Source organism: Sphingopyxis sp. GW821-FHT12C06 (assembly GCF_058807415.1).
Genome location: NZ_JBXAQR010000001.1, coordinates 1,066,803 through 1,124,473 on the forward strand (window position 1 = coordinate 1,066,803; position 57,671 = coordinate 1,124,473).

Consider the following 57,671-nt stretch of genomic DNA (forward strand, 5'->3'; position numbering starts at 1 on the left):
GGCGCCATAGCCCGCCCAATGCTTGACCACGGCTGCGACGCTGTCCCTGTTCAGGCCGCCGGTTCCGTTCTGAAACCCGGCGACATAGGCCTCGACCTGGCGGCCGACGCGTTCGGGATCCTCGCCAAAGGTGCCGGTGACCCGTGCCCAGCGCGGTTCGGTGGCGAGATCGGCCTGCGGTGACAAGGCGACGCGAATGCCCACTGCGGCATATTCCTGACGCGCGATGTCGGCGAAGCGCCGCGTGGTCGCAGGATCGTCGAGTGCGCCAAGGCCCAGCGTTTCGGGCCATTGCGAAAAGCTGCCCGCGGCGGAGGCCGCACCGGTCAAGGTCTGGAAATGATTGCGCGGATCGGTGCTGATCGACAGCGGAATGCCCAGCCTTGTGCTTTCGGCGACCGCCTGAAGCGCATTATTCTGTTCGGCAAAATCGCGCGGCGCGGCGGCCAGCCGGGTGATGAAATTATTGATATGCTGGTCGCGAATGAAGGCCGACGCCGCCGGCAGGGTATAGCGATCGCCGGTGCCGACCACGCCGTTGGCGGGCAGGGTGCCGTGCATCATGGCCCCGGCTTTTTCTTCCAGCGTCATCCGCCCGACCAGGTCGCGCGCGCGAACCTCGGCGGGCAGGCGCCAATCCTCATAGGGATCGAGCGTGCCGTTGCGGTTGAGATCGCGAAACCGCAGACCGGCTTCGGTTAACACGGGGGCGGTGCGGGTGCCGAGCGCGGGTTGTGCGGGCGCCAATGTCGGCGCGGGGGATTGCGCCCCGGCATGACCCATTATCAGCCATGATGCCGCGGCACCAAGCAGTGCTGTTCTGACCGCATATCGCTTCGTGCTTCCATTGTAACTACGCATCGCCTTGCCTCTTTCGCTATGCCGGATCTTCATATGGAAAAGCCGGGCTTTTCTTCCAGTTCGTCGCTGTCGGTCGGCTCCATGCGCCCCGTTCCTTGAGGCTCATCTGCATCGTGACCGATCCATCACGCGTTGACGGCGCGGCCCGTCGACCCGCGCACAACCATCTCGAACGCGATCGGGACTTCATGGATTTGCCCGCTTTTTCCCGGCTCGATGAGAAGACGCGCGCTTTCCGCTGCCATCAACGCAATCGGTTGGCGGATGGTGGTGAGGGGCGGCCAGACCTGCTCGGCAATCGCACTATCGTCATAGCCGACCACCGAAATATCGCGGGGCACTTGCAACTCCAGCTTGCCCGCAGCCGCCAGTACGCCGGCCGCCATGTCGTCGTTGCTCGCAAAGATGGCGGTTGGCCGGTCGGGGGCGGCAAGCAGGCTGTGTCCGGCCTCCATGCCCGAACGGAACGAAAAATCGCCCGGGGCAAGCCGGACCTGCTGCGGGTCGCCGCCCAGCGCGCTGATCGATTCCAGAAAACCTTCGAGACGCGGCGCGGAGCAGCCATGGCTTTGCGGGCCCGTCACGACGGCAAAGCTGCGGTGGCCGAGTGACCAGAGGTGCCGCGCGATTTCTACAGCTGCGGCGCGATCATCGATGGTCACCGAACTCGAACGCCCGTGGAAACTGACCGGTGCAAGACGGACATAATGGAGTCCCTTGGCCTCGAGTGCATCCAGAACGACAGGATTGTCGGTCAGGGGCGGGGACAGGATGACCCCGTCCAGCCGCGAGTTCGCCAGCATATCCCGCATTTGGCCGGCAAGGTCTGTTGCTGACGAATCCACTTCCTCGACGACCAGGTGAAATCCGGCTTCGCGGCATGCGGCCATCGCGCCGCGTTGCAGGGCGACGATATAGCTCGGGCTGGGGTTGTCGAAAAAGGCGCCGATCACAAAGGATCTGGTGCTGGCCAGCGAGCGCGCTGCCGAATTGGGAACAAAATCCAGCGCGGCGATCGCCGCTTCGATTCTTGCGCGCATTGCGGGCCGGACATGGGGTTCGCCATTGATCACGCGGGATACGGTTTTGATCGATGCTCCCGCACGATCGGCCACATCCATTATTGTTGTTCGCCCCATCAAAATCCCCTCGTCGCGCGGGCTGGATGCTGTGCATCCTTTCTCTCGGCATCGGTTGCGATGTCCTGGAGCCCTTTGCGGCCTTCTAATGACAGCGCTGTCTAATGCAAGGCCGACGAAGATGGAGGAGGGGAGTGGGGCCGCTTGCACTTGTCGAGATCACCATGTTGCTGCGTGAAAAGGCGCGGAAATCCGGCACCGGAACCGCATCTGCTCAACGGATTATTTGGCGTTTGAGGCTTTGCGGCGATCGCGGATGGATTCGCCTTGCCTCGCCTAGCTGCTGGCTCGAATGACGAGATGGGTTGGCAGATATGCCGGGTCACCCGTCTGGTCGCCCTGTTCGGATATGATCTGAATCGCCTTCATGGCGATGTCCGCGATCGGTTGATGAATGGTCGTCAGCTGGGGCCATGCGAGTTGGGCGACATAGCTGTCATCAAAGCCGACGATGGAAATATCGTCAGGGATGGATAGCCCGAGGTCGCGCGCGCCGGCCATCGCCCCGATCGCCGCTTCGTCGTTGAATGCGAACAACGCGTCGGGGCGCTCGGCGGGGTTCGCCAGCAGCGCCAAGGCGGCGTCGCGCCCGACCTCCGCCAGCGGTCCCGACCAATCGGGCTGGAGGCGCTGGATGGCGTCAATGCTGCCCCCCAGGCTTTCCACCGTGTCGACAAATGCCGATTCGCGAATCGCGGCGGAGGCGTGATCGTCTGGCCCCGCGATCAGTGCGAAGCGCCGGCGCCCGCGATCCCACAAATGGCGAACAAGCTGCTCTACTCCCGAGCGGTCGTCCGCGAACAGTGCGGTCGAACGCCCGGGCTGTTTTGCGGGGGAAATGCGAACATAGCGGACGCCATCCCGGTCGAGTGCGTCGAGCAAGGCCTCGTCGTCGCACACCGGCGGTGCCAGAAGCAGGGCGTCGCAGCGCGCGCCGCGCAGGCCGTTTGTATAGGAATCAATCACGGTCGGGGCGCTGATGTCCACTTCCTCGACCACCAGATGATAGCCGTGCTGGCGGCAGGCGTTGACCGCGCCGCGCAGAATCTCGCCTTGATAGAAGGACGCAATATTCGGCAGGAAGGCGCCAATCAAATAGGATCGCGATGCGGCCAGCGCGCGCGCAGCCTGATTGACCTGATAACCCGTTTCGCGAATGGCGGCCTCGACCCGCTGCCGCATTGCCGGGCTGACATTCGGATCCCGATTGACCACCCGCGACACGGTTTTGGAAGAGGCGCCAGCCAGCATCGCCACATCGGCGAGGGTAACCGGACGTTTTTGCGAAGCGGGGTTCGACTTTTCCATCCATCGAAGTTTAGGCCAGAAACGGGCGCTTCGTCCAGTCAATGACAGCGCTGCCATTTTTCGTTTGGCAGCGCTGTCATATTTGGATAGGCTCCGATTCGACAAAAAAGAAAATAGGGAGAGGGCCATTGAGGTCGTTGCTTTGTTGTGCGGCATTGCTTGCCGCGCATTCCGCCGGAGCGCACGCCAGCGAAACCGCGCCTTCCGATTTGGGCAGCGCGGCCGATCGCAAAGCCGCCGCCACCGAGGCGGCCTTGGCCGGTGACGAACGGGTGCGCCTGCTCAGCGGGATTATGGCCTTTCCGATGGAAGGCACCACGGTGCCCGAAGGCGTTCCGTTCGGGGCGGGCTATATTGCGGGGATCGAACGGCTCGGGGTGCCCGCGCTGACCGAAACCGATGCCAGCCTCGGCATCTCCTATATCGGCGGTATGCGGCGCGATGGCGCAACCGCGCTGCCGTCGGGGCTCGCCATGGGCTCGACCTGGAGCCCGGACCTGATGCGCGAAGGTGGCGCGCTGATCGCCGGCGAGGCGCATGCCAAGGGCTTTAATGTCCTGCTTGCGGGCGGGATCAATCTGGTTCGCGACCCGCGCGGGGGCCGGGCCTTTGAATATCTGGGCGAGGATCCGCTCCATTCGGGCTTGCTCGGCGGCGCGGCGGTGGCGGGGATCCAGTCGCGCCACGTCATCTCGACGATCAAGCATTTCTCGCTCAACCCGACCGAGACGGGACGGCAATTTCACAACGCGATCATCGGTGACGGTGCGCATCGGATGAGCGATCTGCTTGCCTTTGAAATCGCGATCGAACAGGGCCAGCCGGGCTCGATCATGTGCGCCTATAACCGCGTGAATGGGGCACAGGCGTGCGGCAACGACACGCTGCTCAACGGCGTATTGAAGCGCGATTGGGGCTATAAGGGCTGGGTGATGTCCGACTGGGGCGCGGTTCGGAGCACCGGTTTCGCGCTGAACGGTCTCGACCAGCAATCGGGCTGGCAACTCGACGGCGCGCAGCATTTCGGCAAGCCGCTGATCGAAGCCGCCGCCGGGAACAAGCGCTACCGTGATCAGATTGCCGACATGAACCGGCGCGTCCTGCGGTCGATCTATGCCGTGGGCGTCGACACCAATCCGCCGAAGCGCGCGCCGATCGACTTCGCCGCCGGCGGTGCCGTCGCGCAGCGGATCGCCGAAAAGGGGATGGTGCTGCTCCAGAACCGCGGCGACATCCTCCCGCTCGCTGCGTCTGCCAACCGGATTCTCGTGGTCGGCGGCTATGCCGACGCCGGGGTTCTTTCGGGCGGCGGGTCGTCGCAGGCGCAGGGTGAGGGCGGACCGGTGGTTTCGCTTCCGGTCGTGGCGGAGGGCATGTTTGCGCCGATCATGGCGCAGAATTTCCATCGCTCCTCGCCGGTTAAGGCCATTCGCGCGCGGGCGCCGAAGGCCGAGGTCATCTATCGCGACGGTCGCTATCCGGCCGATGCGGCGACTGCGGCCAAAAATGCCGATCTCGTCATCGTCTTCGTGACCCAGTGGATGACCGAGGGGCTCGACGTACCCGACCTGTCGCTGCCGAACGGGCAGGACAATGTCATCGCGGCGGTGGCAAAGGCGAACCCCAATGTCGTCGTCGTGCTGGAAACCGGCGGCCCCGTGGCGATGCCGTGGCGCGACAATGTCGGGGCGATCCTCGAGGCCTGGTATCCCGGCGCGCGCGGCGGCGAAGCGATTGCGGCGGTCCTGTTCGGCGACGTCAATCCGTCGGGCCGTCTGCCCGTGACTTTCCCTGCCTCGATCGCACAATTGCCGCGCCCGGCTCTTCCCGGCGTGGAAACGGTCGAACCCGATTTTGCGGGTCATGGCAAGCCGGGCCAGACGCTCGACATCGACTATAATATCGAAGGCGCCGACGTCGGTTATCGCTGGTTCGCGCGCAAGGGTGAAAAGCCGCTTTATCCCTTCGGATATGGCCTCAGTTACACCAGCTTCGAACGGTCGGGCCTTGCGGTGACGGGCGGCACCGCGCCGAAGGCGTCCTTCACGCTGCGTAACAGCGGCGCCCGCGACGGCGCCGATGTCGGGCAAGTCTATCTGGTCGAAACGCCGCAAGGGAAAACGCGGCGTCTTGTGGCCTTTTCCCGCGTCGACCTGAAACCCGGCGAGGCGCGCAGCGTCGAAGTGCCGATCGACCCGCGCCTGCTCGCCGAATGGACGCCGGAAGGCTGGAAAGTTTCCGGCGGCTCCTATCGCTTTGCGCTCGGCGCGTCGTCGGACGAGCTTTTGGAAGAGGTGGGCGTCCAGCTCACCCAAAGGATCTGGAATTACGTGAAATAGTCAATCAAATCAGGGGGACGGAGATGAGAAGGATTTTGACTTCGGCGACGGCATTGGCGGCGGTGCTGGTGCTTGCGACACAGGCTCAAGCGCAGGATGCGGCGACCGACGGGACCACCGATGGCGGCGGTTTCGGCGAGATCATCGTGACGGCGCAAAAGCGGGCCGAAAATCTTCAGAAGGTTCCGATTTCGGCAACCGTCGTCAACGCCGATCAGTTGGCGGCGCGCCAGATTTTCGATCCGTCGCAGTTGCAACTCGTCGCACCGAGCCTTCAGATCAAAAGCTTCAACGCTGCGCTTGGCGCATCGAACTTTTCGATCCGCGGCGTCGGCACGCTGAGCTTCGCCAACTCGATCGAATCGAGCGTGACCTCGGTCATCGACGGCGTCGTGATGGGCAGCCCGTCATTTGGATTCATGAACTATCTCGACGTGGCGCAGATCGAAGTCCTCAACGGGCCGCAAGGCATGTTGTTCGGGAAGAATGCATCGGCCGGCCTCGTCAACATCACGACGACGCGCCCCGTGCTCGGCAAATTCGAAGGCCAGCTGATGGGCGAAATCGCCCAGATGGAGGTGCCCGAAGAAGGGTTGCTCTATCGCCTGCAGGGGATCGTCAACGTTCCGGTCGGCGAGACTGTGGCGCTGCGCGTCAGTGCCTCGCAAACCCACACCGACCCGATTATCAAAAATCTGATCATCGTCCCGGGCAGTCAATATGGTCAGGATCAGACCAGCCTTCGCGCCAAATTGCTCTGGGAGCCGACATCGGCCCTCAGCATCATGATCGCGGGGGACTATGCCCATTCGTCGGGTGTCGGATCGGGCGGCAGCGCCGATCGTATCGTCCGGCCGACCAGCCCGTTCGCGCTGGAAAATACGCAGCTCGGCATCGTCGCCAACCCGGACAATCTCTATTCCAGCTATGGCGGCCCGACGGTGGCGAGTTTTGACGTCGGCGGCGTACAGGCGAACATCGACTATGAATTTTCGGACGGTCACACGCTGGCCAGCATTACGGCGTGGCGCAAGTTCAAGGCGGACAATCTCTTCGACACCGACAAGCACCGGATCAATCTGGCCGATACGAACCACCAGCTGAGCGACGCCAGCCAGTTCACCCAGGAGTTGCGTCTCGCTTCACCGCTCGGCCAATTCTTCGAATATCAGCTTGGACTCTATTATTACAGTTCGGACAGCGACACGGTCGTGTCCGTCGCTGGGGCCGGTTCCCCCCTCTTTCCGCCGCCTCCGCCGCCGCCTGGTTTTGTCGCCCTGGTTGGCGTCAATCAAGCCGGTGCGATGCAGACGAAAAGCTACGCCGGCTTTGGACAAGCGACGCTGAACCTCAGCGATCGTGCTCGCCTGACCTTTGGTGGCCGCTACACTTATGACAAATTGAAACTGCAAGCGGTCGCCGACAAGGTTGGTTATGTGGTCGCGCTTCCCGGCAGCATCCTCGGTTCGCGCAATCAGGAGACCAGCGAGAAGAATTTCTCGTGGCGTATCGGTGGCCAATATGACCTGACCGATGACATCATGGCCTATGCGTCGGTTGCACGCGGATACAAGGGACCGGGCTTCAACGTTTCAATCGACCCCAGGGCGCAGCTGGTCGAGTCCGAAATTCCGACATCCTATGAAGCGGGCGTCAAGTCGATGCTGTTCGACCGGCATTTGATCCTGAACATTTCAGCCTACACCTCGAAATTCAGGAATTTTCAGGCGCAGGCATTCGACGCCGTTACGAACGGCTATATCCTGCTCAATGCGGGTTCGCTGAAATCGCGCGGGTTTGAAGTCGAGGCGTCGGTGCTGCCCGCTGAGGGCTTGAGCTTCAATCTGGGCGTCAGCTATGCCGATGCCTTCTTCTCCGATTTCCAGTTCGACAAATGCTATCCGTTCCAGCCGGTTTGCCGCCCGAACGGCACGACCGATTCCACGGGCAACCGCCTACCCAATGCGCCCAAATGGACGGGCAGCCTGACCGGCCGCTATGAAACGCCGGTCAGCGAAAGTCTGGCGATTTTCCTGCAAGGTGCGGTCTATGCCCGGACCAAGTCGAACTTCAGTTCCAACGAAGATCCCAATACCGTTCTTCCGGGTTATACGCTTTTCGATGGCAGTATTGGTCTGAAGGACTTGCAGGACGGGCTGAAGATGACATTGTTCTGCCGGAACTGCTTCGACAAACGCCAACCGACGTTCATCAATTCAAACTCGCAGGCGCGCGGCGATTATTATCATATGTTCGGGTTGAACTCGTTCCGGACGATCGGGTTGTCGCTCGAAGGCCGGTTCTAGAGTTTGGGGGCGGGGTCGGGGGGCAGGGCATGTCGTACCGCGACGGTCCGGCCTCCCGGTTTCGCAAGGAGGGTGTTTGATGCGGCGTGTGATCAAGGCGATGGCAGGGGCGAGCATGCTGGCGGCGGCGGGCATGGCGCCGGCGGCGGCCCGGGACAAGACCGAAGCCGCGCCGCCCAAACTGGTCATCCTGATTTCGGTCGACCAGTTCTCGGCCGATTTGTTCAACAGCTTTCGTGGCCAATATCAGGCCGGGCTGAAGCAACTGGCGCAAGGGATTGTCTACTCCAATGCCTTTCACGCGCATGGCGTCACCGAAACCTGCGCCGGCCATGCGGTCATCGCCAGCGGGCGTCATCCCAACGCGACCGGGATCATCGCCAACCAATGGTTCGACCAGGCCGGCTCGGTCAATCGCTACTGCACCGACGACGGCGTCCATATCGCGGCGCTTGCCACGCGCAAGCTGGGGGTCGGGCCAGGACTGCTCGAAGTCTCGACGCTCGGTGACTGGCTGAAGGCGGCGGCGCCGTCGAGCCGCGTCTTTTCGGTCGCGGGCAAGGATCGCTCGGCGATCATGATGGGTGGCCATAAACCCGACGGGGCCTTCTGGTTCGATGGCAAAAAGGGTTTCGACAGCTGGGGCACCACGGTCGAGGATGCGACGCGCCGGCTATCGCCGCTTGCCGCTCTCAATACAAGGCTCGCGCGCCAGCTCGCCGCACCGCCGGCCGAATGGACCTATCTCCGCAAGGATTGTCGTCTGCGCGAAGCGAATATTCCGCTCGCTGGCGGCAAGACGCTGCACGCACATCTTCCCCCCGACGCTCCGACTGCGGTCCCGGGCATGCCCGCCGCCGCCTCAGGGCGGGCGCTGGCGCCTTATGCTTATGACAGCATCACGGTCGACGCGGCGCTCAGCCTGATCGACAGTGAAAAGCTCGGGCGCTCGGCATCGACCGACCTTCTGGCTGTCGGCCTGTCGGGAACCGATCTCGTCGGCCACGCCTATGGCACACAGGGGCCCGAGATGTGCGACCAGATGGCGCGCATCGATGAACAGATCGGGCGGCTGATCAAGCGTGTCGAGGCGCTGCGCATCCCGTTCGTGGTTGCGCTGACTGCCGATCATGGCGGCGGCGATATGCCCGAACGTCTGGCGCTGCGTGGTTACACCGATACGGGGCGGCTGGATGGCGGGGCGTTTCTCGCAGAGTTGAACGCCTCGGTTCGCAAGGCAGTCGGCATCGACTGGGATGCCCTGCGTCCCGCCTTTTTCGATCCGACCCAGCTCGGCATCATGGGCCGCGATGGCAAGACACTGGCCGATGCCGCGATGAAGCGCCGGATCGCCGATGCCGCGGTTGCCCGCGCGATCGAACTGCCGGGGATTGCCGGGGCGTGGACCGGCGAAGCTCTGGCGGCCCGCAAGGTCGATCCGCGGACATCGCCCGACCTGCTATCGATCGGCGATCGCATGGCGCTGTCCTTCTATCCCCAGCGCAGCGGCGACATATTGTTGATGACCGATCCGCTCAAAACCCCCGCGCCGCCGATGCCCGGCCTGTTCATGATGGGGCATTCGGGGCCCAGCGATTTCAATCGCCGCGTCCCCGTTTTGCTCTGGCGACCCGGGGCTCAGCCGCAGGAACGCGCACTGCCGATCGAGGTTGTCGATCTGGCGCCGACGCTGGCCGCGCTGATCGGAATCAAGCCGACCGATACGGTCGACGGACAATGTCTCGAAATACCGGAACTATCAATCAACTGCGGGCGGTGACAATCGACGGCCCGATGGTGCGAGAGGAATGGGAAGCATGAAAAAAGCGAACTCCATGGCGATTTTGGCATTGGCGCTCATTGCGGCGCTGCCCGGCGCCGCGAGTGCCCAGACAGTGGCGACGAAGAACGGCTCGCTGAAGGGCGTTACCGAAGGCAAGGTCGTGGCCTACAAGGGCATTCCCTTCGCGCAACCGCCCGTCGGCGACCTTCGCTGGCGTGCGCCCCAGCCGGTTCCGCGCTGGAAGGGCGTGAAGGCCGCCGATCAATATGGCCCCGACTGCATGCAAATCCCGTTCAAGGCCGATGCCGCGCCGCTCGGTGTCAAACCGGCGGAGGATTGCCTCTACGTCAATGTCTGGGCACCCGCGGAGGCTTCGAAAAAGAAGCGCCCGGTCATGGTGTGGATATATGGCGGCGGCTTCGTCAACGGCGGCAGCTCGCCGCCGGTCTATGCGGGGACGAAATTCGCCGAGGATGGCGTGGTGTTCGTCAGCTTCAACTATCGCCTCGGTCGCTTCGGCTTCTTCGGCCACCCCGGGCTGACCCGCGAAGCGGCGGGCGCGCCGCAGGGCAATTATGGGGTACTCGATCAGATCGCCGCGCTGAAATGGGTGCAGGCCAATATCGCGGCCTTCGGCGGCGATCCCGACAATGTCACGATCTTCGGCGAATCCGCCGGCGGGATGTCGGTCCACGCGCTCACGACGACACCGCTCGCCAAGGGCCTGTTCGACAAGGCGGTGGTAATGTCGGGCGGCGGCCGCGACCTCATGGGCCCGCTGCGCACGATGGCCCAGGTCGAAGCGCTCGGTGCGGGCTTTGCCAAATCGAAGGGCGTCGAGGGTGACGATGCCAGGGCGATGGCGGCGCTGCGCGCCTTGCCCGCTGACAGCGTGATGAACGGTCTCAATCTGATGGGGCTGTTTACCACCACCGATTTCACCGCGATGTTCGCCGACGGCCAGATCGTCCGCACGTCGATCGACAAGGCCTATGCGGCGGGTGACGGCGCCAAGGTGCCGATGGTGATCGGCGCAAATGACGCCGACGGCTTCTTCTTTGGCGGAGACCTCGACACGGCTTATCGGCCGGTCGCGGCAGACCGCGCGAATGCCGAGAAAGTCTATGACCCCGCTGGTGACAGGAATGCGAAGCGGATCGGCGTCGCGGTTTCGGCCGACATGATGTTCCTCGAACCTGCGCGACATGTCAGCCGGATCATCGCGGCCAAGGGACAGCCGGTCTATACCTATCGCTACGGCTATGTGCCCGACTATCTGCGCGCCGTCATGCCCGGCGCCTTGCACGCCTCCGAACTGCCGTTTGTTTTCGACACGGTCGATGCGCGGCACGGCGAAAAGACGACCGACAACGACCGTGCGGCGGCGCGGCTGGTCCATGAATATTGGGTCAACTTCGCCAAGAGCGGCGTGCCGTCCTCGGCAAAAGGCGGGGCCTGGCCGCGCTTCGATCCGGCGGCCGACAACATCATGATCTTTGATGCGAATGGTGCGCGGGAAGCAAAGCCCGACCCGATTGCCGCCCGGCTCGATTTCGTCGACGATCTGGTGACGGCGGCCAGGACTCCCGCGCCTGCGGCCCAATAGAACAGGGTGAGGTCAATGACAGGATGGCGGCCGTGGGCCGCGCTGATCGCCGTCGCGGCGCTCGCTCCCGTGGCGACGGCGCAGGATAGCGTCGCGAAGGTCGAAGGCGGCGAACTGCAAGGCGTGGTCGAGGACGGTGTCGCCCGCTTTCTGGGGGTTCCCTATGCGGCGGCGCCGGTGGGTGAGCTGCGATGGGCGGCGCCCCGGCGCCCGCTCGCGTGGACAGGGCGCCGCGATGCGACCACCCAGGCGCCCGGCTGCGTCCAGCTTGTCACCCCCGACGGCTTCGGGCCGTGGACCAGGGAATATGTGACGCCGTCGCCGGTTTCGGAGGATTGCCTTTACGCCAATGTCTGGGCGCCAACCGGGCAGGGCGCGAAACCCCGCCCGATACTGGTCTGGATCCACGGCGGGGCCTTCATGTCGGGATCGAATTCGGTGCCGATCTATGACGGGACCGAGCTGGCCAAACAGGGCGTGATCGTCATTTCGGTCAATTATCGTCTGGGCCTGTTCGGTTTTGCGGGTTTTCGCGAGGCGGCGGGCCAAAAGGGCGGCGGCGCGAATTTTGGATTGCAGGATATCATCGCATCGCTGCGCTGGGTTCAGCGCAATGCGGCGGCGTTCGGGGGCGATCCGCGACAGGTGACGATCGCGGGCCAATCGGCGGGCGCGATGGCGGTGCATATGCTGCTGCTATCGTCCGAATCTGATGGCCTTTTTGCGCGAGCCATTGCGCAGAGCGGGGTGATCGAGACTCCCCTGCCGACGCAGGAAGACGGCTTTCGCCGCGGCGCCGATTTGCAGGCGCGCGCGTCCGTCCGCAGCCTTTCGGACCTCCGGCGACTTCCCGCCGATCAGGTCTTGGCGCTTCTCGCGAAGGGACCATTGGCCGGCACCACGCGCGTCGGTGAGATGTCGTTGCTGGGCCCGGTTGTCGACGGTCATATCCTGGCCGGCCAGCTTCCGGTGCTCGAAGCGTCGGGCAAGCGCAAGGCCGTCCCCGTCATGGTTGGGCTGAACGCCGACGAAGGCGTGCTGAACGGCGATTATTTCAAGGCGACGCCCCAAGCGCTAGCCGCACAGGTCGAGCGAGCCCTTGGAAAGCCGCGCGCCGAAAGCCTGCTGGCTGACGAGGTGCTCGACAGCGACGATGCGGCGACCACCGCGACGCGGAGGCTGACCCGCCTCTATGGCCTCGCGTCGGTGATCGACTGGGCAAAGGCCCATCGCGCTCCGCTCTTCGCTTATTATTTCACGCATAGCGAACCGGGGCCGGCATCAGAGATGTTCGGGGCCTTCCACTCGGCCGAGATTCCCTATGTCTTCAATGCGCTCGGGGCTTCACCATGGCGCAGCTTCGCGGCCCAGGATCGGGCGATCGCGCATAATATGTCTACCTATTGGGCGAATTTCGCGAAGTCCGGCAACCCGAACGGGGCCGGTGTGCCGAACTGGCCGCGTTTCGACCGGGCGCAGCCGGGCGTCATGGAGTTGGGCGGTCAATTTGGCCCCTATCGTCCGCAGGGCGGGAAACTCGAACTTTTGCTCGATGCGATGCCCGAAGGGCCGGGGCGTTCGATATTCGGCATGGGCAGTTTCGCCGCGCCGGAGGACGCCAGCCGAAAATAGTCAGCCAAAGCCCCGCCGCCCGATCGGTGGCGGTGCTTTGACTTGCCTGTCGGTCCTTCCAGTAACAAGCCGGGAGGGATTGCTTTCGCGTCAGCCGAGCGAGAATGGGCTGACGTGTCGCTTTGCCACGGGCGCCGTGGATCGTGCAGATAAGCGGTCGAATGGGGGGCATGGGCGCCTCCTGACGGGATCAATCGAGGCAGACGTTCGTTTCTGTTCACGCAAACCGATCGTCAGCACGGAGGATTTCATGTCCGGATTCAAGAGTATCGCAATATCATTCGCCGCCATCTCGATGGTCGCGGCGCCTGTGGCCGCTTCGGCGGCGTCTGGCGGTGTCCGCGCCACTTCGGCGACGAGCGACGAAAATGATTTGGGCGGCAACGCCAGCTGGCTCATCGGGCTGGCCGGCCTGGTTGCCGGGGTGACGGCCGCCATCATCATCGATAACGATGATAATGACGATGCGCCTGTCAGCCCGTAGCGGGTAGCAGAAGCAGGATCGGTGCATCCGTCTGGCGCTGCTTGCGGCGACATGAACGGAGCACCGATTTTGCGACAATTTGCGACAATTTTCCGCAAATCCGGCAAGTCGCTGGGACAAGTGACGCCTAGAACGCTGTCATCGGGACCACCTCTTTGGGTCCTTTGACAGGAGTTCATGACGTGAAAACGAAGATTTCGCTTTTGATACTGGGCGCCGCCTTGATCGCCGTGCCCGTTCTCGCCGCCCCCGGCGGCGACCGCCACATGGGCGACGCCGACGGCAATGGCGTCCTGACCCGCGCCGAGGCGCAGGCATCGGCGGCTCAGATGTTCGCCCGGATGGATACCAACAAGGATGGCAAGATCGACGCCACCGATCGCGCCGCGCAGCGCGCCGAAATGCAGGCAAAGCGCTTCGCCGCGTTCGATGCCAACAAGGACGGCAGCATCAGCAAGGCCGAATGGGACCAGCACAGCGCAGATCGTGCCGCCAAGCGCGCCGAACGTGGCGAAAAACGTGCCGATGCAGGGCAAGCCCGCGACGGCAAGCGCGGTGACGGGATGCGCGGCCATCATGGCAGGCGCGGCGGTCACGGCGGCGGCTGGATGAAGGCTGACACCAACGGCGACAAAGCGATCAGTCAGGCTGAATTCGCCGCCTCGTCGCTCGCCCGCTTCGACCGCATGGACGCGAACAAGGATGGCCAGGTGACCGCCGAGGAACGTCAGGCCGCCCGTCAGGCGATGCGCGGCAAGCGCGGCGCCCCGCCGGCTCCGCCGACAAGCAGCTAAGCCTTTGGTTCGGACCGTTGGCAATGGGCAGGCTTTCCCCCTCCCGGCATTGCCTTTGCTACCGGTCCCTGCCAGCACGGTATCGCCCATCGGCCCCTGGCCGGTGGGCGAACCTGCTTGAATGACGGACAACCGATGACCGATAGCGACATGCCCCGGATCCTGCTGATCGACGACGAACCGTCGATCCGCGAACCGTTGGCCGAATATCTGACCGCGCAGGGTTTCGCCGTCACCGATGCAGCGAACGCCGCCGAGGCGCGGTCGGTGCTGCGCGCGCAAAGCGTCGATCTGGTCGTCAGCGACATCATGATGCCCGGCGAAGACGGATTGTCGCTGACCCGTCATTTGCGCGAGACCAGCAGCATTCCCGTCATCCTGCTGACCGCGCGCGCCGAGGATACCGAACGGATCGTCGGGCTGGAAATCGGCGCCGACGATTATGTCGTCAAACCCTTCAATCCCCGCGAGCTGGTCGCGCGCATCCGCACCGTGCTGCGCCGCACGCAGCAAGGCGGCCGTGCGATCGACGCGACGGGAACAAGCTATGCCTTTGGCCGCTGGGTGCTGCGCGAAGTGGAGCGCGTGCTGGTCGACGAGACGGGGCATGAAGTCGCGCTGTCGTCGGGGGAGTTTCACCTGCTTCAGGCGCTGGTGCGTCATCCGCGTCAGGTGATGAGCCGCGATCGCCTGCTCGATCTGGTGCGCGGGCGCGAGGCCGATATTTTCGATCGCGCGATCGACAATCTGGTCAGCCGGCTGCGCAAGAAGATCGAGGATGACCCCGCGCATCCCCATATCGTGAAGACCGTGTGGGGCGGCGGCTATACGCTCGCCTGTGAGGTCAAGCGCATGGGGCCTGCCGCGTGAAACTCCGCCTGTGGCCCAAAAGCCTGATCGGTCAGCTGGTCTTTGCTGTCGCGGTGATGCTGTTCATCGCGCAGGCGATCAATTTTACCATGCTGGCGCGCGGCCAGAAGCAGCAGATGTTGGCGCATGGTGGCGGCATGGCGGTCGGGCGGATCGTCGATGCGATCGACCGCGACCGGCGCGGCGCCGTCGAACCCGATCATCGCGACGGGCGCGAACGCGGTCAGCGCTTCCGGGTTCTCGATCATCCGCCGCGCGTTCCGCCGCATGCCGTGGTGCTCCCGGATCTTGCCGACTATGTTTCGGGACTGCTCGCCGAAGCCGATCTGCGTCCGCGCACGGTCGAAGCCTGGGGACTGCCCCAGCGGCCGCACGCCAAAGGGGGCAAATATCCGGGGCGGACCGTGATGGTGTCGGCCGACGTCGATGGTCGCTATTATGTCGTTCGTACCCGTATGCCCGCCGGCGGTGGTGGATTGCAGGGCTTTCTGGTGTGGCAGACGTTGTCGCTTTACCTGCTCCTGCTCGTCCCGATCATGCTGATCGCCTGGCGCGTCGCGCGGCCGCTGCGCGAGCTGACGCGCGCGGTGCGGAGCAATCCGGCAATCCGCGATACGCAGCCGCTGAAGGAAGAGGGGCCGTCGGACGTCCGCGACCTGATCAGCGCGTTCAACGCCTATCGCGGCCGGATCGTGACGATGCTGTCGGACAAGGACCGGATGCTCGGCGCGGTCGGCCACGACCTGCGCACTCCGCTCGCCAGCCTGCGCGTGCGGGTCGAACAGGTCGATGACGATGTGCTGCGCGACAAGATGATCGCGAGCATCGAGGAAATGACCGCGATGCTCACCGACATTTTGGCGCTCGCGCGGTCGGGCGCTGGGACCGAGGCGCAGGAACGTGTCGGGCTTCGCGCGCTGGTCGGCGAACTCGCCGCGGATTACCGCGAGCGCGGCAAGGATGTCGCGGTCGCGGAGATCGCCGATGTTGATATTATGGCGCGGCCAATGCTGCTCAAGCGCGCGCTGCGCAATCTGGCTGACAATGCGGTCGCCTATGGTTTGCGCGCGCGCCTGTCAGTGGCGATCGCAGGCGGGCAGGCGCGGATTGTCGTGTCCGACGACGGCCCGGGCCTGACCGAAGAGCAGATCCGGACGCTGATCGAACCCTTCGCGCGCGGCGAGGAGTCGCGCAACCGCGCGACCGGTGGTGCGGGGCTCGGGCTGTCGATCGCGCGCGACATTGCGGAGGGCGAGGGCGGCGCGCTGACGCTCGCCAACCGCGAAGGTGGCGGGCTCGACGCGGTGATTTCGCTGCCGCTCGCGGCTCAGACGTAAATCGCGATCCCCTGACTGCCGCTGACCACGGGTTCGCCCGCGCGGTTCCAGATCATCATGTCCTGGACCGAAAAGCCGCCGCGCGCATAGCCCGCCTTCGCTGACAGCAGCCACCAGCCGTCGTCGGTCCGCGGTGCGTCGGTCAGCATATTGACCGTCCAGTTCATCGAACTGATCGGCCCGAACTCGCTGAACAGCGCCATCGCGGCGGGGGGCAGCGCGTCGCCCATCGCGAGCAGCGCGACCGCAGGGTGGCACGCCGGTTCCTCGACGAAGCGTACCCACGTCAGATATTCGCCGACGTCGCTTTTCCACGCGAAGCGCGGGCCCGTCGTCGGGCGCATGTCGAAATGGCGCGTGAAGGGCGGGCGGGCGTGATGATCGGGTACCGGGGCCAGCGTCTCGGGATCGGGCGCCTCGGGCATCGTCAGGCGATTATGATCGACATGGCTGGTCCGGTCGCCCGAAAAGGCAAAGACTGCCGCGGTGCCGAAGCCCGCGTCGCTCGACACTCCGGCATCGACGAACAGCGAAGATTTCGACTGCCGCAATACCCGGGTTTCGACGGTGCAATCGCCGCCGACCGGACCGATGAAGCTGATCTGCGCATAGCGCAGCGGTGTCTCGGTCGGGTGAAGCGCCATCGCGCCGGCAAGCGCAACCGCCGAGCTGATCCCGCCATAAGCCGTGCGGCCCTGCATCCAGCCTTCGTCGATATGCGCCCTGGCCACGCCCTCTTCGGTGCGCAGCGTCGAAAGCAGCGCGTCGAGCGCGCTGGGGGAGGTCGTCATTCTGGTCTCAATCCTCGATCTGGAACGTCAGTCCGGCATGTTCGGTCAGCCGCGCAATCAGCGCGTCCCCGAGCAGCGCGCCGGGGGTCCACACCCCGCCGTTGCCCTGGTTCGCAAGCAGCGCGATTCCCGTCTCGGCGAGCATCTTCGACGTCGAGCCATAGCCGGGGTCACGGTCGCCCTTCACGCTTGCGCGGACCGTGGTGCCGTCGGGATATTCGCCGACGAACAGCACGTCGTAAAATCCCTTTTCGCGCTCTTCCTTGCTCGGGCCTTCGCCGGGCTGGAGCTTGGATTCGCCGAACGGATTCGCTTTTGCGATCGCCTCGGCCATCGCCTTGCCGGCGTCGCCGATCGTCGTCACCAGCATCTCGTCATAGACCAGATCCTCGCCCCACGCGTGGCCGAGCAGATAGTTGGTGCGATGAACATTTTTGGTGTTGATCGGTGCCATGACGAAGGGCGCGGTCCAGGTCCCGGTCGCGGGGTCATATTCGGGGACCAGCCCGGTCGGCTGCGACGGCCCTTCGAAACCGGGGGTCAGCGCGAAGCTGGATTTGAGCAGCAGCGCGAGCGAAGGCTTTTTCGCAATGGCCTTCAGCGTTTCGGTCAGGCTCGCGATCGTTCCGCCCGACGCACCGCCCGACATTTTGCGGACACGGCCTTTGACGCGCGGCGCGGGCTTGCCGTGGCGTTTGATCGCCTCGGCCTGCAGGAAATGGACGCCAAGGTCAAAGGGGATGGAATCGAAGCCGCAGCTGAAGGTGATGCGCGCGCCCGACGCCTTGGCGGTGTCCTGATGCTCGTCGATCATCTCGCGCATCCAGCCGGGTTCACCGCACAAATCGGCATAGGCCGTGCCGGCGCGTACGCAGGCGGCGACCAGCGGGGCGCCGTAAAGCTGATACGGCCCGACGGTGGTCAGGATGACTTTGGCGCGCGCCGCCATCGCATCGAGGCTCGCGGGATCGCTCGCATCGGCGACGATCAACGCGGTGTCCTTCGGCGCGCCGATCAGGTCGCGGATTTCGGCGAGCTTGTCGGCGCTACGCCCCGCCATCGCCCATTTCGGCGCATCGGTGCGGTCGCCATAATGCTGGACCAGATATTCGGCGACCAGGCGGCCGGTGAAGCCGGTGGCGCCATAGATGATGATGTCATACTCGCGGGTAGCCATGCCATCCCTCCCTTTTACGTAAACGTTAACCTGAGGCTAGCGCAGGCTGAAAGCGATGCCAAGCGCGAAGCGTCAGCGGCGCCAGAAGGGGCGCTTCTTCACCATCACCGTGCCGCTCTCGGCTTCGGCGCTGCCCTCGGCGCGTACGGCGCGAAGCTCGGCTTTGGCGGCGCGTTGCTCCGCATCATGCGCGGCCAGTTCGTCGCGCCGCCGCTGGCGCAGCGCATCATAGCTCCAGCGGGTGTTGCCATAGCCGAACAGGCAGAGCAGGCCGCCCGCGATCGCGAGGTTCTTCATGGCCGCCATCGCCTGCATCGGATCGGCGAAATCGCGATGAAAGAAGAGGATCGTCAGCAGCACAAAACCTGCGAGCAACACCGATACCAGCCGCGTCGCAATACCGAGCGCTATGCAGGCGCCCGCGATCAGTTCGAACAGCCCGGTCGGAATGGCGAGCCCGCCGGGCAGGCTGGCGGCGGAAATCATCGTGCTGGTGTCGGAAACATGGATCAGCTTGTTGATCCCCGACACGATGAAAATGACGGCGATGAACAGGCGCCCGATGAAGACGGCAAGCATGGACATGGGTGATCCTCCACTCAATGCCCCCGCGCTTGTCCTTTTATGACGCGCAGGGGGCCGGGAGGTTCCGGGTTACAGCTTGGGCAGCGTGACGCCCTGTTGCCCCATATATTTGCCCGCGCGGTCGGCATAGCTGACCTCGCACGGCTCATTGCCCTTCAGGAACAGGAACTGGCACGCGCCCTCATTGGCGTAAATTTTGGCGGGCAGGGGGGTGGTGTTGGAAAATTCCAGCGTCACATGCCCCTCCCAACCGGGTTCGAGCGGGGTGACGTTCACGATGATTCCGCAGCGTGCATAGGTCGATTTGCCAAGGCAGATCACCAGCACGTCGCGCGGGATGCGGAAATATTCGACCGTGCGGGCCAGCGCAAAACTGTTCGGCGGGATGATGCAGACATCGGTTTCGCGATCGACGAAATTCTTCGGATCGAAATCCTTGGGGTCGACGATCGTGCTGTCGACGTTGGTAAAAATCTTGAACTCGGGCGCGACGCGGGCGTCATAGCCATAAGAGGAGAGGCCGTAACTGATGCACCCGTCGCGGCGCTGCGCCTCGACAAACGGTTCAATCATGCCCTGCGTTTGGGCGGCTTCGCGAATCCAGCGATCGGAAAGAATGGCCATGCCGCTGTTTGTCGGGGCAAGCGCGATTGCGCAAGCGGTCAGTCGTGGATCAGCCCCAGATCCTTGGGGCCGAACGCCGCGGGAAGCAGCTCGCTGAGCTTGTAGCTCTTCACCGCCTGTCCATCGCCCGAGGCGCAATGGACCAGAATGTCGGTTTTCGACCGCTCGGCGGCTTCGTTCAGTATCTGGCGGCAGCGGCCGCACGGGTTGACCGGATCGCTGCCGAGCAGATCATCACCGTCGGGACGCCCGCCGATGATCGCGACTTCGGCAAGCTCGCCGATCCAGCCTTCGTTCGCAATTTTCGCGACTGCGGCGGTTTCGGCGCAGAGTGTCAGGCCATAGCTCGCATTCTCGACATTGGCGCCGGTGACGACATCGCCATTTTTGAGCAACAGCGCCGCGCCGACGTGGAAACCCGAATAGGGGGCATAGGCGCGCGCCGCGGCATCGCGCGCGGCGGCGATCAGTTCGTCGCGGTTGGCATCGGTCATTGCGTGTCTCCTTGCGGGCGCAGCACGTTCCAGCCGACGGTGCCGTCGGCGCCCGACAGGCGGATATAGTTATTCGCCTGCCACATCGCCCACGGGTGGGCGCCATAATCGGCCTCGAAGAAATCGCGGCGGAGCCAGGTCGTACGCGCGATGCCGCTCGTCACCCGATATTCGGCCTCGAACGCCGGGCCGGGAGCGATCAGGCTGCGCTTGCCCATATGCGCCTCGATCTGCGCGAGGAAGGTCGCGAGTTCGGAGAGCATCAGCGCGCGCGTCGGACGGTCGGGGCAACGATCATCGAAATCAAGCCACACAACCGCAGGCAACGCATCGGGACGGCGCGCGATATGGCGGATGAAATTGGCGGCCTGATCGGTCGCGAGCTGACAGAGGTTATAGCGATGGATCGCGCCCGTCCGCACACCGACTTCGCGCGCGCCGGCGATGTTGCGCGCATACATCGGGTCGATCCCGCGCGTTCCCTGCGTCGCCATCACATAGGCGAAATCGGCGCCGGCGGCCTTGATCGAGCCCCAGCGAACGGCGCCATTGCCGGCATCAATCGTCACGCCCTGAATCGGATAAATCTCGCGCGGCGGCGTCCAGCGTGCCGCCCACCAGAGCGCGAGGCCGGTGGCGAGGAGCAGCAGAACCAGCGCGGCGCCGAGACGCCGCAGCGCTTGCGCCACGGCTTCTTTCCAGCCGCCGCTCCGTTTCGCCGCGCCTTTGTTTCTGATCGCCCCCGTTGCCATCCTCAGCCCTTGATATGAAGGACGCAGATGAGCGTGAACAATCGCCTGGCGGTGTCGAAATCGACCGCGATCTTGCCGTCGAGCCGGTCCATCAGCATCTCGGCCGCCTCGTTATGCAGCCCGCGCCGCGCCATATCGACGGTCTCGATCTGCTGCGCGGTCGACGTCTTGATCGCCTGATAATAGCTGTCGCAAATCGCGAAATAGTCGCGGATCGGGCGGCGAAAGCGCCCGAGACCGAGGATGATCGCCTCCAGCGGCGAGCCATCTTCGCGCGAGATTTCAAAGATCAACCGGCCTTCCTCGACACGCAGCATCAAGCGATAGGGTCCGGCATAGCCGTCCTCATGCCCGCGTTGCGGCACGAATTTATTATCTTCGATCAGGTCGAAGATCGCGACGCGGCGTTCCTGTTCGACATCGGGATTGCGCCAGACGATCGAACCCTCGTCGAGTTCGACCGAAATGATCCGTTGTTTCGAGGGGTCTGCGTCGGCCATGCTGCCAGTGCTTCTACTTGGCCCGTCACGAAGGGCAAGGGGGCTTCCGCCTTGCCGAGCCTGCGCCCCAATGTCCGTTCGCCCTGAGCTTGTCGAAGGGCCGTTCTTTCTTTTGCCACGTCGCGAAAAAGGACAGTGCTTCGACAAGCTCGGCACGAACGGATTGGAGGTAGCCTTGGGGCGGTCAAAAACTTATCCACAGGATGCTCCACAGCGTTGACGCACCCGGCAACCGCATATGGCATCATGGCACACCGGCTGGTTGCACCTGCCGCCGCTTCGGCGCATGATGGCGGCATGCTTGATGTTGTTCGACTTTCCACGTCCCCCGCCGGGGACGACCGCCAATTGCCGCGCAATATCGAGGCGGAGGCCGCCTTTCTGGGCGCGATCCTGATCGACAACCGAGTCGTCGAGGATCTGCCCGTCGCGCTCCATCCCGACCATTTTTTCGAGCCGCTGCACGGCCGCATCTTCCAGCACACGATGGGGCTGATCGAGCGCAACAGCATCGCCACCCCGGTCACGCTCAAGCCCTATTTCGACGCCGATGAGGCGATGAAGGCGGTCGGCGGGGTCGGCTATCTGGCACAGCTCACCGGCAGCGGCGCGGGCCTGATCGGCGCGCGTGATTTCGCACGGCAGATTTTCGACCTTGCGCTGCTCCGCGAACTGGCGGGTGTGGGGCGGACGCTCGTCGACAATGCGCTCGACACCAGTGAGCGGGTCGATCCGCAGGCGCAGATCGAGGAAGCCGAAACCGCGCTGTACCGCGTCGCGGGGGGCGAGGCCGAAATGGGATCGGTCAAAAGCTTCAGCCAGGCCAGTTTGACCGCGCTGCAAGCCGCCGAGCGCGCGCTCAACTCGGGCGGTCATTTGTCGGGTATTACGACCGGTATCGCGAGCATGAACGCCAAGATCGGCGGCATGCACAATTCGGATCTCATGATCCTCGCGGGACGTCCCGGTATGGGCAAGACCTCGCTCGCGACCAATATCGCGTATAACGCCGCCGAACGCTGGCGCCGCGACGAGGACGACGGCATCCCGCCCGAGAAGAATATGGGTGCGAAGGTCGCCTTCTTCAGCCTTGAAATGTCCGCCGATCAGCTCGCGACGCGCGTCCTCGCCGAACAATCGGGAGTGTCGGGCGAGGCGCTGCGCATGGGCAAGATCAGCAAGGAGCAGTTCCAGCAACTGTCGCGCGCCGCGCAGCAGCTCCAGACGCTGCCCTTGTTCATCGACGATACGCCCGGCTTGACGATCGCGGGTCTGCGCACCCGCGCGCGGCGGCTGCAACGCCGCCATGGCATCGGCTTCATCGTGATCGATTACCTCCAGCTGTTGCAGGGCTCGTCGAAGAGCGGCGACAATCGCGTGCAGGAAATTTCGGAAATTTCGCGTGGTTTGAAGACACTGGCGAAGGAACTTCATGTTCCGGTGATGGCGCTGTCGCAGCTCAGCCGTGCGGTCGAAAGCCGCGAGGACAAAAGGCCGATGCTGTCCGATCTTCGTGAATCGGGATCGATTGAGCAGGACGCCGATATGGTGATCTTCGTGTTTCGCGAGGATTATTATGTCGGCTCGCGCGAGCCCAAGCGCCCCGTCGAGGGTGACGATGTCAAGATCCACGCCCAGCACGAAGAATGGGCGGCCGAGATGGAGCGCGTCTTCGGCCTCGCCGAAGTGATCATCGCCAAGTCCCGCCACGGCTCGATCGGCAAGGTCCGCCTGCACTTCGAGGCGAAGACGACGAAGTTCAGCGATCTCGCCGACGGCAGTCAGGCGTTCGAGGATTATGAGTGAGGGTTAACGCCCGACCCTAAGCCGTTCGTGTACTTCTCTAGAACGCCGGGTCGTTCGCGGGATCGTCGTCGATCGGGGTCACGACCTCTTCGTGGATACCGCATTCGGTCTTGTCCCATCCGCGCCAGCGGCCCGAGCGCGGGTCTTCGCCCGGCTTGACCTTCGACGTGCACGGCGAGCAACCGATCGACGGATAGCCTTCGGCCTCCAGCGGATGGCGCGGCAGGTCATGCTCGGCGAAATAGGCGTCGAGCTGCTCGCGCGTCCAGTTGGCGAGCGGGTTGAATTTCAGCCGGCCGCTGCTGCCGTCGAGTTCGAAGCGTGCCAGGCCTTGCCGCGTAGACGACTGAAATCCCTTGCGCCCGGTGATCGAAGTGTCGAAATCGGCGAGCGCCTTTTCGAGCGGCTTGACCTTGCGGATCTCGCAGCAGCCATCGGGGTCGTACGACCAGCGCAGCTCGGTCGCGTCCTTCGCCGCCAGATCGTCGGGATCGGGGGTGAGGTTGACGATGTTGAGCCCCAGCTTCGCTGCCAGTTCGTCGCGATATGCGAGCGTTTCGGGAAAATGCTTGCCCGTGTCGAGGAACAGCACCGGCATGTCGGGCGCGGTTTGCGCGACGAGATGCAACAGCACCGCGCTTTCGGCGCCAAAGCTTGACACGATCCCGGTTTCGCCGAGCAATCCCGCACCGATGACGCTCGCGACCACCTCTGCCGCGTCCTGACCGCGGAAGAGATTGTTCAGACGGATGACGTCGGCCTGCGTGAAGCGCGGCGCCACGTCGATCGTGTCGCGGGTGCGGTCCTCGGGTGCGGATTTGCTAGCCATGACGCAATTTCCATATCGGCACGGCGCCATCGGCGGCGCCCTGATAATGTTCGGGCCAGCGCGTCAGCGCGGCTTCGACATCGGCGGGATTGAGCGACTTTTCGGGCGCGAAGCTGTCGAAGCCACAGCGCTTCAAATAGGCGATCTGATCGACGAGCACGTCACCCTGCGCGCGCATTTCGCCCGTGTAGCCCGCCTCGCGCAAAATGCGCGCCGACGAGTAACCGCGGCCGTCGCGGAATTTGGGGAAGGCGATTTCGATCAGTGTGAGCCGGTCGAGAAAGGGGATCAACGCGCGCGCATCCTCATCGGATTCGAGCCGCACCGCGGTCGCGTTCGACTGTTCGAGGAAGGCGTCGAGGGTGACCGCGGGTTCTTCGCCGTCGCTGTGGATATGCTCAACCATAGATCGCCTCCTTGAACGGGGCCATGCCGACGCGGCGGAAGGTGTCGACGAAGCGTTCGCCTTCGGCGCGTGTTTCCAGATATTTGTCGGTGACGCGTTCGATCGCATCGACCACGCCATCCTCGTCGAACCCGGGGCCGGTGATCGTGCCGAGGCTCACATCCTCGGCGCCCGATCCACCGAGCGACAGCTGGTAGTTTTCGGTACCTTTGCGATCGACGCCAAGGATTCCGATATGGCCGGCGTGGTGATGCCCGCAGGCGTTGATGCAGCCCGAAATCTTGAGCTTGAGCTCGCCCAGATCGCGCTGGCGCACCGGATCGGCGAAGCGCTTGGCAATCTTCTGCGCGACCGGGATCGAGCGCGCATTGGCGAGGCTGCAATAATCGAGACCGGGGCAGGCGATGATGTCGCTGATCAGGTCGAGGTTCGGCGTCGCTAGGCCCGCGGCGTCGAGCGCCTGCCAGAGGGCATAGAGATCGGCCTTGCGAACGTGCGGCAGCACGATGTTCTGCGCATGGGTGACGCGCAACTCGTCATGGCTGTACTTCTCGGCGAGGTCGGCCATCAGGTCGATCTGCGCCGACGACGCATCGCCGGGAATGCCGCCGACGGGTTTCAGGCTGATGTTGACGATCGCATGGCCGGGAACCTTGTGCTTCGCGACATTCTGGTCGACCCAGACCGCAAAGTCGGGATCGCTGCGATCGATCGCGTCGGGTGCCGACATGTCGAACGGCGGCGGCGCGAATTGCGCAGCGATGCGGTCGAATTCGGCGCGCGGCGGGTCGATGCCCAGCGACTTCACATGCGCAAATTCTTCCTCGACCTGGCGGCGATATTCGTCGGCGCCCAGCTCGTGGATCAGAATTTTGATCCGCGCCTTGTAGATATTGTCGCGGCGGCCGTAGCGATTGTAAACGCGCAGGCATGCCTCGGCATAGCTCAGCATATCCTCGAGCGGCACGAACTCCTTGATCAGCGGCGCGATCATGGGCGTGCGGCCCATGCCGCCGCCGACATAGAAGGCGGCGCCGTGGACGCCATCGCGCTCGACGAGCTGGATGCCGATATCATGGAGGCGCATCGCGGCGCGATCTTCCTCGGCCGCGATCACTGCGATCTTAAACTTGCGCGGCAAATAGCTGAATTCGGGGTGGAAGCTCGACCATTGGCGCAGCAACTCCGCCCACGGACGCGGATCGGTGATTTCGTCGGCAGCGGCGCCGGCCCACTGGTCCGAGCTGATGTTGCGGATGCAATTGCCGCTCGTCTGGATCGCGTGCATCTCGACCGACGCGAGGTCGGCGAGGATCGCGGGCGCATCCTCCAGCTTGATCCAGTTATACTGGATATTCTGGCGCGTCGTGAAATGACCATAGTCGCGGTCGTACTTGCGCGCGATATGTGCGAGCATGTGCATCTGGCGGCTATCGAGCGTGCCATAGGGCACCGCGACGCGCAGCATATAGGCGTGAAGCTGGAGATAGAGGCCATTCATCAGCCGCAGCGGCTTGAACTGGTCCTCGGTGATTTCGCCGGCGAGGCGGCGGCGGACCTGGTCGCTGAATTCGGCGACACGGGCATCGACCATCGCATGGTCATATTCGTCATATTTATACATGTCAGATCACCCAGTCGCCGGCCGCGGGATCGGCGGGTTTCAATGTCAGGTCGGGGCGCACGGTCGGGCCGAGCGCGCGGATGCGGTCCTTGATATGTGCGGGGCGCGGCCCTTCAGGGGTCGCTTCGCCGCTGATGATATAGGGCGCGTTGACGCGGCGTGCGCCTTCCTCGGCGGCCAGAATGGCTTCGCCCGCCTCGCCGACATCGGCGGCATCCTCGATATGCAGCGACCAGTCGGCACCGGTCCACCAGGTGACAAATCCTGTTTTCAGGTCATTGCCCGTCAGCAGTTTCATGAAAAATCCTTTATGAGTTCGGCAACGCCCGGCGTTCCCAGGCAGTCGAGGGCATCGGCGCGCGCCGCGACCTTGCCGACGATAATGAGCGATGGACTGGCGACCTTTTCACGCAGGACAAGGTCGCCCAGATCGGTGAGCAACGAGCGCAGGACGCGGGCGTCGGCGGTGGTGCCGCGCTCGATCACCGCGACAGGCAGGTCGGGCGACACGCCGTCGGCGATCAGCTTGTCGGCGATCGCCGATGCGGTCGCGAGGCCCATATAGATGACGAGGGTCCGGCCATGCCCCGCAAGACCCGACCAGTCCTGATCGGTCAGATCCTTGCACTGGCCAGCGACAAAGCTGACCGCGCTGGCGTCTTCGCGGTGGGTGAGGGGGAGGCCGGCCTGCGCGGCGCAGCCCGCTGCGGCGGTGATGCCGGGGACGACCTCGCACGCAACGCCGGCTTCGCGCGCGGCATCGAGTTCTTCGCCGCCGCGGCCGAAAATGAATGGATCGCCGCCCTTCAGGCGCACGACCTGCTTGCCCGCAAGCGTTTCGCGGACGAGCAGTTCGTTGATCAATTCCTGCTTCATCGTGTGGCGGCTGCGCTGCTTGGCGACCGAGATCCGCTCCACATGCGGAGGGATCAGCGCGAGCACGCCCTCGCCGACCAGCCCGTCATGAACGACGATATCGGCGCTTTCGAGCAGGCGCGCGGCGCGCAGTGTCAGCAGGTCGGGATCGCCGGGGCCGGCGCCGACGAGCCACAGCTTGCCTGAAGGGAGAGAATGCTTGTCCATGGGGCGGAAATGGCGCTCCGCCGTCCAGATGGCAAAGCAGGCTTTTTTGCCCCCGGTGAAGGCAAACTTCAGCAGGCCCTTTTCCTTCGTCACCCCGGACTGAATCCGGGGCCACTCCGGCGCCGAAGGCAAGGCCCCCGGATCCAGTCCGGGGTGACGAAGAGGGCGCAATTATGTGGAGATCGTGCCCCGCGCAGCCGCGCTAGAGGAAGCCCTTGCGCACCAGCTTCGGCGCGTCGCGCTCGTCATCGCGCAGGCCGATGCCGATCGATGCGCGCAGTGTGTCGCTTTCGGAACTCGCGACCGGATAGGCGCAATAATCGGCGGCGTAGAAGGCGCTTGGCCGATGGTTGCCCGACAGGCCAACACCGCCGAACGGTGCCGCCGACGATGCGCCATTGGTCGGGCGGTTCCAGTTGATCACTCCGGCGCGGGCATTGGCCCAGAACTGGTCGTAAAGCTGCGGCGTCCCGCCGATCAGTGCCGCCGACAGGCCAAAGGCGGTGTTGTTCGCCTCGGCAATCGCGGCCTCGAAACTGTCGACGCGGATCACTTGCAAAAGCGGCCCGAACAGCTCGATATCGGGCCGCTCGGCCATCGCGGTGACGTCGATGATGCCCGGTGTCAGAAAGGGACGATCGGCGACGGGGCGCGTCATATGACGGATCACCTGACCGCCGTTCGACATCAGGATCAGAAAACTTTCGGTGAGCCCGTCGGCGGCCTCATTGTCGATCACCGGCCCCATATAGGGCATGGGCTCGGCATGGGGATGGTCGACGATCAGCCGGTTCGTCAGGTCGCGCACCTCTTCGATCAACCTGTCAGCCAGGCTGTCGCGGACGATCAGTCGCCGCGCATTGCTGCACCGCTGCCCTGCGCTCAGGAAGGCCGACTGGACGACAAGGATTGCGGCGGTGCGCAGATCGGGCGTGTCCCAGACAACGATCGGGTTGTTGCCGCCCATTTCGAGCGCCAGAATCTTGTTGGGGCGGTTCGCGAACTGCCGGTTGAGCGCGAGCCCGGTCCGCGCCGATCCCGTAAACAGCAGCCCGTCGATGTCGGGATGGCCGGCGAGTGCCTTGCCCGTTTCGGGGCCGCCGACGACGAGGCGTAGTACCTCGTGCGGAACCCCGGCGGCGTGGAACAGCTCGACGAGCATCGCGCCGGTCGCGGGGGTTTTTTCGGACGGCTTGAACAGCACCGAATTGCCCGCGATCAGTGCGGGGACGATATGGCCGTTCGGCAGATGCGCCGGGAAATTATAGGGGCCGAGGACGGCGAGGGTGCCGTGCGGTTTGTGCCGCACCGCGTTGCGCAACCCCATCGCGCCTTCGATCCGGCGGTTGGGGGTGCGTTCGGCATAGGCTTTGACCGAAATATCGACCTTGTTCACGACGGATTCGACCTCGGTCCGCGCTTCCCAGAGTGGCTTGCCGGTTTCGCGTGCGATCAGGTCGGCCAGCTTTTCGCCCTCCGCCTTCACCTGATTGGCGAAGCGGCGCATCGTTTCGGTGCGGAAAGCAACGGATTTCGATGCCCATTCGGGCCAGGCGTGCCGGGCGATCCGGACCTCCGCGTCGACGTCGCTGGCCGGGCGGCGCCACAGCTCTTCGCCGGTCGCGGGTTCGTGGGAAACCAGTATTTCGGTCATGGTCGCAAGCCTCTTATCGGTGAAAGCCGGTGGCGGCAACCTGTCAGGCCACACAGCGCGAGGGATGGCTTGCACCGGCTATGTGGTTGGCGATAGACGCCGTGACGACGAGCCAAAAAGGGGACGCGCTATTTCGGTCAAGCAGGAAGTCCAGCGCGACGGGCGCCGTGACTGGTCGGACCATTATTGGTGGTCGGGCGACGGGGTGCGCCTGCACGCGCGGATCTATGCCGGCCCCGAGGGTGCCGCCGGAGATGCGCCGCCGATCCTGTGCATGCCCGGCCTCGCGCGCAATGCCCGCGATTTCGAAGATTTGGCGCCGTTTCTTGCGCAATATCGGCGCACCATCGTTGTCGAATTTCGCGGCCGCGGTGAAAGTGCTTTCGCCAAGGATCCGATGACCTATGTTCCGCTCACCTATGTTCAGGATGTCGTCGCGCTGCTCGACGAACTGGCGATCACCCGCTTTGCGACCGTCGGGACGTCGCTCGGCGGGATCGTGTCGATGCTGATGGCGGCGAGCCTGCCGGGGCGGCTCGCCGGCGCCTTGCTTAACGATGTCGGGCCCGAACTGGAAAAGGCGGGGCTCGACCGCATCCGCGATTATATCGGCGTCGGCGGTGGCCAGCCGACGTGGATGCACGCGGCGCGCGCGCTCGCCGAACTTAACGCCGCCATCTATCCCGCTTATGGCCTTCACGACTGGCTGCGCATCACAAAACGTACGCACCGCCTGACCCCCGAGGGGCGTATCGTCGCCGACTATGACAAGCAGATCGCGGCGCCGCTGCGCCTTGCAGGCAGCGAGGCGGGTTTCGATCTGTGGCCCGCCTATCAGAGCCTCGGCGATATCCCGGTGTTGATCCTGCGCGGGGCCTTGTCGGACATATTGGCGAAGCCCGCGGCGCAAAAAATGGCGAAAATTCTGCCAAAGGCGCGATTGGTCGAAGTGCCGGGGGTCGGCCACGCCCCGACGATGGACGAGGCCAAGGCGCGCACCGCGATCGGCCAATGGGTCGCGGAACTGCCCGCGGCGTGACCGACCCGCGCGCTCCCGTGCGCCTGCTGCACCTCCATTCCAGCTTCTCGCTGGGCGGCAAGGAGGCCCGTGCGGTGCGCCTGATGAACCTGATGGGGCCGCGGGCGCGCCACACGATCCTGTCGGCGGTGCCCGATGCCCTGGGTGCGCGCGATGCGATCGCCCCCGGCATCGATGTCGCATTTCCCGCCGATGCGCCGCCGCTGCACGGCAAGCCCGGGCCGGCGCGCTACCGCGATCTCGCGCGCTATATGCAGCGCTTCGACCTCGTGCTCAGCTATAATTGGGGATCGATGGACGGGGTGATGGCGCATCGTCTGTTCGCTCCTTTCCGTGACCTGCCGCCGCTCATCCACCATGAGGATGGCTTCAACGAGGATGAAAGCGTCCGCCGCAACTGGAAACGCAATGCGTTCCGCCGCCTCGCCCTGCCCACCGCCGAGGCGCTGGTGGTGCCGTCGGCGCTGCTGCAGCAGATCGCCGCCGATGAGTGGGGGGCACGGCGGCGCGCGCAGTTGATCCGCAACGGGATCGACACTCAGGCTTATGAAGCAAGGCCATCGGTCGCGATTCCGGGACTTGAGCGCCGCGAAGGCGACGTGATCATCGGCACCGTTGCAGGGCTGCGCAAGGTCAAGGATTTGCCGCGCCTCGTCCGCGCGGTCGCGCCGCTGCCCGCGCATGTCCGCCTGGTCATCGTCGGCGGGGGGCCGGAACGCGCGGCGATCCTCGCCGAAGCCGCTGCCTGCGGCATGGCCGACCGGCTGGTGATGCCGGGCTTCATGGGCGAACCTGCACGCTGGATCGGTCATTTCGACCTGCTTGCGCTGTCGTCGCAGAGCGAGCAGCAACCGATCGCCGTGATCGAGGCGATGGCGGCGGGACTGCCCGTCGTCAGCCCCGACGTCGGCGATGTTGCGGCCATGGTCGCGTCCGACAACCGCCGCTTCATTGTCGCGGACGAGGTCGGTTTCCGCGCCGCGCTGGCCGAAATGGCGGGCGATACGGGCTTGCGCGCGCGGATTGGCACCGTGAACCGGCGCGCCGCCGCCGAACGTTTCGACGAATCTACCATGGTCGCCGCCTATGAAAATCTCTATGGTCGCACCCTTGGGGGGCACCGCCTGTTCTTGGGGAATTAGGCGGGGCACCCATTGACTTTCATGGCCGGCTTCCGCTTACGGAAAGGCTACCGGGGACCGGTCTGCGGCAGGCAGCCGGTGGAGAGAAAGAGGTTACACGTGTTCAAAGGTTTGAAGCCCATCCTTTACGGCGGACGCGAAGTCTGGCCGCTGGTCGAGGGCGGGAAGGGCGTTTCGGCGACCAACCATATGTCGAGCGGCGCCTGGGCCGCCGCGGGCGGCATCGGCACCGTTTCGGCGGTCAACGCCGACAGCTATGACGCCGAAGGCAAGATCGTTCCGCAGGTCTATAACGCGCTGACGCGCAAGGAGCGTCACGAAGAGCTGATCGAATATGCGATCGCCGGCGCGGTCGAACAGGTCCGGCGCGCGCACGAAATTTCGGGCGGCAAGGGCGCGATCAACATCAACGTGCTCTGGGAAATGGGCGGCGCGCAGCAGATTCTCGAAGGCGTGCTGGAACAGGCCAAGGGCTTGATCGCCGGCGTCACCTGCGGCGCGGGCATGCCGTACAAGCTCAGCGAAATCGCCGAACGTCACAATGTGATGTATCTGCCGATCATCAGCTCGGCGCGTGCCTTCCGGGCGCTGTGGAAGCGCGCCTATCACAAGGTTCCCCATCTTCTGGGCGCGGTGGTCTATGAAGATCCGTGGCTTGCCGGTGGTCATAACGGCCTGTCGAACGCCGAAGATCCGTTGGTCCCGCAGGATCCCTATCCGCGCGTCAAGGCGCTGCGCGACGTCATGCGTGCCGAAGCTATCGCCGACAGCGTACCGATCGTGATGGCGGGCGGCGTCTGGTATCTGCGCGATTGGGACAATTGGATCGACAATCCCGAGCTGGGCCAGATCGTCTTCCAGTTCGGCACCCGTCCGCTGCTCACCGAAGAAAGCCCGATCCCGCAGGCATGGAAGGATCGCCTCCGCACCCTCGACGACGGCGACGTGCTGCTCCACCGTTTCTCGCCCACCGGCTTCTACTCGAGCGCGGTGCGCACGCCCTTCCTGCGCGACCTCGAAGCGCGGTCGGAACGCCAGATTCCTTACTCCAAGCAGGAAGCCGGCGATCATATCGTCCAGCTCGACGTCGGGGTGAAGGGCAAGAATTTCTGGGTCACCCCCCACGATCGCGCACGCGCGCGCGACTGGGCGGCCGAAGGCTATACCGAGGCGCTGAAGACCCCCGACAATACGGTCGTCTTCGTCACCGAGGAATCAAAGGCGGAAATCCGCAAGGATCAGACCGACTGCATGGGCTGCCTGTCGCATTGCGGTTTCTCGTCGTGGAAGGACCATGACGATTACACCACCGGCTACCTCGCCGACCCGCGCAGCTTCTGCATCCAGAAGACGCTTCAGGACATCGCCCACGGCGGCGATCCCGAGCAAAATCTGATGTTTGCGGGCCACGCTGCATTCAACTTCAAGACCGATCCCTTTTACTCGAACAACTTCACCCCGACGGTGAAGCAGCTCGTCGACCGGATCTTGACGGGGGACTGAGGCCGGCGCGTCGCCCTCGCGAAGGCGGGGGCGACGGGGCGGCTTAAGCCCACCCCTCCAGCACCTGATCGGGCGGGCGATGCCCGTCGCACCAGGCGCGGATGTTGGCGATGACCTTCTCCCCCGACGCCTCGCGGCCCTCGATCGTTGCCGAGCCGAGGTGCGGCAGCAGCACGACATTGTCGAGCGCGAGCAAGGCGGGGTCGACCGCGGGTTCGTGGGTGTAGACGTCGAGCCCCGCGCCCGCGATGCGCCCGGCTTTCAGCGCCGCGACCAGTGCCTTTTCATCGACGATGTCGCCGCGCGCGGTGTTGATCAGATAGGCGGTTGGCTTCATCGCGCCAATCCGCGCAGCATTGACCATTTCGTGCGTCTCGCTGGTGTGCGGACAGTGGACCGACACGATGTCGCTGATCCGCAGCAAGGTATCGACGCTGGCGTGATAGCTCGCGCCCAACTCCTCTTCGATCGCTTCGGGCAGGCGGCGGCGATTGTGGTAATGGATCGACAGGCCGAAGGCGCGGGCGCGGCGCGCGACCGCGAGGCCGATGCGTCCCATGCCGATGATCCCCAGAAATTTGCCGCCGACGCGGTGCCCCAGCATCGTGCTCGGCGCCCAGCCGGCCCACTGGCCCGACCGCATCAGTTTCTCGCCCTCGGCCAGCCGGCGCGGGACCGACAGGATCAGCGCCATCGTCATGTCGGCGGTGTCTTCGGTGAAGACCCCCGGCGTGTTCGACACCATGATGCCCTTGGCGCGCGCCGCCGACAGGTCGATATGGTCGACCCCGGCGCCGAAATTAGCGATCAGCTTCAATCGCTCGCCCGCGGCATTGATGACATCGGCGTCGATCCGGTCGGTCACCGTGGGGACGAACACGTCGCAATCGGCAACGGCGGCCTTCAGCTCGCTTTCGGTAAAGGCGTGATCGTGCGCCGACAGTGCGACGTCGAACAATTGGGCCATGCGGCCTTCGACATGCGGCATCAGCTGGCGGGTGACGATGACGCGCGGGCGTTTCGGACGGGATGAATCGGGCATGGCCGCCGATAGAGCGCGTGCGCGCGCAAGGGTCAAGGGGGAGGGTGCGAACGCGGCTGTGGACAGAAGGCGAAGAGCGTGGCGTGACCGGTTGATAAATGGCGCGGAGTTTGACAAGGCTAGGCTATGAATATCCGCCCGATCGTTGCCGTGCTTGCCCTGTTTTTCTCCGTTGGCCCTGCCGCGGCCCAATCCGACCCCGAACTTCCCTATTGGGCGTCGATCAGCGTCGACGAGGCGCGCATGCGCAAGGGGCCGTCGCCCGACGTTCCGGTGACCTGGGAATATCGCCGCAAGGATCTGCCGGTGAAGGTGGTCGCGCGCCACGAAACCTGGCGCAAGGTCGAGGATCCGGACGGTACGCAGGGCTGGATGGCGGCGCGCCTGCTCAGTCGCACCCGCACCGCGATCGTCACCGGAGGCATCCGCCCGCTGCGCGCGGCGGCGAGCGGATCGGCCGCAATTGCCTATCGCGCCGAACCCGGCGTCGTCGGCCGCATCACCGACTGCAAGGACGGCTGGTGCCTGCTCGACGTAAAGGGGCGCAAGGGCTGGATCGAAACCGGCCATATCTGGGGCGATTGAACAGGGACTGTTCCTGCTTGATCATTCCTTCTTCGGCGTGACGGTCACCACCGTGCCTTCGGGTGAGGTTGCGGTGAAGCTGCCGTCGGCACCGGGCGCGGTGACATCCCAGCACATCCCCATCTCGTCGCCTTCGGGATCGAAGCAATCCTTGCCGTCGCGGCTCTCGTACAGGCCTTTGACGATTTTGCCCTTCGCGTCGGTATCGACATAGGTGCCGTCGGCGTTGATCACCGTCGTCGCCATCGTTCCATCGGCCATTTTGACGTCATAGCTTCCCACCCGGCTTGCCGAGTCGGCGGGCGCGGCGGGCGCCGCGGCTTCGACCGCCGCAGCGGGCGTTTCTTTCGACTCTTCAGCCTTTTGCGAGCAAGCGGACAGCGCCGTCAGCGCTGCGATCAGGACGAGCTTTTTCATGGCATTGTCTCCCCTTGTCTGACCATAAAAGGCTAGGCCTGCGAAACAGGCCCGGCAAAGGAAAACGCGCGCGCGGCGGACGATGAAAAGGGGCCGGACGGTTTCCCGCCCGGCCCCATATTTCGTGAACGCCTAGCGGCGCCAGTTGAAGTGGTTGCGATAGACCTTCACAACCCGGCCGTTGCGCTCGTTGACGAGCAGCAGGTCGTTGTAATGGCGCACATAGGTCATGTTGCGACCCGCCCGCGGCAAGCCCCAGCGGCTGTCATAGCTCGGGCGATAGGCTGAGCCGTAATAGTTGGGGCGAAGTTGCGACCCGACGCGGAACTGCTGATATTTGAACGGTGCGCGATAGTTGGAATAGCGCTGATCCTGGCGCCAGTCGCGCTTGTCCTCGCGATATTCCTGACGCGCGTCGCGTACGTCGCGCTTGGCATCGCGCACATCGCGATGGTCGCCGTAACGCTGGGCGTTGCGCAGGTCGCGCTGTTCTTCACGGACATTCTGACGGCTTTCGCGCACTTCGCGCTGCGACTGCGCCGAAGCGACGCCCGGGACCATCAGGGCCGCGATCAGGCCGACGGTGAGGAATCTGGTTGTCATTTTTCTATCCTTTCGATCCGTCAGGGGGAGGGGAATGCCCGATGACAGGGAAAGGATTAGACGAGTCGATTTGAACGAAGCCCGAATGCGCCGTTTATTTTCAGGACATTAGTGTCGCAAAGTGTCGCGACAAACGATGGGTTGAGGCCGTCGCGCGATGAGCGCCCGGAACTTTGCGCAAAACCGTCGCCCCCGCGAAGGCGGGGACGACGGTTTTGATCAGACCAGCTCGATCGCGACCGCGGTCGCTTCGCCACCACCGATGCACAGGCTCGCAATCCCGCGCGTCTTGCCGTGGCGCTGGAGCGCCGCGATCAGCGTGGTGATGATACGCGTGCCCGACGCGCCGATCGGATGGCCCAGCGCGGTCGCCCCGCCATGGACGTTGATCCTGTCGTGCGGGATGCCGAGGTCGTGCATCGCGAACATCGCGACGCAGGCAAAGGCTTCATTGACCTCGAACAGGTCGACGTCGCCGATCGTCCAGCCGGCCTTGGCCAGCACCTTGTTGATTGCGCCGACCGGGGCGATCGTGAAATCCTTGGGCTCCTGCGCGTGCGCGGCGTGCGCGACGAGGCGGGCGACGGCTTTCGCGCCCTTGGCGTCGGCAACCGACTGGCGCGTCAGAACAACGGCCGCCGCGCCGTCCGAAATCGAGCTGCTCGTCGCGGCGGTGATCGTGCCGTCCTTGGCAAAGGCGGGCTTCAACGTCGGGATCTTGTCGGGCATCGCCTTGCCGGGGGCTTCGTCGGTGTCGACCACGACATCGCCCTTGCGGCCCGCGATCGTCACCGGCGCGATTTCATTGGCGAAGGCCCCGTCGGCGATCGCTGCCTTCGCGCGGCTCAGTGATTCGAGCGTATACTCGTCCTGCGACTGGCGGCTCAGCTGATAGGCGTCGGCGGTATCCTGCGCGAAAGTGCCCATCGCACGGCCGGCTTCATAGGCATCTTCCAGCCCGTCGAGGAACATATGGTCGTACGCGGTGTCGTGGCCGATGCGCGCGCCCGAGCGGTGCTTCTTGAGCAGATACGGCGCGTTGGTCATCGATTCCATGCCGCCCGCGACGACCATGTCGATGCTGCCCGCGGCAAGCGCTTCGGCGCCCATGATCACGGTCTGCATGCCCGAACCGCACACCTTGTTCACGGTCGTCGCCTGCACCGACTTGGGCAGGCCGGCCTTGATCGCGGCCTGACGCGCCGGCGCCTGACCCAGCCCGGCGGGAAGCACGCAGCCCATATAGATGCGTTCGATATCGTCGCCCGAAACGCCCGCGCGCTCGACCGCCGCCTTGACCGCGGTTGCGCCCAGATCGGTCGCGCTTGCGTCTGACAGGCTGCCCTGCATGCTGCCCATCGGGGTGCGCGCATAGGAGAGGAAAACGACGGGATCGGTGGCGGTCATGGCAAAAGACTCCGGTGGGAAAGATATGTCGGGGTCCGGTTAGCGGAAATGCTGCAAGTGCGAAAGAGCTTCGACGCGCGCGCCGCCGCCATCACAAACTCGCTGTCCTACAAAATTGCACCGGGTTAGCTTTCGTCCATGCGCACCGCTCTTTCCTGCTCGTCCTCACATCCTCTTCGCACGCGCGCGCAACATCGATTCCAGAGTGAAGTTACGCAGTTTTCCGCCACTTTCCGTTTTGAGTGCCGCCCTCATCATCCCGGGCTGGACCCGGGGGCTGCCTGTTCTTGCGGTGCTGGCCTGGCCAGAAAAGGCAGGCTCCGGGTCCAGCCCGGGGTGACGGACGTGCAGCGCGCAAAACGGGATTCCCGAATGAAGTTGCGCAGTTTTCTGCGCTTTTGCGAAATCGCCCGCAATGGCGGGTTTCAACTTGCAACCCGCCCGCGCTCATGGTCAAACATCGCCAAATAATCAGGGAGACGGGATAAATGGTCGCAAGTAACATCGACGGCGAAACGCAACGGATGAATCAGGTGCTCGCAGCGCAGAAGGCGAGCTTTACTGCCGCCATGCCCGAAAGCCTTGCTGTGCGCCGTGACCGCATCGACCGTGCGATTGCGCTGCTCGTCGACCATGCCGACGATTTCGCGAAAGCGGTGAGCGAGGACTTCGGCCATCGCAGTCGCGAGCAGACGCTAATGACCGACATCATGCCGTCGGTCAGCGCCCTCAAGCACGCGAAAAAGCACCTCGCGAGCTGGTCGAAGGGGGAGAAGCGCAAACCCACATTTCCGCTCGGCCTGCTGGGTGCAAAGGCCGAGGTTGTCTTTCAGCCCAAGGGCGTCGTCGGCGTCGTCGCGCCATGGAATTTCCCCGTCGGCATGGTGTTCGTCCCGATGGCGGGCATCCTCGCGGCGGGCAATCGCGCGATGATCAAGCCCAGCGAGTTCACCGAAAATGTCTCGGCGCTGATGGCGCGGCTGGTGCCCGAATATTTCGACGAGAGCGAGATGGCGGTGTTCACCGGCGCCGCGGACGTCGGCGTGGCCTTCTCGAAACTCGCCTTCGACCATATGATCTTCACCGGCGCGACCAGCGTCGGCAAGCATATCATGCGCGCCGCCGCCGACAATCTGGTGCCGGTGACGCTCGAGCTTGGCGGCAAGTCGCCGACCTTTATCGGACGCAGTGCGAACAAGGATCTGGTCGGCCAGCGCGTCGCGCTCGGCAAGATGATGAACGCCGGGCAAATCTGTCTCGCCCCTGATTATCTGCTCGTGGCGGAGGATCAGGAAGGCGCGGTGATCGACAGCGTCACCAGGGGCGCGGCGGCGCTCTATCCGACTCTGCTCGGCAACGACGACTATACTTCGGTCGTCAACACGCGCAACTACGACCGGCTGCAGAGCTATCTGACCGATGCGCGCGAAAAGGGCGCGGAGGTGATCGAGGTCAATCCGGGGGCTGAGGATTTCGCCAGCTCGAACGGCCACAAAATGCCGCTCCACATCGTCCGCAATCCGACCGACGATATGAAGGTGATGCAGGAGGAAATCTTCGGCCCGATCCTGCCCGTGAAGACCTACAAGAGCATCGACGACGCGATCGATTATGTGAACGCCAACGACCGCCCGCTGGGCCTCTATTATTTCGGGCAGGACAAAACCGAAGAAGACCGCGTGCTCACCCGGACGATCTCGGGCGGGGTCACCGTCAACGACGTGCTGTTCCACAATGCGATGGAAGATCTGCCATTCGGTGGCGTTGGTCCGTCGGGAATGGGCAATTACCACGGCCTCGACGGCTTCCGCACCTTCAGCCACGCGCGCGCCGTCTATCGCCAGCCGAAGCTCGACGTCGCGGGTCTCGCGGGCTTCAAACCGCCCTATGGCAAGGCGACCGCGAAAACTCTGGCGAAAGAGCTCAAGAAATAGCTTGGCAAAATGCGGCGCTTCGCTTTAGGGGAGGCGCCGCATCGCCCGCGATGTATGCCCCTGTGGTGAAATTGGTAGACGCGCCGCACTCAAAATGCGGTTCCGCAAGGAGTGCTGGTTCGAGTCCGGCCAGGGGCACCATATATCCATCTGGTGACATGGGTCACGTTCAGGCCAGACTGTTGGCGTAGCCGATAACGACGGTCGACAACATGAGCACCGTGATACCGAACCAGACGAGGGCCCGGGTGCGCTTGCCTGCCGGTGTCCATTCCTTGAGCGCAAAGCCCCACAGCGTCGAAAAGAGGATGATGCTCGCCATGTGCAACGTCCAGCTCGAAAAGCCGAAGCGTCCCATCTGGCTTTCGCCCATCGTGTAAAAGAAGAACTGGAAGTACCAGAGCGTCCCGCCGAGCGCGGCGAGGCCATAGTTGAGGGCGAGTGGCGGCTTTTCGGTCGCGCCGGGCGCAGCGGCGCCGACGAACTGGCGCCCGCTGCGGTTGCGTGCGATCAATATGCCGCACCAGATGAGGTTGGTGGTGAGCCCGCCGAGCAAGACGACGCAGAGCACCGGTAACCCTTGCCACAGCGGGGCGGTCCCGGCAGCAAGCGTTGCCGCGCGGATCGGCTGGCCAGCGTCGAGCCCCCAGGCGAAGCATCCCGACATGATGCCCGAGAAAACCGCGATGGCGAGCCCTTTGCGCAGGTCGAACTCGGACGTCGCGGGGGTTGAGGCCATGTCTGTCATCTCGCGTTCCTTGCGGCGTCCGGCCTGCGCCACGATGACGATCCCGACCAAGGTGATCGCGATGCCGAGGAACACGGCTTGCCCGCTCGTTGTGCCAGCCAGCTCGCTCAAGGTCCCGCGAAAGATGGGCGGTCCCATCGTGCCGATCACCGTTGTCAGCCCCAGCGCAACCGCCATGCCGAGCGACAGGCCGAGATAGCGCATGGTGAGCCCGAAGGTCAGCCCGCCAAGCCCCCACATTGCGCCCCAGAACCAGCACCAGAACCAGATATCGCCGGGTGTGCGGCTAAGCACGCCGATCAGGTCATGGGTCTGGATCGATGCGAACAGCCAGGGCGCGATCAACCAGGAGAAGATACCGCCGGTGATCCAGAAAATCTCCCACGACCAGGCACGGATCCGCTTGTACGGCACATAGAAGCTCGCCGACGACAGCCCGCCCAGCCAGTGAAAAAACACGCCAAGCAGCGGGTTCGCATCCATATTATTCTCCCCTCGTCGGTATCAGGTGGCCAGCGTTTCCGGGCCGATTTTATCCACTGTAGTCAAGCCGGTAAGCGCCATCGCGACGCGCATTTCGGCTTCGATCAAATCCAGCACATGGCGCACCCCGGCTTCGCCCGCAGCGGCGAGTGCAAAGGCCCATGCGCGGCCGAGCAGCACGCCCTTCGCGCCGAGTGCGATCATCCGCACGACGTCGAGCCCCGACCGTACCCCGCCATCGGCGAGTATGGTCAGCCGGTCGCCGACCGCATCGGCTATTCGCGGCAGGGCGCGGGCTACCGAGGGTACGCCGTCGAGCTGCCGCCCGCCATGGTTCGACACGATGACGCCGTCGACACCGGCTTCGGCAGCGCGGCGCGCGTCATCGGCGTCCAATATGCCCTTGATGACGATCGGCCCCTTCCAGTGTTCGCGCACGAAATCGAGGTCGGCCCAGGTCACGCTGGGGTCGAAATTGTCCTTCATCCAGCCGAGGAAATCCTCGAGCCCCGATTTTGGCCCGAGCAGCGGCGCGACATTGCCGAGCTGATGCGGCCGGCCGTGGATACCAACGTCCCATGCCCAGCCGGGGCGCTTCATCGCCTGACCGACGCGCCGCGCCTGTCCGCGCAGGCTCGCCGCGCCCGAAAGTCCTGAACGCAGGTCGCGGTAACGCGCGCCGGGCAATGGCATGTCGACCGTGAACACCAGCACCGGACAATGGGCGGCGCTTGCCTCGTCGAGCAGCGACTGCATGAAGCCGCGATCGCGTACCATATAGAGCTGGAACCAGAAGGGCGCGGGACAGCCTCGCGCGACTTCGGCAAGCGAGCAGGCCGAAACCGTCGAGAGGGTGAAGGGCACACCCTTCGCCGCCGCTGCACGCGCCGCCTGTACTTCGCCCCGCCGCGCCGCCATCCCGGCGAGCCCGATCGGGCCAAGCGCGACCGGCATCGACAATTGCTGTCCGAACAGGCTGGTCGACAGATCAATCTTCGACACATCGTTCAGCACCCGCTGGCGCAGCGCGATATCTTGCAAATCCTCGATATTGGCGCGCAATGTGCGCTCGGCATAGGAACCGCCGTCGAAATATTCGAAGAGGAAATGCGGCAGGCGGCGCCGCGCGGCTTCGCGATAATCGCCAATCGATGCAGGTCTCACGCGGCCTCTTCCATTCGTCCGGCTTCCTCATGCCACCGGTCGCGATAGGGCGCGAGGTCGATGTCGAGTGGCGCGACCAGTTCGAGCGGCTCGGCAGGAGGCAGTGTGGTGTCGAGCAGCCGCAGGGCGCCATAGGAGACGTCGTTGTGCGCCTTGCCGATGTAAACGCGAAGGTCGGGGCGCAGCGCCGCGAGCGCGCGGACGAAGGCCTGTCCTTCTGCAAAGCGCCCCTCGATCAATAGTCGTTCCTTCGTCCCGATCAGGCTCAACGCTGTGTCGGCGACGAGTGCGGCATAGAGCGACACCGCGGCGCGGCGCGCAGCGGGATCGTCGGGCCTTGCGATCCAGCGGCCGCGGGCGTGGGGGAAGGGGCCGAAACCTGGCGCGAAGCTCGGCAGCACCATCGTGCCGCTTTCCAGGACTTGCGGAAGCGCTGCGATCAGGGCGGGCTGGTCGGGGGCGATGTCGATCTGCCGCGTGTCGAGCCCGATCAGCGTTTCAATCTCGCGCCCACCCATGAAGCGCGCCGACGGGATCGGTTTTCCGAACGCATCGACATTGATCAGGCAGTCGCGCGCTTCGTCGAGGCGGCTGACGTCCATCGACGCCGCGTCTTTCGGCGAGCGCATCGCGACGAACCAGGTGCCGGTAGACAACACGGTTGATTCCTGGTCGGCGATCTCGGTGAAGCCGCGCGCCGCGAGCAGGGCGGCGTTCGAATCATGCAGGCCGCAATGGACTTCGGTGTCGGCGGGCAGGCCGGTGCGCGCCACCCATGCGGGTGTCAGCGTCCCCAGCGCCTCGTCTGCTCCGCGCAGCGGCGCCAATCGCGCGGCCCAGCCGCGCTGCTCGGCGAGGTTCGATGCGCGGCCCGTCAACGGATGCCAAAGGTCGGTATGGCAGCCGAGGCTCGTTACTTCGGATGCTGCAACGCCGCTCAGCAACCAGCTCCAATATTGCGCCCATGGCAGGATCTGCGTGCCGTGCATCAGGCCGGGATCGATCGCCTCGTGCCGGAAAATCTGCGCCCCGAGGTTGAGCCCGCCCGGAAGTCGCGGCGAACCCGTGTCGTGAAATGCGCCGCGTTCGCCGTCATATTGCGCGTGCAGACTTGCCGGAACCTCCTCTTCATAGTCGAGCGGCGGGCAGGCGAGGCGGTCGCCGCGGATGATCGCCGCCGCGGCGCCATGGCCGACGGGGATGATCGCGCCGACATCGGCGAGCTTCGCAAAGTCGCGCAGGGTTTCGGCCGCCCATGCCTCGATTCCGGCGGCGTCGAGCGCAAGATAGGTCCCGGTATTGACCCGGGCATTGGCGCGTACGCGTCGTTCGATCATCGCACCATCGGGTGACCACAGGCTGAGCTTTGCCAAGGTTTTCCCGACATCGATGACGATGGTTGCGCGACCCTTCATCCCTCTCCCTTTGCTTCGTTTAGACCGAATTTGATCGAACTTTATCGAAACTGATTGCAACAAGCCAGCGATTTCGATACACATCTTCTCATAGTCGAAACAACGAGTTTCCTTCATGCCCGAACTTCTGGACGTTACGCCCGTATCCCGCGCCGCAGATGCTCTGCTTTTTGCCATTCCGGCGAATCGCTGGTCAGGCGAAGAGGCGCGGGGAAAGCCGCCCGAAGACTTGCTCCTCTATCGATCGAACCGGCTTGGTTCCGACCTCACCGTCACCAATTTTGGCGGCGGCAACACGTCTGCCAAGCTTGAGTCTCGCGACCCGCTGACCGGCGACAATGTTCCGGTCTTGTGGGTGAAGGGGTCGGGCGGCGACATCGGCTCGATGAAACTCGACGGTTTTTCGACGCTTTATCAGGACAAGTTGCTCGGGCTCGAAAAGCTGTACCGCGGCCTTGCGCATGAGGATGAGATGGTCGGCTACCTGCCGCACTGCACCTTTGCGCTCAACCCGCGCGCGGCGTCGATCGATACCCCGCTCCATAGCTATCTGCCCTTCGCGCATGTCGACCATGTCCACCCCGACGCGATTATCGCGCTCGCGGCGTCGAGCGAGGGCGAGGCTGCGACCAAGGCGATTTGGGGCGGGGCTGTCGGCTGGTTGCCCTGGCAGCGCCCGGGGTTCGACCTCGGGCTGAAACTGCGCGACTATGTTGCCGCTCATCCGGGGCTGCGCGGCGTGATGCTCGCGGGGCATGGCATCATCTGTTGGAGCGACAGCGCGCGGGGCTGCTATGACAATACGATCGAGCTGATCGCCGATGCGGCCCATTACCTGAACGCGAAACTGGCGGGCGCGCCGGCGTTCGGCGGCGAAATTGTCGCGCCGCGCCCCGCCGCGGAGCGCGCATCGGTTGCCGCAAAACTGATGCCGCTGCTTCGCGGTCAGATGGGCGGGCGCCGTGTCGGGCATTTCTCCGACGATGCAGAGACGCTCGAATTCGCCGGTAGCCGTGATTTTGCGAAGCTCGCCGCGATCGGCACTTCGTGCCCCGACCATTTCCTGCGCACCAAGATCGCTCCGCTCGTCCTTGATCCGGCGCGGGTCGACGACAGCGTCTATCTTGCCGAGCGGATCAACGCCTATCGTCAGGATTATGCAGCCTATTATCAACGCTGTGCACGCCATAATTCACCCGCGATGCGCGATCCCAATCCAGTGGTCGTCCTCGTCCCCGGCATCGGCCGCATGACCTTTGCTGGCGACAAGACGACCGCGCGGCTCGCGGGCGAATTCTATGCCAATGCGGTCAATGTGATGCGCGGGGCCGAGGCGATCGGCGTCTATGTCGGGCTCGACGAACAGGAAGCGTTCGACATCGAATATTGGCTGCTCGAGGAAGCGAAGCTCCAGCGCATGGCCAAGCCCAAGCCGCTGGCAGGGCGTATCGCGCTAGTTACCGGCGGGGCCGGGGGCATCGGTGCCGCGACCGCCGAGCGGCTGGCCGCCGATGATGCGTGCGTGATGCTGGTCGACCGCGACGCCGATGCGCTGTCGAAAGCGGCGCAGGAGCTTGAAGGGCGTTTCGGCCGCGATCGCATCCGGTCGGCCATCTGCGACGTGACCGACGAGGCTCAAGTTGCCGCCGCTTTCGCTGCCTGTGCGCGCGAATTTGGCGGGCTCGATATATTGGTCGCCAATGCGGGGATCGCCTCGTCGGCGCCGATCGAGGATACGACGCTGGAACTGTGGCAGCGCAATTATGACGTGCTGGCGCAGGGCTATTTTCTCACCGCACGTGCGGCCTTTCCGCTGATGAAGGCGCAGGATGGCGGCTCGATCGTTTTCATCGGATCGAAGAATGGCATTGCCGCCGCGACCAACGCGTCAGCCTATGCCTCGGCAAAGGCAGCGGCGCTGCATCTTGCGCGCTGTCTTGCGCTCGAAGGTGCGCCGTTCGGGATTCGCGTCAATACGGTCAATCCCGACGCGGTGATCAAGGGGTCGCGCATCTGGGACGGCGACTGGCGCCGCGAACGCGCGGGCGCGCACGGCATTGATGCGGGCCGTGAGCTTGAGGATCATTATCGCAACCGCTCGATGCTCAAGCGCGACGTGCTACCCGAGGATGTCGCCGAAGCCGTCTATTTCCTCAGCTGCGATATGTCGGCAAAGTCGACCGGCAACATGATCAACGTCGACGCGGGCAACGCGCAGGCATTTACGCGATAAGATACTGGTTTCAGGAGAGTTATGATGGCTGGCGATTTGCCGCTCGCACAGGACGACATCGAGCGGCTGAACGCTGGTCTGGCCGATGCCCTTGACGATGATTATGGCAGCCTCGGGCGCCAGCTCGGCCGCCGTGGCATCGATATCGCTGCGGTAAAGGCGAAGGTTGCGGGCTTTTCGGTCGCGGTGCCAAGCTGGGGTGCGGGGCGCGGCGGCACGCGTTTCGCCAAATTCCCGATTGCCGGTGAGCCGACGACTATTCACGAAAAGCTGGAAGATTGTGCGGTCATCCAGCAGCTCGGCCGTGCGACCCCGCGCGTTAGCCCGCATTTTCCGTGGGACAAGGTCAGCGATTATCGCGCGCTGCGCGAGGAAGCCGCAGCACTCGGTCTCGGCTTCGATGCGGTGAACAGCAACACCTTTCAGGACCAGCCGGGGCAGGCGGTCAGCTATGCCACCGGCTCGCTGTCCTCTACCCGCGCAGACGTGCGCGAGCAGGCGGTCGCGCACAACATCGAATGTATCGAGATTGGCCAGCAGCTTGGCGTCACCGACCTCACCGTCTGGGTTGGCGATGGCACCAATTTCCCGGGACAGCAGGATCTCGGCCGCTCGCTCGACCGTTATATGGATGCTGCGGCAGAAGTTTATGCAGCGCTGCCGGCCGACTGGCGGATGTTGATCGAGCACAAGATGTTCGAACCCGCCTTTTACTCGACCGTGATTTCGGACTGGGGTAGCTCGATCCTCGTCGCGCAGGAATTGGGCGACAAGGCGAAATGCCTCGTCGATCTGGGACATCACGCGCCGAACGTGAATATCGAACAAATTGTCGCGCGGCTGCATCGCTTTGACAAGCTGGGCGGCTTCCACTTCAACGACAGCAAATATGGCGATGACGATCTCGACTCGGGCTCGATCAATCCGCACCAGCTGTTCCTCGTCTTCAACGAGTTGATCGAGGCCGAAATGAACCCGCGCGGCGATTTCCGCCTGGCCTATATGATCGATCAGTCGCACAATGTGACCGACCCGGTCGAGAGCATGTTGTCGTCGGCCGAGGCGATCGTCGCGGCCTATGCCAAGGCTTTGCTCGTCGACCGCGAGGCGCTGCTCGCGGCGCAGGAAAGCAATGACACGATGATGGCGTTTCAGGCGCTGCGTGCCGCCTACCGCACCGATGTGACCCCGATCCTTGCCGCGGCGCGTGCCGAAGCGGGCGGGGCGATCGACACGATCGCGGCCTATCGTGCCAGCGGTTGGCGGGATCGCAAGGCACAGGAACGGAAAGCAGCGGGAACTACGGCCGGGATTGTCTAATCATTCGATTGCAACTCGGTGCAGCTCCCGTCAAATAGGCGCAATCAGACAGGGGCCCCCATGCACGCAGCCGAACGCGAAAAAATGATCCTCGACAGCCTGGGCGAAAGCGGGTTTGTCTCGTTCCGCGACCTGGAGAGCTGCGTTGCCGCGTCGCCCGCGACGATTCGTCGCGATCTCGACCGGCTGGAAGAGGCCGGGGTCATCACCCGCGTTCGCGGCGGCGCCAAACGCGTGGGGCATGCTGGTGCCGCGACGGCCGCACCTGACGAGGGACTGACGGGGATTCCCTTTCACGAGAATATCGGTCGCAACCGCGCTGCCAAGGAAGCGATCGGGCGTGCGGCCGCGCAGCTCTGCCTCGCGGGCGAGGGCGTGATGATCGACGGCGGGTCGACGACACTGCAAATGTGCCCCCATCTCGACGGCCTCGAACTTCAGGTGCTGACCAACTCTCTGCATATCGTCAGCGCGCTTCTGCCGCAGCCGACGACGCGTATCCTGCTGCCGGCTGGGCAGGTGTTTCGCGAACAGAATATCGTGCTGTCGGCGGCGGGCGACGACGCGATGCCGCGCTTTCATGCGCCCAAGCTGTTCATGGGGGCGGCGTCGATGGGGCCGGCGGGGCTGATGCAGGCCGATGTGATACTGGTCGCATCCGAACGTCGCCTGATCGAGCGCGCCGACGAGATCATCGTGCTGGTCGACAGCTCCAAATTTTCCGGCTCTTCGGGTAATGTCGTTTGCTCGCTCGACGAGATCGATGTGGTCGTCACCGACTCGGGAATCGACCCGCACCACGTCGCGATGATGGAAGCCGCTGGCATCCGCGTCGTCATCGCCTGAATTTCCGAAGCTTGCTGGATGCGGATTTGCGGCCTGCGGTCATATTCGGGCTGCAATGATTGAATTTGATTATTGACGTGATTGTTAAAGACAAATAATGAGCAGTGATGCAAAAACGTTTGAACGAAGCGTTGCATCGGAGGGTGAACAGGGCCGCACGCGGCGCCTCCGTCAAAAACGATAGCCCGTTGGACGGGCATTGGGAGGATGCGATGATGGCGATGACGACAGGTCTGAATTTTGTTGCGCGGCGGGGCGCGTGGCGGCGGGGCATTTCGGTGCTGGCATGCGCGGGTGCGCTGCTGGGTGCGAGCAGCGCCTCGGCACAGGAGGCGGATTCCGAAGCGCCGAGCGATGCCGATATCATCGTGACCGGCACATTGCTGCGCGGCGTTGCGCCCGTCGGCACCAATGTCGTCGCTATCAATCGTGAAGACATTCTGGCGACCGGCGCGGCCTCGGCGAACGATTTGCTCGCCTCCATTCCCCAGGTCGGCAATTTCGCCACCGTGCCCACGGGGTCAGCCAGTTTTGCTCTGCCGATCGTGCGGCCTAATATCCGCAACCTGGGTGCCTCGGGCGGAACGACCACGCTGGTCTTGCTCAACGGCCACCGCCTTGTCGGGGCTGGCGTGTTGCAGACGAGCGTCGATCCGTCGATCTTCCCGCCCGAAATCATCGATCGCGTCGAAGTCGTGCCCGATGGCGGCTCGGCGGTCTATGGATCGGATGCGATCGGCGGCGTGATCAATTTCATCACCCGGAAGCGCTTCGACGGCGTCGCGGTCAATGCGCGCTATGGCTTCGCGGACAATTATCAGACCGCCGACGGAAACATCACAGTCGGAAAGGATTGGGGCAGCGGTTCGCTCCTCGCCACCTATTCCTACGCGTGGCACGACAATATCCAGAATATCGATCGCGATTATACGCGGGCGGATCACACCGCGCGCGGGGGCAGAGATTTCAGAACCCAGCTTTGCTCGCCGGGCAATATCATCGACAATCCAACCAATCCGTTGACGGGCCTGCCCTTGGTGCCCTTCTTGCCCGGTAACGTCTCCTACGCCTTGCCCGGCATGACGCGCAACACCAGCAATGTGTGCGAAGGCGCGCTCTATACCGATCTCTATCCCCGGGAAGAGCGGCATAGCGTTTTCGCTTCGCTGACCCAGCAATTGTCCGCGGATCTCGAATTTTCGGCCACCGCCTATTGGTCGAGGCGCGATACGACGACCTTGACCCAGCAGCCGGGATTCTCGGGCTTTGTAACGGCGGCCAATCCCTATTTCCGGCCGCTCAGCTTTTCGCCCGCCCAATCGGTGTCGATGGCATTTGACGATGTGTTCGGTCATACGGTGACGAGCAAGGCGCGTTTCGAATCCTATGGCGTCACGCCCGGTTTCAAATTCGATGCCGGCGGTGGCTGGCAGATTCGCGCCGAAGCCAATGTGGGCCGAAGCTATAATCTGGTTCTCGAGGATACGATCAACACCGCTGCGGCCTCTGCGGCGCTGGCCGGAACCACGCTCGCGACCGCGTTGAACCCTTATAATCCCGCAGCGAGCAACCCGGCCGTGCTCGCCGCGATCAAGGATTTCCAGAATTACGGACGCGCGGTGCAGGAACTGGCCGAGCTTCGCATGATTGCGGACGGCGCGCTGGCCACGCTTCCCGGCGGCGATGTGCGTCTCGCCGTCGGCGCCGAATATCACTATGAGAATCTGGATTCGCTGATCAATCTCGATCGTCGCGGCGTGTTCACCAATGCGATCAATTCCTATACGTCGCGGAACGTGAAGTCGGCCTTTGGTGAACTGCTGATCCCGATCTTCGGCGAAGGCAATGGAGCCCCCGGAATTCGCGCGCTCAGCATCTCGGGTTCGATCCGCTACGACGATTATAGCGACATCGGCGGTACGACGAATCCCAAGATCGGCTTCATCTACAAGCCGTTCGACGATCTCACCATTCGCGGGAATTACGGCACGTCGTTCCACGCGCCGAGCCTTGCCGACACCACCAGCACATCGGATTCGCGCGCGCAAATCCTGTTATTCAGCCCGTTCCGCGGCGCTCCCGACCCGATTCCCGGACTGACCCCGGCGCAGGTCGATCAGCTGAATTCCGCACGGCCAACCATCATTTTGGCGGGCGGCAATCCCGATCTCAAGCCCGAAAAGGCCAAGACATGGTCGCTGGGTTTCGATTGGAAGCCCGATATGGCGCCGGGTCTGGTGGTCAGCGCGACCTATTATAATGTGAAGTTCACCGACGCCATCGCGGTTCCGCCCTTCCTTTCGCCGGTCCTGTTTTCGGACCCGGGTTACAGCAGCTTCTATAATACCAACCCCACGCTGGCAGAAGCGCTCGCGGCGGTCGGAAATCTGCAGTTGAACGGCGCACCGAGCATCGCGGCGCTCTATGCGGGCACGTCGCCCTATATTCTGATCGACGCGCGGCGCACCAATCTCGGTTCGATCAAGACCGACGGGATCGACTTCAATGTCGCCTATGCCCGGCAGACGGGTTTCGGCTCGATCAATGCGAGCGTTGCCGGTACCTATACGCTGAGCCGCAAGACCCAGCCGATCGCGGGCAATCCCTATGGCAATGACCTCAAGAACGGCACCGGCCGGATGGCGCTGGTGGCGACGCTTGGTGGGAGCGTGGGGGACTTCACCGCGCTGGCGAAATTGAACTATCGCGATGGCTATCCAATCCTCGGCCTTCCGAAACAGGCCAAGGTCGACAGCTTCAAGACCGTCGATCTCTTCTTCGGCTATTCGCTGGCTGATGAGGGCGTGTTGAAGGATACGATGCTGACGCTGAATGTCGACAATGTGTTCGATGAGGATCCGCCCTTTATCGATACGCTCGGCAGCTATACCAATGGTTCCACTCTGGGCCGGTTGATCAGCTTTGGCATTCGCAAGAAATTCTGATGCTATGAGGCGCCGGCGGTTTCCGATTTCCTGCTTTGACATGACGGCGGCCAGATGAAGTTTGCGTATATCCTGTTGCCCATGATGGCGCTGCTCACGGCTCCGGCCGCCGGGCAGTTGCCGGATGCCGCCGCGCCGGCGGCGCTCAAGGTGGAATATGCCACCGAGCCGCTCGGCCTGGACGAACCACACCCCAGGCTGGCGTGGCATAGTCCCGTGGCGGTGCAGCGGGCCTATCGGGTTCGCGTCGCGCGATCGTTCAGGGCGCTGACAAGCGGAGATCTGGTGTGGGACAGCGGACGGGTGCAATCCCCGGACAATGTCCAGGTGGAATATGCGGGGCCTCCGCTTCAGTCGCGCCAACGTTACTGGTGGCAGGTACAGGTGTGGGATGCAGAGGGGAATGCCACGGGCTGGAGCAGACCTGCCTTTTGGGAAATGGGGCTGCTCGGTGCATCCGACTGGCAGGCGCAATGGATTTCGGGACCACAGCGTCGTGATCATGACTGGGGAGATCTGGCGCTCGACACCGAGCTGACGTTGACGGGCAAAAGCGTCGATGTCCTGTTCCGCGCGCTGCCCAACGGCAAGACCTATGGCGACGCCTATGTCTGGACGCTGGCTGACGACAAGAACGGCCCCGAACTCATCCAGACGATTCGTCGTTATCCCGGCGGGACCAGTTCGGCGATCAAGATGGAACGGCTGGGGCAGGTCAAGCTGGCCGCACCGATCAAGGGGCGCCGCATCAAACTGTCCATTCGTGCAGAGGGCAGCCGGATCGTCACGCGCATCGATGGCGTGGTCGTTTCGACCATCGACAATGACGCGCATGCGCACGGCACGATCGGTTTTTCGGGCAAGGAAGCTGCGGCGGCGATCATCCACAAAGTTCGCGTCGCGGGTAGTCAGAGCCCGAAGGTGGCGATTGATTTTGCGGGCGGCGACAATCCCTTCACCGGCGGCAGCGTCGGGAACGACGGGCTGGTCGTCGCGAGCGGGGTAGGCGGGGTCGACATGGTCCTGCCGATCGAGGCGCCGGCACCCTTGCTCCGCCGTGCCTTTCATCTCGCGAAACAGCCCGGCAGCGCGCGTCTTTTTTTCGCGGGTGCGGGTATGCCGCGCCTGCTGATCAACGGCACGGTCGTGGGATCGTCGCTGGGGACGGGCTTTACCGCCTATGACAAGCGCGTGCTCAGTCATGCCTATGACGTGACCAGCCTGCTGCGCCCCGGTGACAATGTTATCGGCGCCGAACTGGGGCGCGGCTGGTACGGCCTGACCGATCCCAATGAATGGTATTTTCATGCAGCCCCCTGGCATGGCGAGCCCGCGCTGAAGGCGCAGCTTGAGGTCGTCTATGTCGATGGAACGCGTGAGACCTTCGCAACCGACGAAAAGTGGCGGACCATATCGGGACCGACGCTGAACGATTCGGTGCATCGCGGCGAACGTTTCGATGCGCGGCTTGTGCCAACCGGCTGGGACCGTGCGGGCTTTCGCGACAGGAAATGGAAGACGGCACCGTTGGTCGCAGGGCCGACAGGCGCTTTGTCGGGAGCGAATTCGGAAGACATCAAGCCGATCGAAGCCATTTCTCCCGTCTCGGTGAAGCAAATCGCTCCGGGAGTCCATGTCTACGACTTCGGCCGGATCATTGCCGGCTGGCCGGTGCTGCGGCTGCGCGGTCCGCGCGGGCTCACCGTGTCGATGGTTGCGAGCGAGCGTGTCGCCGACGATGGCAGGGTCGTCCCCGCCGCGGGGTTGATCGACGCACAACTCCAGACCGACCGCTATACGCTGGCGGGCAGGGGCGAAGAGACGTGGGAGCCGCGTTTCGGCTATCGCGGCTTCCGTTATGTGCAGGTTGAGGGTTTTCCCGGCGATCCGTCGCAAGGAGCCCTGATTGCGCGCATCGTTCATTCGGCGGTCACGCGGACAGGCAGCTTCACCAGCGCCAATCCGCTGCTCAACCAGATTGATGATGCTGCGATTGCGACGATCCTCAACAATATGCACGGTTTCGTCACCGACACGCCGACCTATGAGAAAAATGGCTGGACCGGCGATGCGCAGGCGTCGGCGGGCGCCGCCGCGAGGAGCCTCGACGTTGCGCGGGTCTGGACCAAATGGCTCGCCGATTTCCGCGATGCCCAGTCGGACAAGGGCGAGGTGCCCGAAATCGCGCCGACGACGCCCTTCTACGGCTATGAAAACACCCCCGGCTGGAACGTCATCTGGGGGCCGACGACGCCATGGGATGCGGCGGCGATGATCCTGCCGTGGGAGCTCTACGCGACCTATGGCGACACGCGCATCCTCGCCGAAAACCACGACATGCAGCGCCGGCTGGTCGACTATACCGCGACCTTCATCAAGGCGCCCGATTATTACCGTTCGGCGGGGCTGTCCGAATGGGCGTCGGCGGGCGGAATGGATTACAGCAATGCGCGCGGCGGCGGGATTGACGCGGTGACGACGGCCTATTTCTTTCACCAGGCTGATTTGCTTGCCAAATCGTCGGTGATCATCGGCAAGGCCGACGATGCCGCGCGCTACGCGAAGCTCGCTGCGGACATTCGCACCGCCTATAATGCGCGTTACTGGAACGGCGCCATGGGCTGGTATCGCACCATCGACAGCAAGGGCGCGGTTGGCCGGCCGACACAGGTGCAGAATATCCTGCCGCTTGCGTTCGGCATGGTGCCGCCGGGCCGCGAACAGGATGTCGCCAACGCCATCGCGAACGATGTCGACCAGCAGGGCATCCGGACCGGCGTCTATGGCGCGCGCTATCTGCTCGAAATCCTGAGTGACTATGGCCATGCCAACCTTGCGTATCGCGTCGCGACGCGCACCGATGAGCCGAGCTGGGGCTGGTGGATCGCCAATGGTCACAAAACGATGTTCGAGACGTGGAGCTTGAACAGCCGCTCGCGCGACCATCATTATTTCGCCTCGATCTCCGACTGGATGCGCCAGCGGCTCGCCGGACTGCGTCCGGGCGCGCCGGGATATAAGGTCGTGCAGGTCAAGCCCGCAATCCCTGATGATCTTGCCAGCGCGGAAGCATCGATGGACACGGTTCACGGCCGCGCCTTCTCGGGGTGGAAAGTCGACGCGGGCAGGCTGACGCTGACTGCCGAGGTGCCGGCGAACACGACGGGTGAAATCTGGGTGCCGACGCGCTTTGGCGCGGTTGTCGCCCCCACCGGTGCAGAATTGGTGCGGCAGGAAAAGGGCTTCGCCGTCCATCGCACCGGCCCTGGCCATTTCATTTTTACCACCGGAGGCACCAAATGATCCGCGGCATTCTCACCTTGTTCGCTGTTACCGCGTTGGCCTCCCCGGCTCTCGCGCAGCAGGTGGTGACCGATAGCGGCGCCATCACGGGCGCAACGGCCGACGGCATCGCATCCTATAAGGGCATTCCCTACGCCGCGGCGCCGGCCGGCGCGGGGCGCTGGAGCGCGCCGGCTCCGGTCGCGCCGTGGAGTGCGACGCGCGACGCGACCAGCTATGGCCCTGATTGCATGCAGAATCCGTTGCCTGGCGTTCAGGCCGGATCGCGGCCGATGAGCGAGGACTGCTTGACCCTCAACGTCTGGACGCCGAAGCCTGTCAAGGGCGCCAAGCTGCCGGTGATGGTCTGGATCCACGGCGGCGGCTTTGTCGGCGGTTCGGGGACATTGCCTGAAACCGATGGCACGGCGCTCGCACGGCGCGATGTCGTGATCGTCAGCTTCAACTACCGCCTCGGCCGCTTCGGCTTCTTCGCGCATCCTGCATTGGGCGCGGACGGAAACTGGGGCCTGATGGATCAGATCGCGGCGCTCAAATGGGTGCAGCGCAATATCGCTGCCTTTGGTGGCGATCCGGCGAAGGTCACCATCTTCGGCGAAAGCGCCGGCGGCGAATCGGTATCGCGCCTGATGGCGTCTCCGGTGGCGAAGGGGCTGTTCGCTCGCGCCCTCGTCGCCTCGGGCGGCGGCCGCGACGATTGGCCGACGCTCGCCGTAGCACAGGCGAAGGGGCAGGCGTTTGGTGCAGGCGCCAATGCTGCCGATGCGGCGGCGCTGCGCGCGCTCCCTGCGGACAGGATCCTCGGCACCATCTCGCTGATGAGCAAGGAAGAGGATCGTTATTCGGGGCCGATCACTGACGGGACGATCGTTCCTGCGGACGCCGACGCGATCTTTGCGGCAGGCAAGCAGGCGCGCATTCCCTATATCATCGGCAGCAACGACGATGAACTCGGCTTCATTCCCGCGCCCTTCCGCGCCATGATCAACGGCCCGGTCGAAAAGGGGCTGGGTGCCGCCGCAGCGACGGTGAAAGCAGCCTATGCCAGCGAGGATGAGGCGAACCGGCGGCTCGGCGGCGATGTGATCTTCGCCGAGCCCGCGCTGGCGTTCGGCCTGTCGCAGGCGCGTGCCGGGGCACCGACCTTCCTCTATCGTTTCGGCTATGTCGCGGAAGCCCAGCGCAAGCCCGACGTCGGTGCGGTTCACGCGTCGGACGTGGCGTTTCAGTTCGGCAACCTCGCACCCGACGCAACCGCCGCCGACCGCGCTGCGGCGAAGCGGATAGGCGACTACTGGACAAATTTCGCGAAAGCCGGTGACCCCAACGGCGGTGGGCTGCCTCTCTGGTCGCGGCTCGACCCCGCTGCGCCGCAACTGCTCTCGATCGGTATCGCCGTGACCGCAATGGCGCCCGCCGGCACCCCCGCTCTGACCGCTATCGCAGCCGCGCGCGGCGAAAAGAAGTGAAGGATATGTCGATGCGTCTTGTAACCCTTGTCGCCGGCGCGCTCGCCATCGTCGCGGTTCCCGCCTGCGCGTGGGAGGTGATCCGCCTGTCTTCGGACCCGGTGCCGGCGACTTCGAAAGAGGTCCGCGAGACCGGGGCTTTCGGGACGATCGTGCGCAATGTGTCCGACGCGACGCTGACGCCCTATGTGGTCGACAAACCCAACGGCACCGCAGTGATCGTCGCGCCCGGCGGCGCCTTTCATATGTTGTCGATCGACAATGAAGGCGAGGCGGTCGCCAAATGGCTGAATAGTCTGGGCGTGACTGCCTTCGTGCTCAAATACCGCCTGCTCGAAACCGGCGCCGACTTTCCGCTTCAGATGATGCGCTATATGAGTAATCTCGGCAGCTTGCGCACCGCGGTCGAACCGCTGCGCCCGCTCGCGACGGCTGATGGTGAGCAAGCGGTCGCATGGGTACGAAAAAATGCCGGCCGTTACGGCATCAAGCCCAACCGCGTCGGTCTGATGGGCTTTTCGGCGGGGGGTGCGGTGACGGTCTGGACGCTGGCGGCGAACAAGCCGAAGAGCCGTCCGGATTTCGCGATTGCCATCTATCCGGGCCTGTTGCCCGATACGATCGCCGTGCCGAAGAAGGCGCCGCCGCTGTTCGTCGCGGCGGCGAAGGACGACAAGCTGGCCTATGCCGACAGCGTCCGCCTTGCCGCGGCGTGGAAGAGCGGAGGGGCAAGCAGCACGATCGTCACTTATGAAAACGGAGGCCATGGCTTCGGCATGAAGAAAAGCGGCAAAGCGAGCGACGCATGGACCGGCGCAATGGCGGACTGGCTGCGCGGGCAGGGGCTGGTCGGCAAATGAGGACCGCATCACTTCTCCTGTGCGCCGGAACCTCGCTGCTTGCGGCTTGCACGGCGAATGAACCCGCACCGGCTCCCACGCCGGTCGCGCAAAAGATCGGTAGCTGCGAAGCCTTGACCGGCATGGCGCTGAAGGACGGCAAGATCGACACCGCCGTGTCGCTTGCGGGCGGAGCTATGGTCAATCTCGAAGCGGGCAAGCCGGGCCTTCCGGCGCCCGCCGCCTTCTGCCGCGTGCAGGCGACGCTGTCGCCGGTGCCGGGATCGTCGATCAAGGTCGAGGTGTGGCTGCCCGAACGGGCGGGCTGGAACGGCAAGCTGCTCGGCGCAGGCAATGGCGGCTTCGGCGCCAACATGCTGCTGCCGTCGCTGCTGATGCGCGGCGCCGTGCAAAAGGGCTATGCCGCGGTCGGCACCGACATGGGGCACTTCGGCGAAAGCGACGTTGACGCAAGCTGGGCGCTGAACGCACCAGAGAAGGTCCGCGATTATGGCTGGCGCGCCAATCACGTCGGCGCGGAGACCGCCAAGCAGGTGATCGCCGCCTTTTACGAAAACCCGCTCGCGGCGAGCTATTTCCACGGCTGTTCGGACGGCGGACGGCAGGCGCTGACTTTGGCGCAGCGCTATCCCGCCGATTTTGACGCGATCATCGCGGGCGCCCCCGCGATGCCGTGGACGCGCATGGCCAGCGCCTTCACCAGCAATGCCATTGCGGCCAACAAGCCGGGCGGCGACCTGCCGATGGCGAAACTGAAATTGCTTCAGAGCGCGTCGCTCGGGCAGTGCGACGCACTCGACGGGGTCAAGGACGGTGTGATCGACGATCCGCGCGCGTGTCATTTCGATCCTGCCAAGCTTGCGTGCAAGGGCGGCGAGGGGGCCGATTGCCTGACGGCCGGCGAGGTTGCGACCGCGAAGCTGTTCTACGAGGGCCCGAAGACCGCCGACGGCAAAAGCTTCTATCCCGGCTTCGCGCCGGGCGCCGAGGCCGAAGCGGGCACTTGGTCGCAGTGGCTGACAGGCAGCAGTTCGCAGCATGTGAAGTTCGGCACCCAGTTCTTCCGCTATTTCGTTCACGGCAACCCCGACTGGCAATTGTCCGAGTTCAATCTCGACCGCGACTATGCGCTGGCGAAGGCACGCGTTGGCGGCGATCTCGACGCCGACCGGACCGACCTCGGTGCCTTCTACAAGCGCGGTGGCAAGCTGATCCTCTATCATGGCTGGAACGATGCCGGGATCCCGGCGCAGAACACGCTCGATTATTACGAGCGTCTGGTCGCGGCGAACCCGAAGGCTGCATCGACATCGGTGCGCCTGTTCATGGTGCCCGGCATGTCGCATTGCCTTGCGGGACCGGGGCCGAACAGCTTTGACCCGCTTGGTGCGATCGACGGCTGGCGCCAGGGCGGTCCCGCGCCCGAGCGGATCGTTGCGACCAAATATGACAACGACCTGTTCGCCTATATCGGTCTTCCCGCAAAAGCGCAGCGGACCCGCCCGCTCTGCCCCTTCCCGAAGGTCGCGAAGTGGGATGGCAAGGGGTCGACCGACGATGCCGCGAGCTTTGCGTGCGAGGCGCCCGGAAAATGACTAGCCACGTCACGGGAGCGACCGAGCCGCCATTGATCGAGCATACCATTGGCGACGCGCTTTCGCTCGCCGCCGAGCGCTGGGGTGACCGCGACGCGCTGGTTTCGGTCGGGCAGGGCATCCGCTGGAATTTTGCCGAACTGCTCGAACGGTCCGACGTCTTCGCGGCCGGGCTGCTCGCGCTCGGACTCAATCCCGGCGATCGGATCGGCATCTGGGCGCCCAACTGCGTCGAATGGACGGTGACCCAGTTCGCGGCTGCGCGCGCCGGGCTGATCCTAGTCACGATCAACCCCGCCTATCGTCTGTCCGAGGTCGAATATACGGTCAACAAGGTCGGGCTTTCGGCGCTCGTCGCCGCGAGCAGCTTCAAGACCAGCGATTATCCCGCGATGATCGAGGAACTCGCTCCGGAGGTTGCCGCGAGCACGCCCGGCCAGCTTCGCGCCGAAGGCCTGCCTACGCTGCGTTCGCTGATCCTGATCGGCGAACAGGCGCGCCCGGGCTGGCTGCGCTTCGACGATGTGGCGGGGCAGGGAAGCGGCCCCGACCGGCGGCGCCTCGCCGCCATAGCCCCGACGCTGAGCCCCGACGATGCGATCAACATCCAGTTCACCAGCGGTACCACCGGCTTGCCCAAGGGCGCGACGCTCAGCCACCGCAACATTCTCAACAACGGCTATTTCGTCGGCCGGACGCAGGGGCTGGTTGCGAGCGACCGCATCTGCATTCCGGTACCGCTCTATCATTGTTTCGGCATGGTGATGGGCAATCTGGCCAGTATCACCCACGGCGCCGCGATGATCTATCCGTCCGAAGGTTTCGATCCCGAGG

Annotated in this window: 47 protein-coding genes and 1 tRNA gene (2 of these 48 cut by a window edge); 25 read left to right on the top strand and 23 right to left on the bottom strand. The window is 64.2% G+C overall.

Annotation, left to right across the window (positions count from 1 at the left end; translation table 11 throughout):
* The 3 genes from AC1RRJ_RS04775 to AC1RRJ_RS04785 form a co-directional block, all read right to left on the bottom strand.
* Nucleotides 1-861, bottom strand: the beginning of a protein-coding gene (locus tag AC1RRJ_RS04775; protein ID WP_493120566.1) for a glycoside hydrolase family 3 protein. The gene continues 1,146 nt to the left of window position 1, outside the view; the window shows 861 of its 2,007 coding nt (coding positions 1-861); it begins with the start codon at nt 859-861; the stop codon falls past the left edge of the window.
* A gap of 125 nt (nt 862-986) precedes the next feature.
* Nucleotides 987-2,150 carry a LacI family DNA-binding transcriptional regulator gene (locus tag AC1RRJ_RS04780; RefSeq protein ID WP_493120567.1) on the bottom strand — a complete coding sequence of 388 codons (1,164 nt, stop codon included), beginning with the start codon at nt 2,148-2,150 and terminating at the stop codon, nt 987-989.
* 126 nt (nt 2,151-2,276) lie between these two features.
* Nucleotides 2,277-3,308, bottom strand: coding sequence for a LacI family DNA-binding transcriptional regulator (locus AC1RRJ_RS04785; RefSeq protein WP_493120568.1), 1,032 nt, complete (start codon nt 3,306-3,308; stop codon nt 2,277-2,279).
* A 128-nt stretch (nt 3,309-3,436) separates the two neighbouring features.
* Here AC1RRJ_RS04785 and AC1RRJ_RS04790 point away from each other — a divergent pair, with 128 nt between their 5' ends.
* The 9 genes from AC1RRJ_RS04790 to AC1RRJ_RS04830 all read left to right on the top strand — a co-directional run bounded on the left by AC1RRJ_RS04790 (nt 3,437) and on the right by AC1RRJ_RS04830 (nt 16,459).
* The gene (locus tag AC1RRJ_RS04790; protein WP_493120569.1) at nt 3,437-5,647 is read left to right on the top strand and encodes a beta-glucosidase family protein; all 2,211 of its coding nucleotides are present in this window, start codon (nt 3,437-3,439) and stop codon (nt 5,645-5,647) included.
* A 23-nt stretch (nt 5,648-5,670) separates the two neighbouring features.
* Complete coding sequence (locus AC1RRJ_RS04795) at nt 5,671-7,953, top strand: TonB-dependent receptor (RefSeq protein ID WP_493120570.1); 2,283 nt, start codon at nt 5,671-5,673, stop codon at nt 7,951-7,953.
* Between the two features lie 79 nt (nt 7,954-8,032).
* A complete protein-coding gene (locus AC1RRJ_RS04800; protein WP_493120571.1) occupies nt 8,033-9,733 on the top strand; it encodes an alkaline phosphatase family protein in 1,701 nt (566 codons plus the stop codon).
* 37 nt (nt 9,734-9,770) lie between these two features.
* Nucleotides 9,771-11,342, top strand: coding sequence for a carboxylesterase/lipase family protein (locus AC1RRJ_RS04805; RefSeq protein ID WP_493120572.1), 1,572 nt, complete (start codon nt 9,771-9,773; stop codon nt 11,340-11,342).
* Between the two features lie 15 nt (nt 11,343-11,357).
* A complete protein-coding gene (locus AC1RRJ_RS04810; RefSeq protein ID WP_493120574.1) occupies nt 11,358-12,974 on the top strand; it encodes a carboxylesterase/lipase family protein in 1,617 nt (538 codons plus the stop codon).
* A gap of 250 nt (nt 12,975-13,224) precedes the next feature.
* Nucleotides 13,225-13,458, top strand: coding sequence for a hypothetical protein (locus AC1RRJ_RS04815; protein ID WP_493120575.1), 234 nt, complete (start codon nt 13,225-13,227; stop codon nt 13,456-13,458).
* A 182-nt stretch (nt 13,459-13,640) separates the two neighbouring features.
* The gene (locus AC1RRJ_RS04820) at nt 13,641-14,252 is read left to right on the top strand and encodes an EF-hand domain-containing protein (protein WP_493120576.1); all 612 of its coding nucleotides are present in this window, start codon (nt 13,641-13,643) and stop codon (nt 14,250-14,252) included.
* Between the two features lie 135 nt (nt 14,253-14,387).
* Nucleotides 14,388-15,122, top strand: coding sequence for a response regulator (locus AC1RRJ_RS04825; RefSeq protein WP_493120577.1), 735 nt, complete (start codon nt 14,388-14,390; stop codon nt 15,120-15,122).
* On the top strand, nt 15,119-16,459 hold the full coding sequence (locus AC1RRJ_RS04830) for a sensor histidine kinase (protein ID WP_493120578.1): 1,341 nt from the start codon (nt 15,119-15,121) through the stop codon (nt 16,457-16,459). The genes AC1RRJ_RS04825 and AC1RRJ_RS04830 overlap by 4 nt, the downstream gene beginning before the upstream one ends.
* Here the strand turns inward: AC1RRJ_RS04830 and AC1RRJ_RS04835 are convergent.
* From AC1RRJ_RS04835 to AC1RRJ_RS04865, 7 genes are all read right to left on the bottom strand, one after another.
* Entirely contained in the window at nt 16,450-17,250 is an 801-nt protein-coding gene (locus tag AC1RRJ_RS04835; protein ID WP_493120579.1) for an acyl-CoA thioesterase, read from the bottom strand. The two genes, AC1RRJ_RS04830 and AC1RRJ_RS04835, sit on opposite strands and share 10 nt — an antisense overlap.
* 7 nt (nt 17,251-17,257) lie before the next feature.
* On the bottom strand, nt 17,258-18,427 hold the full coding sequence (locus tag AC1RRJ_RS04840; RefSeq protein ID WP_493120580.1) for a saccharopine dehydrogenase family protein: 1,170 nt from the start codon (nt 18,425-18,427) through the stop codon (nt 17,258-17,260).
* A 72-nt stretch (nt 18,428-18,499) separates the two neighbouring features.
* Entirely contained in the window at nt 18,500-19,012 is a 513-nt protein-coding gene (locus AC1RRJ_RS04845; RefSeq protein ID WP_493120581.1) for a DoxX family protein, read from the bottom strand.
* A 69-nt stretch (nt 19,013-19,081) separates the two neighbouring features.
* Nucleotides 19,082-19,636: a dCTP deaminase gene (gene dcd / locus AC1RRJ_RS04850; protein ID WP_088473882.1), complete on the bottom strand. Its 555-nt coding sequence runs from the start codon at nt 19,634-19,636 to the stop codon at nt 19,082-19,084.
* Between the two features lie 38 nt (nt 19,637-19,674).
* A complete protein-coding gene (locus AC1RRJ_RS04855) occupies nt 19,675-20,130 on the bottom strand; it encodes a cytidine deaminase (RefSeq protein ID WP_493120582.1) in 456 nt (151 codons plus the stop codon).
* Complete coding sequence (locus AC1RRJ_RS04860) at nt 20,127-20,819, bottom strand: glycoside hydrolase family 25 protein (protein ID WP_493120583.1); 693 nt, start codon at nt 20,817-20,819, stop codon at nt 20,127-20,129. Before AC1RRJ_RS04860 ends, AC1RRJ_RS04855 begins: the two co-directional genes overlap by 4 nt.
* 65 nt (nt 20,820-20,884) lie before the next feature.
* Nucleotides 20,885-21,382, bottom strand: coding sequence for a UPF0262 family protein (locus AC1RRJ_RS04865; protein ID WP_088473879.1), 498 nt, complete (start codon nt 21,380-21,382; stop codon nt 20,885-20,887).
* A gap of 297 nt (nt 21,383-21,679) precedes the next feature.
* Here AC1RRJ_RS04865 and AC1RRJ_RS04870 point away from each other — a divergent pair, with 297 nt between their 5' ends.
* On the top strand, nt 21,680-23,188 hold the full coding sequence (locus tag AC1RRJ_RS04870; RefSeq protein WP_493120718.1) for a replicative DNA helicase: 1,509 nt from the start codon (nt 21,680-21,682) through the stop codon (nt 23,186-23,188).
* A 37-nt stretch (nt 23,189-23,225) separates the two neighbouring features.
* Here the strand turns inward: AC1RRJ_RS04870 and AC1RRJ_RS04875 are convergent, their stop codons facing one another.
* From AC1RRJ_RS04875 to astD, 6 genes are all read right to left on the bottom strand, one after another.
* Nucleotides 23,226-24,017 carry a phosphoadenylyl-sulfate reductase gene (locus AC1RRJ_RS04875; RefSeq protein WP_493120584.1) on the bottom strand — a complete coding sequence of 264 codons (792 nt, stop codon included), beginning with the start codon at nt 24,015-24,017 and terminating at the stop codon, nt 23,226-23,228.
* Nucleotides 24,010-24,423 carry a DUF934 domain-containing protein gene (locus tag AC1RRJ_RS04880; protein ID WP_493120585.1) on the bottom strand — a complete coding sequence of 138 codons (414 nt, stop codon included), beginning with the start codon at nt 24,421-24,423 and terminating at the stop codon, nt 24,010-24,012. The genes AC1RRJ_RS04875 and AC1RRJ_RS04880 overlap by 8 nt, the downstream gene beginning before the upstream one ends.
* A complete protein-coding gene (locus tag AC1RRJ_RS04885) occupies nt 24,416-26,047 on the bottom strand; it encodes a nitrite/sulfite reductase (protein ID WP_493120586.1) in 1,632 nt (543 codons plus the stop codon). The genes AC1RRJ_RS04880 and AC1RRJ_RS04885 overlap by 8 nt, the downstream gene beginning before the upstream one ends.
* Nucleotide 26,048: 1 nt before the next feature.
* A complete protein-coding gene (locus AC1RRJ_RS04890; protein WP_493120587.1) occupies nt 26,049-26,345 on the bottom strand; it encodes a DUF2849 domain-containing protein in 297 nt (98 codons plus the stop codon).
* Nucleotides 26,342-27,130, bottom strand: a complete 789-nt coding sequence (gene cobA, locus AC1RRJ_RS04895; RefSeq protein ID WP_493120588.1) for a uroporphyrinogen-III C-methyltransferase — start codon at nt 27,128-27,130, stop codon at nt 26,342-26,344. The genes AC1RRJ_RS04890 and cobA overlap by 4 nt, the downstream gene beginning before the upstream one ends.
* Before the next feature lie 202 nt (nt 27,131-27,332).
* Nucleotides 27,333-28,784 (bottom strand): succinylglutamate-semialdehyde dehydrogenase, encoded by a 1,452-nt coding sequence (astD, locus tag AC1RRJ_RS04900; RefSeq protein WP_493120590.1) that lies wholly within the window; start codon nt 28,782-28,784, stop codon nt 27,333-27,335.
* Between the two features lie 130 nt (nt 28,785-28,914).
* Between astD and AC1RRJ_RS04905 the strand changes: the two genes are divergently transcribed.
* The 3 genes from AC1RRJ_RS04905 (at nt 28,915) to AC1RRJ_RS04915 (ending at nt 32,468) form a co-directional block, all read left to right on the top strand.
* On the top strand, nt 28,915-29,823 hold the full coding sequence (locus AC1RRJ_RS04905) for an alpha/beta fold hydrolase (protein WP_493120720.1): 909 nt from the start codon (nt 28,915-28,917) through the stop codon (nt 29,821-29,823).
* On the top strand, nt 29,796-30,965 hold the full coding sequence (locus AC1RRJ_RS04910; RefSeq protein ID WP_493120591.1) for a glycosyltransferase family 4 protein: 1,170 nt from the start codon (nt 29,796-29,798) through the stop codon (nt 30,963-30,965). Before AC1RRJ_RS04905 ends, AC1RRJ_RS04910 begins: the two co-directional genes overlap by 28 nt.
* A 99-nt stretch (nt 30,966-31,064) precedes the next feature.
* Nucleotides 31,065-32,468 (top strand): NAD(P)H-dependent flavin oxidoreductase, encoded by a 1,404-nt coding sequence (locus AC1RRJ_RS04915; protein WP_493120592.1) that lies wholly within the window; start codon nt 31,065-31,067, stop codon nt 32,466-32,468.
* A 43-nt stretch (nt 32,469-32,511) separates the two neighbouring features.
* Here AC1RRJ_RS04915 and AC1RRJ_RS04920 read toward each other — a convergent pair whose 3' ends face one another.
* Complete coding sequence (locus tag AC1RRJ_RS04920) at nt 32,512-33,510, bottom strand: 2-hydroxyacid dehydrogenase (protein WP_493120593.1); 999 nt, start codon at nt 33,508-33,510, stop codon at nt 32,512-32,514.
* A 126-nt stretch (nt 33,511-33,636) separates the two neighbouring features.
* On the opposite strand from AC1RRJ_RS04920, the gene AC1RRJ_RS04925 reads away from it, so the two are divergent.
* The gene (locus tag AC1RRJ_RS04925) at nt 33,637-34,095 is read left to right on the top strand and encodes an SH3 domain-containing protein (protein WP_493120594.1); all 459 of its coding nucleotides are present in this window, start codon (nt 33,637-33,639) and stop codon (nt 34,093-34,095) included.
* Between the two features lie 21 nt (nt 34,096-34,116).
* On the opposite strand, the gene AC1RRJ_RS04930 is transcribed toward AC1RRJ_RS04925, so the two are convergent.
* From AC1RRJ_RS04930 to AC1RRJ_RS04940, 3 genes are all read right to left on the bottom strand, one after another.
* On the bottom strand, nt 34,117-34,512 hold the full coding sequence (locus tag AC1RRJ_RS04930; protein ID WP_493120595.1) for a hypothetical protein: 396 nt from the start codon (nt 34,510-34,512) through the stop codon (nt 34,117-34,119).
* Nucleotides 34,513-34,644: 132 nt separating this feature from the next.
* Complete coding sequence (locus AC1RRJ_RS04935; RefSeq protein ID WP_493120596.1) at nt 34,645-35,115, bottom strand: RcnB family protein; 471 nt, start codon at nt 35,113-35,115, stop codon at nt 34,645-34,647.
* Between the two features lie 219 nt (nt 35,116-35,334).
* Nucleotides 35,335-36,522, bottom strand: coding sequence for a thiolase family protein (locus tag AC1RRJ_RS04940; RefSeq protein ID WP_493120597.1), 1,188 nt, complete (start codon nt 36,520-36,522; stop codon nt 35,335-35,337).
* 488 nt (nt 36,523-37,010) lie between these two features.
* Between AC1RRJ_RS04940 and AC1RRJ_RS04945 the strand changes: the two genes are divergently transcribed.
* Both AC1RRJ_RS04945 and AC1RRJ_RS04950 read left to right on the top strand, forming a co-directional pair.
* Nucleotides 37,011-38,456, top strand: a complete 1,446-nt coding sequence (locus AC1RRJ_RS04945; protein ID WP_493120599.1) for a coniferyl aldehyde dehydrogenase — start codon at nt 37,011-37,013, stop codon at nt 38,454-38,456.
* A 56-nt stretch (nt 38,457-38,512) separates the two neighbouring features.
* Nucleotides 38,513-38,597: transfer RNA gene (locus AC1RRJ_RS04950), tRNA-Leu, on the top strand.
* 28 nt (nt 38,598-38,625) lie between these two features.
* On the opposite strand, the gene rhaT is transcribed toward AC1RRJ_RS04950, so the two are convergent.
* The 3 genes from rhaT to AC1RRJ_RS04965 are packed head-to-tail and all read right to left on the bottom strand — an operon-like array spanning nt 38,626 to nt 42,266.
* Complete coding sequence (gene rhaT / locus AC1RRJ_RS04955; RefSeq protein WP_493120600.1) at nt 38,626-39,687, bottom strand: L-rhamnose/proton symporter RhaT; 1,062 nt, start codon at nt 39,685-39,687, stop codon at nt 38,626-38,628.
* 21 nt (nt 39,688-39,708) lie between these two features.
* Nucleotides 39,709-40,851 (bottom strand): FMN-dependent L-lactate dehydrogenase LldD, encoded by a 1,143-nt coding sequence (gene lldD / locus AC1RRJ_RS04960; RefSeq protein ID WP_493120601.1) that lies wholly within the window; start codon nt 40,849-40,851, stop codon nt 39,709-39,711.
* Nucleotides 40,848-42,266 (bottom strand): FGGY-family carbohydrate kinase, encoded by a 1,419-nt coding sequence (locus AC1RRJ_RS04965; protein WP_493120603.1) that lies wholly within the window; start codon nt 42,264-42,266, stop codon nt 40,848-40,850. The genes lldD and AC1RRJ_RS04965 overlap by 4 nt, the downstream gene beginning before the upstream one ends.
* 115 nt (nt 42,267-42,381) lie before the next feature.
* Here AC1RRJ_RS04965 and AC1RRJ_RS04970 point away from each other — a divergent pair, with 115 nt between their 5' ends.
* The 9 genes from AC1RRJ_RS04970 to AC1RRJ_RS05010 all read left to right on the top strand — a co-directional run.
* Nucleotides 42,382-44,499 carry a bifunctional rhamnulose-1-phosphate aldolase/short-chain dehydrogenase gene (locus AC1RRJ_RS04970; protein WP_493120604.1) on the top strand — a complete coding sequence of 706 codons (2,118 nt, stop codon included), beginning with the start codon at nt 42,382-42,384 and terminating at the stop codon, nt 44,497-44,499.
* A 21-nt stretch (nt 44,500-44,520) separates the two neighbouring features.
* Nucleotides 44,521-45,819 (top strand): L-rhamnose catabolism isomerase, encoded by a 1,299-nt coding sequence (rhaI, locus tag AC1RRJ_RS04975; RefSeq protein WP_493120606.1) that lies wholly within the window; start codon nt 44,521-44,523, stop codon nt 45,817-45,819.
* Between the two features lie 60 nt (nt 45,820-45,879).
* Entirely contained in the window at nt 45,880-46,665 is a 786-nt protein-coding gene (locus AC1RRJ_RS04980) for a DeoR/GlpR family DNA-binding transcription regulator (protein WP_493120607.1), read from the top strand.
* Nucleotides 46,666-46,886: 221 nt separating this feature from the next.
* Nucleotides 46,887-49,610: a TonB-dependent receptor gene (locus AC1RRJ_RS04985; protein WP_493120608.1), complete on the top strand. Its 2,724-nt coding sequence runs from the start codon at nt 46,887-46,889 to the stop codon at nt 49,608-49,610.
* Nucleotides 49,611-49,664: 54 nt separating this feature from the next.
* Nucleotides 49,665-52,913 (top strand): family 78 glycoside hydrolase catalytic domain, encoded by a 3,249-nt coding sequence (locus AC1RRJ_RS04990; protein WP_493120609.1) that lies wholly within the window; start codon nt 49,665-49,667, stop codon nt 52,911-52,913.
* The gene (locus AC1RRJ_RS04995) at nt 52,910-54,382 is read left to right on the top strand and encodes a carboxylesterase/lipase family protein (protein WP_493120610.1); all 1,473 of its coding nucleotides are present in this window, start codon (nt 52,910-52,912) and stop codon (nt 54,380-54,382) included. The genes AC1RRJ_RS04990 and AC1RRJ_RS04995 overlap by 4 nt, the downstream gene beginning before the upstream one ends.
* A gap of 11 nt (nt 54,383-54,393) precedes the next feature.
* Complete coding sequence (locus AC1RRJ_RS05000; RefSeq protein WP_493120611.1) at nt 54,394-55,242, top strand: alpha/beta hydrolase; 849 nt, start codon at nt 54,394-54,396, stop codon at nt 55,240-55,242.
* Nucleotides 55,239-56,837: a tannase/feruloyl esterase family alpha/beta hydrolase gene (locus AC1RRJ_RS05005; protein WP_493120612.1), complete on the top strand. Its 1,599-nt coding sequence runs from the start codon at nt 55,239-55,241 to the stop codon at nt 56,835-56,837. The genes AC1RRJ_RS05000 and AC1RRJ_RS05005 overlap by 4 nt, the downstream gene beginning before the upstream one ends.
* Nucleotides 56,834-57,671, top strand: the 5' portion of a protein-coding gene (locus AC1RRJ_RS05010; protein WP_493120613.1) for an AMP-binding protein. 836 nt of this gene lie beyond the right edge of the window; only the first 838 of its 1,674 coding nucleotides appear in the window; the start codon lies at nt 56,834-56,836; its stop codon lies beyond the right edge, outside the window. Before AC1RRJ_RS05005 ends, AC1RRJ_RS05010 begins: the two co-directional genes overlap by 4 nt.

Excerpts from the sequence above, each read along its gene's own strand:
- AC1RRJ_RS04785 (WP_493120568.1), bottom strand. The coding sequence starts at position 3,308 with ATGGAAAAGTCGAACCCCGCTTCGCAAAAACGTCCGGTTACCCTCGCC.
- AC1RRJ_RS04795 (WP_493120570.1), top strand. The coding sequence starts at position 5,671 with ATGAGAAGGATTTTGACTTCGGCGACGGCATTGGCGGCGGTGCTGGTG.
- AC1RRJ_RS04800 (WP_493120571.1), top strand. The coding sequence starts at position 8,033 with ATGCGGCGTGTGATCAAGGCGATGGCAGGGGCGAGCATGCTGGCGGCG.
- AC1RRJ_RS04805 (WP_493120572.1), top strand. The coding sequence starts at position 9,771 with ATGAAAAAAGCGAACTCCATGGCGATTTTGGCATTGGCGCTCATTGCG.
- AC1RRJ_RS04810 (WP_493120574.1), top strand. The coding sequence starts at position 11,358 with ATGACAGGATGGCGGCCGTGGGCCGCGCTGATCGCCGTCGCGGCGCTC.
- AC1RRJ_RS04815 (WP_493120575.1), top strand. The coding sequence starts at position 13,225 with ATGTCCGGATTCAAGAGTATCGCAATATCATTCGCCGCCATCTCGATG.
- AC1RRJ_RS04825 (WP_493120577.1), top strand. The coding sequence starts at position 14,388 with ATGACCGATAGCGACATGCCCCGGATCCTGCTGATCGACGACGAACCG.
- AC1RRJ_RS04835 (WP_493120579.1), bottom strand. The coding sequence starts at position 17,250 with ATGACGACCTCCCCCAGCGCGCTCGACGCGCTGCTTTCGACGCTGCGC.
- AC1RRJ_RS04840 (WP_493120580.1), bottom strand. The coding sequence starts at position 18,427 with ATGGCTACCCGCGAGTATGACATCATCATCTATGGCGCCACCGGCTTC.
- AC1RRJ_RS04845 (WP_493120581.1), bottom strand. The coding sequence starts at position 19,012 with ATGTCCATGCTTGCCGTCTTCATCGGGCGCCTGTTCATCGCCGTCATT.
- dcd (WP_088473882.1), bottom strand. The coding sequence starts at position 19,636 with ATGGCCATTCTTTCCGATCGCTGGATTCGCGAAGCCGCCCAAACGCAG.
- AC1RRJ_RS04855 (WP_493120582.1), bottom strand. The coding sequence starts at position 20,130 with ATGACCGATGCCAACCGCGACGAACTGATCGCCGCCGCGCGCGATGCC.
- AC1RRJ_RS04865 (WP_088473879.1), bottom strand. The coding sequence starts at position 21,382 with ATGGCCGACGCAGACCCCTCGAAACAACGGATCATTTCGGTCGAACTC.
- AC1RRJ_RS04870 (WP_493120718.1), top strand. The coding sequence starts at position 21,680 with ATGCTTGATGTTGTTCGACTTTCCACGTCCCCCGCCGGGGACGACCGC.
- AC1RRJ_RS04875 (WP_493120584.1), bottom strand. The coding sequence starts at position 24,017 with ATGGCTAGCAAATCCGCACCCGAGGACCGCACCCGCGACACGATCGAC.
- AC1RRJ_RS04880 (WP_493120585.1), bottom strand. The coding sequence starts at position 24,423 with ATGGTTGAGCATATCCACAGCGACGGCGAAGAACCCGCGGTCACCCTC.
- AC1RRJ_RS04885 (WP_493120586.1), bottom strand. The coding sequence starts at position 26,047 with ATGTATAAATATGACGAATATGACCATGCGATGGTCGATGCCCGTGTC.
- AC1RRJ_RS04890 (WP_493120587.1), bottom strand. The coding sequence starts at position 26,345 with ATGAAACTGCTGACGGGCAATGACCTGAAAACAGGATTTGTCACCTGG.
- cobA (WP_493120588.1), bottom strand. The coding sequence starts at position 27,130 with ATGGACAAGCATTCTCTCCCTTCAGGCAAGCTGTGGCTCGTCGGCGCC.
- astD (WP_493120590.1), bottom strand. The coding sequence starts at position 28,784 with ATGACCGAAATACTGGTTTCCCACGAACCCGCGACCGGCGAAGAGCTG.
- AC1RRJ_RS04910 (WP_493120591.1), top strand. The coding sequence starts at position 29,796 with ATGGGTCGCGGAACTGCCCGCGGCGTGACCGACCCGCGCGCTCCCGTG.
- AC1RRJ_RS04920 (WP_493120593.1), bottom strand. The coding sequence starts at position 33,510 with ATGCCCGATTCATCCCGTCCGAAACGCCCGCGCGTCATCGTCACCCGC.
- AC1RRJ_RS04925 (WP_493120594.1), top strand. The coding sequence starts at position 33,637 with ATGAATATCCGCCCGATCGTTGCCGTGCTTGCCCTGTTTTTCTCCGTT.
- AC1RRJ_RS04930 (WP_493120595.1), bottom strand. The coding sequence starts at position 34,512 with ATGAAAAAGCTCGTCCTGATCGCAGCGCTGACGGCGCTGTCCGCTTGC.
- AC1RRJ_RS04935 (WP_493120596.1), bottom strand. The coding sequence starts at position 35,115 with ATGACAACCAGATTCCTCACCGTCGGCCTGATCGCGGCCCTGATGGTC.
- AC1RRJ_RS04940 (WP_493120597.1), bottom strand. The coding sequence starts at position 36,522 with ATGACCGCCACCGATCCCGTCGTTTTCCTCTCCTATGCGCGCACCCCG.
- AC1RRJ_RS04945 (WP_493120599.1), top strand. The coding sequence starts at position 37,011 with ATGGTCGCAAGTAACATCGACGGCGAAACGCAACGGATGAATCAGGTG.
- rhaT (WP_493120600.1), bottom strand. The coding sequence starts at position 39,687 with ATGGATGCGAACCCGCTGCTTGGCGTGTTTTTTCACTGGCTGGGCGGG.
- AC1RRJ_RS04965 (WP_493120603.1), bottom strand. The coding sequence starts at position 42,266 with ATGAAGGGTCGCGCAACCATCGTCATCGATGTCGGGAAAACCTTGGCA.
- AC1RRJ_RS04970 (WP_493120604.1), top strand. The coding sequence starts at position 42,382 with ATGCCCGAACTTCTGGACGTTACGCCCGTATCCCGCGCCGCAGATGCT.
- rhaI (WP_493120606.1), top strand. The coding sequence starts at position 44,521 with ATGATGGCTGGCGATTTGCCGCTCGCACAGGACGACATCGAGCGGCTG.
- AC1RRJ_RS04980 (WP_493120607.1), top strand. The coding sequence starts at position 45,880 with ATGCACGCAGCCGAACGCGAAAAAATGATCCTCGACAGCCTGGGCGAA.
- AC1RRJ_RS04985 (WP_493120608.1), top strand. The coding sequence starts at position 46,887 with ATGACGACAGGTCTGAATTTTGTTGCGCGGCGGGGCGCGTGGCGGCGG.
- AC1RRJ_RS04990 (WP_493120609.1), top strand. The coding sequence starts at position 49,665 with ATGAAGTTTGCGTATATCCTGTTGCCCATGATGGCGCTGCTCACGGCT.
- AC1RRJ_RS04995 (WP_493120610.1), top strand. The coding sequence starts at position 52,910 with ATGATCCGCGGCATTCTCACCTTGTTCGCTGTTACCGCGTTGGCCTCC.
- AC1RRJ_RS05000 (WP_493120611.1), top strand. The coding sequence starts at position 54,394 with ATGCGTCTTGTAACCCTTGTCGCCGGCGCGCTCGCCATCGTCGCGGTT.
- AC1RRJ_RS05005 (WP_493120612.1), top strand. The coding sequence starts at position 55,239 with ATGAGGACCGCATCACTTCTCCTGTGCGCCGGAACCTCGCTGCTTGCG.